This is a genomic window from Paenibacillus sp. CR_12 (genome assembly GCF_041953985.1).
Lineage (GTDB): Bacteria > Bacillota > Bacilli > Paenibacillales > Paenibacillaceae > Paenibacillus_AQ > Paenibacillus_AQ lautus_A.
This window is the reverse complement of record NZ_JAVFHO010000004.1, coordinates 402,623-460,293: the sequence shown is the minus strand read 5'-3', so window position 1 is coordinate 460,293 and position 57,671 is coordinate 402,623. Positions and strand designations below refer to the sequence as shown.

Below are 57,671 nucleotides of genomic sequence, written 5' to 3'. Positions count from 1 at the left end.
TGGAAAGCGGGTGCTGTCAGCAGAGGATGTCTGGCGCGAGATGCCGTTTTCCTATGCGCTCCCAGCGGCAGAAGCTTATCAGGGTCTGGCTTTTCTGGACCCGATTTCGGAACACACGGCCCAGGGCTTGCCCGCGATGGAGCTGCTTCGGGACGAAACGGTGCTGATCCAAGGGGTTGTGGACTGCATGTTCAGGCATAACGGCCATCTTGTGCTGCTTGATTATAAGACCGACCGGGTGCTGGAGCATCGCGGCGGCCTGGCGGCCTTGGCTGACCAGTATCGTTTTCAGCTGGACCTGTATGCAATGGCTTTGGAGGATATTTTAGGCGAGCCTGTGCATGAGAAATGGCTGTACTTTTTTGATGGGGGACATGCCGTACAGGCATAACCTTTCGGTAAGTTATGTTTTGTTAGACGTTTGAAGCGGGAGAGGAGATTATCGATGCGTATTTTGCATACCGGGGACTGGCATCTGGGGCGCACGCTCGAAGGCCGAAGCCGGCTGGCCGAGCAGGAGCGTTTTCTGGATGAGCTGGTTAAGCTGGCGGACGATCAGCAGGCGGACCTGATCCTCATGGCGGGGGATGTTTATGATTCCGTCAATCCGCCTGCGTCAGCCGAGCAGTTGTTCTACGAAGCGGCCGCCAGACTTACGGAGGGAGGCCGCCCCATGGTGGTCATTGCAGGCAACCATGATCAGCCGGAACGGGTTGCATCGGTTACGCCGCTTGTTGCAGCCAGAGGCATCTCGCTGATAGGGACACCTATCGCCGATGCGGTAACGGTTGCCGCAGCCCGTACCGGAGAAACGGCCAAGATCGCAGCTCTGCCCTACCCGTCAGAGGCCAGGCTCAACGAGCTGTTATCGGTCGACGGGGATGAGGATCAGCTTCGCCGCGCCTACAGCGAGAGAGTCGGAAAACTGATGAGGATGATGGCAAGGGAATTTTCTCCGCAGACGGTCAATCTGGCGATGAGCCATATCTATGTCCTTGGCGGCGTCGAGAGCGATTCCGAGCGTCCGATTCAAGTCGGGGGAGCGTACACGGTTGATCCGTCGGCACTCGCTGTCGGCGCTGCCTATACGGCGCTGGGTCACCTGCATCGTTCCCAGGCTGTGAAAGGGGAGGGGATGATCCGCTACAGCGGATCCCCGCTGGCCTACAGCTTCTCGGAAGCGGGACAGGCGAAATCGGTGACCATGGTTGACGTATCGCCGGGAGGAGCTCCCGTGATTGAGGAGCTGTTTCTCAGCAGCGGCCGCCCGCTCGTCCGATGGAAGGCCAAAGGCGGCTTGGATGAAGTCTACCGCTGGCTGGATGAGGGGCGCGATCCCCAGGCTTTCATTGATCTGGAGGTATCCTTAACGGAGGCCATGGGGCTTGCCGATATTCAGCGGCTGCGCAAGAGCAGGGACGGCATCGTCCACATTCGTCCGGTATACCCGGAGATGGAAGCGTTGGAGCTGGAGAGCGAGCGCTCAAGGCTGCCGCTGCCGGACCTGTTCCGAAAGTTCTACCAACGGCAAACCGGGGGAGCTGAGCCTGAGGATCACCTGGTCGATTTGTTTCTGGAGCTGGTTGAGGAAGAGGAGTCTGAGTCTGACGGCACGGAGGTGAAGTCTTAGAATGAAGCCGATTTTGTTGAAGTTATCCGGACTGCAGAGCTACCGAAGCACGCAGGAGATTGATTTCGAAACGTTGTGCGAAACCGGGCTCTTCGGTATTTTCGGACCGACGGGCAGCGGGAAATCCACGCTGCTGGATGCGATTACCTTAGCCATGTACGGAAAAGTGGAGCGCGCGGTTAACGGAACCCAGGGCATCATGAACCACTCGGAGGACGGTCTGTCCGTCTCCTTTACGTTTGAGTTGTCTTCCGCGGCCGGGCTGGAGCGATACCGGGTAGAGCGCAGGTTCAAACGGGTAAACGAGCTTTCCATCAGCAATACGGTGAGCCGTTTCATTCGCGTTACCCCCGAAGGGGATCAGGTGGTGGCGGATAAATTGGCCGAGGTCACCCGCTGCGTCGAAGAGAAAATCGGGCTCAAAATGGACGATTTTACCCGGGCGGTCGTGCTTCCACAGGGAAAGTTCGCCGAATTCCTTTCCCTGAAGGGGAGCGAACGCCGGCAGATGCTGCAGCGGCTGTTCCATTTGGAACGGTACGGGGATCAGCTTGCGATCAAGCTCAGCCGCCGTGTTAAGGATACGGAGGGTTCTCTGAAATCGGTCGAAGCGGAACAGCAGGGTCTTGGAAGTGCAGGCAAGGAAGCTTTGGCGGAAGCGACTGCGGTGCTGGAACATGCCAAGAAACACGCGGCGTTATCCCGCAATCAACTCCAAGCCGCCATGGAAGCCCATGAAGCTATGGGAAAAATTCGCGAGCTGGATATGGAAAAGCGGCGGCTGCAGGGGAAGCTGGACGAGCTTGCCCAGCATGAGGAAGAGATGCAGCGGTTGGAACGCCGCCTTGAGCTGACAGGGGCTGCGGCCGCCGTTCTCCCCGCGCTCGAGGCATGGCGCGAATCCGGCAAGGCATGGGATCAGCGGCGGCGGATTGCCGAAGGGCTCCTGGCGCAAGCCGCGTCCGCCCAGCAGGCGGCCGAGCAGGCGGTGAAGGCGGATGAAGCCGCCCAGGATGCGCTTCGGGCCGAGGAACCGAAGCTGGTGCTTCGGGAGCAGCAGCTGGAGCAGGCCGTTATATTGCAGCGGGAACGCGATGCATTACGGGAAGAACTGGCCAAGCTGGATGCGCAGCGAACGAAAGCGCGCCAAGAGCGCGAAGGGGTAACGGCACTGCTGCATAAGGAGCAGGAGCTGCTCGAACGAGGCCGCAGGCGGCAGGAGGAGCTGCAGGGCAAGCTGAAAGGGCTGGAGACTCGCTCAGGGGAACGCCAGGCGCTTCATTTGGCGATGCAGAAGGTTCAAGCGCTTGAGGCTGTCCGAAGGCAAAAGCACAAGTCCGAGCTCGAACTGAAATCGCAGGAGGGCAAGCTGAAGGAGCTCGAGGCCAGATTGGGTACCATGCAGAAGCAGGAGCAGGAGCTGCAGCGCGACTACATACAGCTCTCCATGCAGGCTGACAGCTTGCAGCGTGACGCAGCCGAAGCATCGGCAATTGCCGATCGGATCGCCGCCGCCGCAGTCGAGGTAAGCCAGGCGATGAGCCGATCGCTTCGGGACAGACAGCTTCATGCGCTGTCCCTTTCGCTGGCCGCCGAGCTCCGGGCAGGCGAGCCTTGTCCCGTGTGCGGAAGTCAGCATCATCCGCAACCGGCCGTTTCGGCAGGACAGCCTGAAGAGACTTTGGATGAGGGCATGGACCGGCTGACGCGGATCACGCATCAAATCCAGGAAGCCAGACTGACCCTGCGGGGGCAGCATAACGAAGCGGAGTCGCTGGCAAGTCAATCGCGTTCGCAGATCGGCACTTTCGCAGACGGCGAATTGATTGACGCGATTTCCTTCAGGCAGAGCGGATCGATGGAAGCCGCGGTATCCGCCATGCCTGTCGCTGAAGGGCCGTACGACACGGAAAAGCTTGCTTCGGATACAGCCTGGCTCATAGAAGCGGCTGATGCTCAAGCTGCTGCCATCGGACAATGCCGAACGGAAGTTTCCAAGGTGCAGCAGAGTCTCCTGGCATGTCGGCAGGAGCTGATGAAACAGAGCGCCGCGCTGGAGAATGGACAAGCGGCAGAGCACCAGATGCGGGATCAGTTAGCCGGGTTGGAAACCGAAGCTGCGGACATTTTGGCTTCCTGGCAGGAAAGCAAGCCGGAATTTCCTTTGGAAGAGGCAGCTGCCCGTTTTCAGCTCATGCAGGAGAAGGACGCGGAATCCGAATCGATTAAGGAAGGGCTCGAGCGCAGCGTTCCATTCATCGAAGAGAAAAAGGAGGCCGTCCTCCGCTTGGAGCAGCAGCTGCTTGAGCTCGAAAAGCTGCAGATTCAATGGGATGCGCAGCGGGAAGGAAAGGCGGATGGCCTGAAGGATAAAGAAGAGCGGCTTCAGGCATGGATCGGAGACCGGTCGGCCGAGGAAATGCTGGGCGAGTGCAGGACCAGGATGAAGCTGCTGAAGGAGTCCGCGGAACAAGCCAGGAGCGAATGCAGGAAGGCAGAGGAGGCGGCTCGGCATGCAGCCAAGGAAGCGGCGCTTGCGGAACAGGCGGAAAGAGCCGCGCAGGAGCAGCACGTGGCTGCCAAGCTTGCCTGGGAGAACCAGCTGGCCGCCTCTCCGTTCGCTACGGAGCATGCCGTCATGGAAGCCTGCTTGACCCCGGAAGAAAGCGAACGATGTGCCCAGCTCGTAAAAGCGCATCGGGACGGGCAGCGGGAATGGACGCTGAGGCTTCGCGACGTCGAGCTGAAGCTTGGCACCCGCCCGTTCCAAGAAGAGGACTGGGAACGGTGCACAGCCGAGCTTCAGGCGGCCCGTGCAACCGACGAGGAAGCGCTGCAGGCGAGAGCCCGGGCGGAGCGGGATTTGGAAGACCTGAACCAGCGTCACGTCCGGTTCATGGAATTGGAAGAGCGGCGCCTAAACCTCCAGCGAGAGAGCGAACGCTTGTCCAAATTGCAGTCCTGCTTGCGCGGCAACGCGTTTGTTGAATATATTGCGGAAGAACAGCTGATGCAGGTGAGCCAGTCGGCTTCCCAGCGTCTTCGCTATTTGACCAAGCAGCGCTACTCGCTTGAGGTGGATTCCGGCGGAGGCTTTGTCATTCGGGACGATGCCAACGGCGGCGTCCGGCGTCCGGTATCCACTTTATCCGGCGGCGAGACGTTCCTGACCTCATTGGCCTTGGCTTTGGCGCTCTCCGCCCAAATCCAGCTGCGCGGGCAATATCCGCTGCAATTCTTTTTCCTCGACGAAGGGTTCGGCACGCTGGATCCGGAGCTGCTGGAGACGGTCATCACCGCGCTTGAGCGCCTCCATACCGATAAGCTAACCGTCGGCATCATCAGCCATGTGCCCGAGCTTCGGGCACGCCTGCCGCGCAAGCTGGTGGTACAGCCGGCGGAACAGGCGGGAGCGGGATCCCGGATTGCAATCGAATCGATGTAGCCGCAAAACATAAGGCGGTGTGATTTAAATCACGGAAACAGCAACAAGGCGCTGTTATAGTACAGATAAGCCGACATATAGAAGAAGCACCGGGCTGGCGCTTGATCATGAGAGATTCCTTTCTTTTCCCTTGCTCTCGTGATGAAGCGCCTCCTTACTGGACAGCTGCGTTCCAGGGGTGCTTCTCTTTTTTTTATATGGATCATCTTCCATTGATTGGACGCACTGCCCGTTTTCTTATATGATAAAAGCATGTAAACGTATGAAAGGGGTAACCGCGAATGGATTGTGTTTTTTGTAAAATCGTAGAAGGTGAGCTTCCTTCCACGAAGATACTCGAGAATGATAAGGTGCTCGTATTTCAAAACATCAACCCGGAAGCGCCGGTTCATGTCTTGATCATTCCGAAGAAGCATATCGCTTCCATGAACGATATTGGGGATGAGGACCTGCTGCTGATTGGCGAGATGCACAAAGCGGCTAAAGAGGCCGCGGCCAAGCTGGGCATTGCGGAGAGCGGTTATCGGTTAATCAACAACTGTGGTCGCGATGGGGAACAAACGGTGTTCCACGTGCACTATCACCTGATGGGCGGCCGCCGCTTAGGCGCATTAACCGGCATTTCCCCCGCTCATACATAATTTCTTGCATAGGAAGAAATATATCAGCCTCGCAGCGCATGGCCGCCGCGGGGGTGTTTCCATTGCACGGACTATCGTAAATTAAACGCCCAAGGTTGACACCCTATTTCGGTTTGCCCTATAATGAAGTTTGATGAACCGTGTTAATGCTCTTGGACGGTCTGGTCGGAGGGAGGGAAAACTGGTGTCTGAAACTAAAGTTCGCAAAAACGAGACAATTGATGCTGCACTTCGTCGCTTCAAGCGTTCCATTGCTAAAGATGGCGTATTGGCTGAAGTGAAGAAACGCAAGCATTATGAAAAGCCAAGCGTAAAGCGCAAGAAAAAGTCCGAGGCTGCTCGTAAGAGAAAGTTTTAGGAGGATCTGAACTAGCATGAATCTTAGCGAACGATTGAACGAAGATATGAAGCAAGCGATGAAGAGTAAGGACAAGTTCAAACTCTCAACGATTCGAATGGTTCGTTCGACGATAAAAAATCTTGAAATAGATTTGAAACGAAGTTTGGATGACAACGAAGTGCTTGATATTTTTAGTCGTGAAATCAAACAGCGCAAAGATGCCCTCCAAGAATTTGAAAAAGCGGGACGCGACGATCTTGCCGCCGATGCAAAAGCAGAAATTGAGCTCCTTAGCGCCTACCTCCCGGAACAGCTTACTGAAGAAGAAATTAAAGTCATTGTACAGCAGACCATCCAGGAAACCGGTGCTTCTTCAAAAGCCGAGATGGGTAAAGTAATGAGCGCTCTCATGCCGAAAGTTAAAGGGCGTGCAGACGGAAAGCTTGTCAATCAAGTTGTTCAACAATTTCTGTAACAACATAAGTGAAACACCCCTTGTTTTCTCAAGGGGTGTTTTTTCTTTGTCGTGAAGGAGCAGGGCTTGGAGAAGCCGAGCGCCTTGATCGATGGTTTTTTCCATGGATGGGCATACTTTTTGAAACGAAACCGTTTCTGATTCGTAATAACTACCATATGGGTGCAAGTAGATACATATGCTTATGCAAGAGGCAGGCCGCTGAACCTGTTTTGTCGAAATGAAGGTAGAGGTGGCCGAATTAAGTCGAAAAGGAGGGGAAAAGATGAGTAGAAAGTTGTGGATGCGCAGATTCCTGACATTAACGGCAGCGGTCGTGATGATGCTGATATCGATCGGAATGTATGCAGCACCGATGAAATCCGCGATGGCGGCTAACATCGGGTCGGTGTACGTCATTCCGGTGAAGCAGCCGATCGAACGCGGCTTAACCAGCTTTATGGAACGCGGATTTAAGGAAGCCAAAGAGATGGCGGCAGGACTGATCGTCCTGGAAATCGATACGCCGGGCGGTCTTGTCGACCAAGCGGGTGAAATTGCTACCTTGATGAAGGGCAGCGAGATTCCGATCGTGGCTTACATTACGGGCGATGCGGCATCGGCCGGCAGTTACATCGCACTCAATGCAGACAAGATTGCCATGTCCGAGGGCAGCATGATCGGCGCGGCTTATATGGTGGATGCCAGAGGCAATCGGATCGAAGATGCCAAGCTGGTTTCCTGGTGGAAGAGCAAGATGGCAGGAGCTGCGGAAGCGGGTGGTAGAAACAAAGAAATCGCGATGGGCATGGCAGATATCAATCTGAAGGTCGATATGCCTGAAATCGGATTGACGAAACAACCTGGCGAGGGTCTATCCTTGATGCATGATGAAGCGCTGAAGACAGGTTACGCAGACACGATTGCGAACAGCACCGAAGAGGTCATCACATGGATGGACTACTCCACGCAGGACGTATTCCGGATGGAGCCGACGTTCTCGGAGAAGCTGGCTACATTTCTTACGCATCCCGGGGTCATGACGCTGCTGTTGTTCATCGGTATCGCCGGCGTGATTATCGAAGTCATTGTTCCAGGCTTCGGCGTGCCGGGGATTCTTGGCGTGGTTGCATTCGTGCTCTATTTCTTCGGCAACCAGGTGGCCGGATTTGCCGGTTGGGAGACCTGGCTGCTGTTTGTGATCGGTATCGTGATGCTGGCGATGGAGCTGTTTGTGCCAAGCTTCGGGATACTGGGCATCATAGGCTCTGCCAGCTTGATTGCCGGCGTCGTCATGGCGGCCTATAGCACCTCTCATGTTGCTCTGTCCCTTGGGGTTGCAGCGGCATCGGCCCTGGTGGCCATCATTGTGGTTGCCCTCGTATTCAAGGAACGGGGAGTATGGCGAAAGTTCATACTCAGCGACAGCTTATCGAAGGAACAAGGGTATATTCCGAATGAAGACCGGGATGTACTGATCGGCCTGGTCGGAACTTCGATTACGCCGCTTCGGCCGGCTGGGACGATGGAACTTGAGGGACGGCGCCTTGATGTGGTTACCCTCGGCGGATTCATCGATTCCGGCCGACCGGTCCGCGTCATCAAGACGGACGGTACCCGAATTGTGGTAGAGGAAGAAAAAGGGTGAACCTCTGCGCGGAATTGTGTAGTATTAAAAGAGCCCGTGTTTAAACGTTCTGCGTGATGAAGGCAAATAATCAATATTGGAGGGTAAACGAATATGGAATTGGATGGTTCTTTGGTACCGATTCTTCTAATCGGGGTTGTCGCGATTATCCTGCTTAGCGTGTTTTTCAGTTTCTTCCCGTTAATGCTCTGGATCTCGGCGCTCGCTTCCGGCGTGCGCATCGGGATTATTACATTGGTGGCCATGCGCCTGCGGCGCGTAACGCCAAGCCGGATCGTGAATCCGCTCATCAAGGCTACAAAGGCAGGACTTGGTCTTAATATCAACCAGCTGGAGAGTCACTATCTCGCCGGAGGTAACGTAGACCGGGTGGTCAACGCCTTAATTGCAGCCCAGCGCGCGAACATACCGCTTGAGTTTGAAAGAGCTGCGGCGATTGATCTTGCTGGGCGCGATGTTCTGCAGGCGGTTCAAATGAGCGTTAACCCGCGCGTGATCGAGACGCCGGTCGTGGCAGCCGTGGCGAGAGACGGTATTGAAGTGAAGGTTAAAGCCCGCGTGACCGTGCGCGCCAACATCGACCGTTTGGTCGGGGGCGCAGGGGAAGAAACGATCATCGCCCGTGTCGGCGAAGGTATCGTAACCACGGTCGGTTCAAGTAATTCCCATAAAGACGTGCTGGAGAATCCGGATTCGATCTCAAGAACCGTGCTTTCCAAAGGTTTGGATGCAGGGACTGCGTTTGAAATCCTGTCCATCGATATCGCGGACGTCGACGTAGGCAAAAACATCGGTGCTTACCTGCAGACCGAACAGGCGGAAGCCGACAAGCGCATTGCCCAAGCGAAGGCGGAAGAGCGCCGTGCCATGGCGGTAGCGCAAGAGCAGGAGATGAAGGCCCGCGTCGTGGAAATGAGAGCGCGCGTGGTGGAATCGGAATCCCAAGTTCCGCTGGCGATGGCCGAAGCGCTTCGCAGCGGCCAGCTGGGCGTGATGGATTATATGAACCTGAAGAATATCGAAGCCGATACGCAAATGAGAGGTTCCTTCGGTAAGATGGGTGAGAATAATGACAACTCCGGAGACAACAAAACCAAGTAACCACGATGAGGTGAGCCTATAGTGAGCTGGTTAATCGAAAATTTTTACATTGTAGCTGTTATAGGCTTCTTCATCATCTCCGCCCTCGGAAAGCGCGGCAAGAACGCTGAGGACGGGAAAAACCCCCGTATGCCATCCTTCGGCGGCGAAGGGGACCGTCCTGCAAGACCGGGACAGCAGCGGCCACAGCGGCCTGAAGCAAGACGGGTACAGACCGCTCCGCAAGTCTCCCGTCCGGCACCTGTTCAGGAAAGCCCCCGGATCGACAGGATCGATGAGGAAGAAGCGGATACCGGAAACGGATATTCTCTTGAGCATCAAGAGATTGACCGAATGAAACGAAGGCTTGAAATGAGTTCGAGCCACGACAGTATGGATCATCGAATCGAGATGATGCAGAGGGATCTGGACCGGATCCACTCCCATCTGAATCGGATGACACTCGATATACCGGAAACCGTTGTCGAAATTCACGACGAGGATCAGGAACAGGGCAAGAATGGCCGTTCGGTTCTTGCTGAACAGGCTCGAAACGGCATTGTGTGGGCTGAGATATTGGGTCCCCCGCGCGCCAAACGCTCCATGAATCCTCGCCGGTAAACGGCGGCGCGTCTGAGGTGTTCAGTGCCATAGGTTAGGGTAAGTTTTAAGAAATTAGCTGCGATTCATAGATTCTTAGATTCATAGAAGCGGGAGACCGCCTCGTCAGATTTTTGACGGGGCGGTCTTTTTACTTTTCATCTCATAAAACGGCTACCTGGGGCATAAGGTGTACAGTACAGGAAGGGGGAAAGTCTCCATATGTCCCGCATCAGCCGCAAGCTGCAGAAATGGACCCAAGAAATGCTTGATTTGCCACAGGACCTGTTATTTGATTTACCGCGGTTGACCCTGATTGGCAATAAAGAGCTGCATATCGAAAACCATCGCGGAGTCCGGCATTTTTCCGAGGAACGACTTGTGTTGTCATTAACGCAGGGTTCTTTGGAGATTTCCGGGACCGGGCTTGCGATTCAGGCCATTCAAAGCCATGAAGTGACCATCATAGGCACCATTCATAATATTCAATACATAGGATTGGGGGAGAAACCGTGAAGATTCCGACGATGATCCATCTTCGAGGATATTTGAAGCTCGCCGTTCGCGGTGAGCATGTGGAAGCATTCATCAATTCATTGGCGGAGGCCGGGACCCCGGTTTGGGATGTAACACCGACAGGGGCGCATTCAGCAGAGTTTAAGCTGCTGCTGAAAGATTTCAAAGGGCTCCGTCCGCTGTTAAAACGGACAGGCTGCCGTACGCGCATCAAGGAGCGTTTTGGTTATCCTTTTCAAGCACGACGTTTGTTGAAACGCAAAGCGTTTGTTATCGGCGTCGTTGCGTTTTTTATGATCCTGCTGACGCTTTCGTCCATGGTATGGAACGTGGAGGTCGAGGGGAATGAAACGATTGCGTCGGAAGATGTGCTGGATGCGGCCAAACAGGAGGGCATTTATCCGTTTCAATGGATATTTAAGCTGCAATCGATGGACAAGCTGTCCGGGAATTTGACCGTCCGTCTTCCGGGAACCTCTTGGGTAGGGGTGGAACGCAACGGGACGCGCATACGCATTCAGATCGTCGAGGCAGCCGTGCCGGAGAAACCGCCTCTCCAGAGCCCAAGGCATCTGATCAGTACCCAGGACGCGGTAATTACTCACATGTACGCAGAGAAGGGGGTTCCTAAAGTAGGGATCAACAGCCGGGTGAAGAAGGGCGACATTCTGATCTCCGGGGTTCTTGGGGATGAGGAGAACTCGGAAAGAGTCGTAGCCAAGGGGGAAGTGAGAGGCCTGGTATGGCATGAATACGATATCGAAATTCCGTTGGTAAAAACGCATAAGGTCTATACGGGCGAAGGAAAGAAGCGCTCCTATATCGTGTTCGGGGATCGTGCCGTTCAGTTGTGGGGCTACGGGGAAATCTCGTATTCGCAGCAGGAGACCCTGACCTTCTATGATCCGCTGACTTGGAGGACGCGCGTGCTGCCGCTCGGCTGGATGACGGAAAAAATCATGGAGGTCACCGAGGTCCAGCGGACCATTACCGAGGATGAAGCCAAAAAAGAGGGAATCGAGGGGGCACGCCGCGATATTTTGGCGAAATATGGGACCGATTCAAGATTCGTAAGCCAAAAAATTTTGCATGATAAGAAAGAGAATGGTAAAGTTTATATGAAAGTGCTTTTTGAGGTGGAAGAGACCATCGCGAAAGAACTTCCCATAGTATACGATCAAGGAGAATGAGGCTATTTGTCACAGCAAACGACCAGCATTCAAATTTTACTTCAAAGCGCGTCAGAAGGTCTGTCCTTATTCGGACCACAAGATACATTTCTAAAATTAATCGAAAAAGAGATTCCTGCAACGATCGATTCACGGGAAGCCGTCATCACGATTCGGGGACAACATCGAAATGTGGAGAGTCTTCAGCAGCTGTTTGAAGTGCTGCTCCAGCTTGTGCGCAACGGCTACATTTTGACCGAGCGTGATATTCTTTATGCTGTAGAACTTGCCAAGGATCTGAGAGCCGATCAGCTGCTGGATCTGTACAAGGGCGAGATTACGACAACTTTCAAAGGTAAGCCTATTCGAGTAAAAACCATCGGTCAGAAGCACTATGTGACCACCATCAAGAAGCGGGACATCGTATTCGGCATCGGTCCTGCCGGAACAGGGAAGACCTATTTGGCCGTCGTTCTGGCCGTAGCCGCGCTCAAGGAAGGATCCGTCAAAAGAATCATTCTGACAAGACCCGCGGTGGAGGCCGGAGAGAGCCTGGGCTTCTTGCCCGGAGACCTGCAAGAGAAGGTTGACCCTTATCTGAGACCTTTGTACGATGCCTTATACGACGTCATGGGCCCGGATCAAACGGCCAAGGCGCTGGAGCGCGGGTTGATCGAAATCGCGCCGCTCGCGTACATGCGCGGACGGACGCTGGACGACTCGTTTATTATTTTGGATGAAGCACAGAACACCACGCCGGAACAGATGAAGATGTTTCTGACACGGCTCGGATTCGGTTCGAAGATGGTCATTACAGGGGACGTGACCCAGATTGACCTGCCGCGGGGGAAAAAATCAGGACTTATCGAAGCTAAAACGATATTAAGCGGAATTGAGGAAGTCGGATTCGTCTATTTCGCCGAACAGGATGTTGTACGTCATTCCTTAGTACAAAAAATCATCGTCGCTTATGATAAAGCAGCAGAAAACCAAGATTAAAGGGGATTGTCGCAATGGCCTCCAAAGAACCATCGACGGACAAGTCCATATGGAGTAAAAACAGCGGATGGAAATATAGCGTGGCAACACGCTATATTCTGTTTCTGCTGCTTGCTTTGCTCTTTTATATCAGTCTAGCATCCAAGCTTTTGCCGGAACGCTATGACATCCAGGTCAATACGAAAAGCGAAAAGAATATCGTGGCGCCCGTTCAAATCGAGGACAGCAAGGCGACGCTGAAGGCACAGGAGGCGGCGGCGGAGAACGTCCAGCCGATTTACCCTCTCGTCCCGCTGCGGAACGACGTTCTGGTTACGCAGATCCTTGACCGTATTGAACGTTTGAACCAGGACGTGGATATCAGCTCCGCCGAAAAGGTGGAGATTTATCGCAAAGAAATTCCGCGGATGGCCAGAGAATTCGTGCAAAATTTCGTGTCGGCCAACAGCACGAATGAAGCCTACTCCAAAGAGCTGCTTCAGGAAATGCAGCGGGTCATCGAAGAACAAACCTATCGGATTCCCGAGGAAACGTTCATTAAGATACCGCGGTTGAATTCGGAAGATATTATCCAGATGAAGCCCGTAGCCCGCGAGATCGTCTCCAGGCTGATGCTGAACGAGATCGTGGATGCCGACACGGCCCGCACCCGCGTGGCGGAACGAGTGAACACCAGCTCGTTGAATGATCGGACCGCCAGGGAAGTCGTTCAGGAACTGGCGAGTTTAACGATTACGGCCAACAAGTTCTATGACGAGGTCGCCACGAAGAATGCGAAGGTTGAAGCTCGCGAGAATACCCCGCCCGTCTTTATCAAACAAGGGGACATCCTTGTGGCAAAGGGTCAGCTCATCACGCCGGAGCTGTACGAGCTGCTCGGCAAGAACGGGCTGCTGAAGGACGACATCAACTATTGGCCGGAGCTTGGCGTTTTGCTCCTGTCCGTTTTGCTGTCCCTCGGCATACTGATGTTCATCCGGCAGTCGGAGCCGGGCAAATTCAAATACAACAACTCGCAGCTGCTGATGTTGGTCCTGGTGTACGTCATTACGCTGATCACCATGCATTTGACCGCATTTCTGCAGAGCGATTCCCAGATGTACGTGGGGTATTTGGCGCCTGTCGCGATCGGCGCGATTCTGGTTACCCTGCTGCTGGAGACCTCGCTTGCCTATTTCAGCGTCATTATCTTCAGCATCATGGCAAGCGTCATATTGAACGTTCAAGGGGAACTGTTCGACTTCAAGTTCGGGTTATTCGCAGCCGTGACTTCCTGCGTGGCGATCTTCTCGATCCACCGCGCGAGCCAGCGGTCGACGATGCTGAAGGGCGGCATCATGGCTTCTCTCTTCGGCGCCTTGATCGTGTTCATTATGCTGCTGCTCAATAACGACACGTGGACTACGACGGAAACGCTGTATTCGATCGGCTTTGCCATCGCGGGCGGACTGTTAACGGCGATCCTGGTTATCGGGCTCATGCCGTTCTTTGAAGTCACCTTCGGCATCCTCTCGGCGTTGAAGCTGGTTGAATTGTCGAATCCGAACCATCCGCTGCTTCGCAAACTGCTGACAGAGACGCCGGGCACATACCATCACAGCGTCATGGTCGGTAACTTATCCGAGGCAGCTGCGGAAGCGATTGGCGCCAACGGACTGCTGTGCCGCGTCGGTTCTTATTATCACGATATCGGAAAAACCAAGCGCCCGATCTATTTCATCGAGAATCAGAACAATATGGAGAATCCGCATGATTCCATAGAACCGAAGCTGAGCAAATCCATTATCGTAGCGCATGCAAGGGATGGCGTGGAGATGCTCAAGGAGTACAAGCTGCCCAAGCCGATAAGGGATATTGCGGAGCAGCATCATGGCACCACGTTTTTACACTATTTCTATCATAAGGCGGTTCGCCAGGCGGAAGAGCAGGGCGTCGAGCCGGATTTCACGGAGGATGATTTCCGCTATCCGGGGCCGAAGGCCCAATCCAAGGAGTCTGCGATTGTCGGCATCGCCGACAGCGTGGAAGCGGCCGTCCGATCATTGCGTAAACCAACGGTCGAACAGGTCGAATCGATGATCGAGAAGATTATCAAGGGGCGTCTGGATGACCATCAGTTTAATGATTGCGATTTAACGATGAAGGAACTGGACATCATCGCCAAGACGTTAAAGGAGACGGTGATGGGGATTTTCCATTCCCGGATCGAATATCCGGAGGATGTGAAGCGTCCCAAACTGTCCGCGCCGAACGGCGAAGCCTCGACCGCAGCGGAGACGTCCGCAACGAGTGAGGAACAGAGAAGGAGCGTATAAGAATGAGCCTGCAGCTGGCATGGAATAATGAACAAGAGGATTTTCAGATTGGCGAGGAATTGATCGCCCTGCTTGAAGCGATTCTGCAGAAGGCCGGAGAGGCTGAAGGCGTAACCGATGGCGAGGTTGATCTGACCTTTGTCGATGATGAAGGGATCCATGAATTGAACCGGGAGTACCGGGGAATCGATCGCCCGACCGACGTGCTCTCCTTTGCAATGAATGAAATAACGAACGATGAGCTCGAGATCATTTATGAGCTGGAAGAGGGAGAAGAGCTGGAGAGCGTGCCGGATGTACTGGGCGATATCATTATTTCGGTCCCCCGGGCGAAGCTGCAAAGCGAAGAATACGGTCACTCCCTGGAGCGTGAGCTGGGTTTTCTGTTTGTTCACGGATTTCTTCACTTGCTCGGATATGACCATCAGGATGAGGCAAGCGAAGCCGAAATGATGGGCAAACAGGAAGCGGTACTTGCCGAAGTAGGATTGACAAGATAGTGAAGCCGCACAGACAATCGTTATACCGGGCTTTTAGGTGCGCTATACGAGGCATCTTGACGGCTGTACAAACGGAACGCAATATGAAAATCCACATTGCTGCTGCCTTGATCGTGTTCATCGCAGCAGCTTTGCTGCAATTGGATCGAATCCGCTGGTTATTTTTGCTATTGGCGGTTTCCGTTGTATTCATCGCGGAGCTGGTCAATACTGCGGTGGAGGCCATCATCGATTTGATCTCGCCAGATGAACATGAGTTAGCCCGGGTGGCTAAGGATACGGCAGCAGGTGCAGCGTTCGTTGCAGCGGCGTTTGCCGTCGTGATCGGCATTCTGGTCTTCTATGAACCGGTATGGGAATGGATACATTCTTTAACAAACTGAACGATATAGGAGGAACTAGATATGGATGCAGGTTTGTTGATGCAAGAAGCGATTAAAGCGCGAACGCGGGCGTACATACCTTATTCGAAATTCGGCGTGGGAGCGGCCCTGCTGGATTCTCGCGGACAGGTGCATTTGGGCTGCAACGTGGAGAATGCCGCCTACGGACCGACCAACTGCGCGGAGCGCACGGCATTGTTCCGGGCGATTGCCGACGGTCATGAAGCGGGGAGCTTCCAAGCGATCGCCATCGTTGCGGATACGGACGGCCCGTGCACGCCGTGCGGCGTATGCCGGCAAGTGCTGGTGGAGCTGTGCAAGCCGGATATGAAGGTCATTATGGGTAACATGAAGGGCGACATCAAGGAGACGACCGTCAGCGAACTGCTGCCGGGGGCGTTCGGTCCATGGGATTTAAACAAGCAATAAGACTCCAAATCATATAGTATGGAATCATGTAGTACACAACACGTAGATACGGAACCGTAACGGAGGCATGGTATGCAAAAAAAACAATTTAAATCCGGTTTTGTGGCAATTATCGGCAGACCGAACGTAGGCAAATCGACGCTAATGAACCAAGTGATCGGCCAGAAAATCGCCATCATGTCGGACAAGCCGCAAACGACAAGAAACAAAATCCATGGCGTTTATACGACCAACGAATCTCAAGTGGTTTTTTTGGATACGCCGGGCATCCATAAGCGTCAGTCCAAGCTCGGAGATTATATGAACCAGACCGCTTTGAGCACGCTGGGTGAGGTTGAAGCGGCATTGTTCCTGGTTGACGCGTCCGAGGGCATCGGCGGGGGAGACCGGTATATCGCCGAGCAGCTGCAGAAGATCAAGACGCCGATCATCCTGGTGATGAACAAAATCGACAAGATTGAGCCGCCCGCTCTGCTGCCTCTGATCGAGCAATATCGGAAGCTGCATGATTTTGCAGAGATCGTCCCGATTTCCGCGAAGCTCGGCAGCAATGTGAACACGCTTCTTGAGCAAATCCAGAAGTATTTGCCGCCTGGCCCGCAGTACTATCCTGAGGACCAAGTGACGGACCATCCGGAGCAATTCGTATGCGCCGAGCTGATTCGCGAGAAAATTTTGCACATGACCAGGGAGGAAGTGCCTCATTCCATCGCAGTCACCATCGAGGACATGCGGGTCGAAGAGAACGGAACCGTCTATATTTCCGCCGTTATTTTCGTAGAGCGCGATTCCCAGAAGGGCATCATTATCGGCAAGCAGGGGGCGCTGCTTAAAGAAGTGGGCAGACAGGCCCGCCAGGATATTCAAAGGCTGCTGGGGTCCAAGATTTTCTTGGAGCTCTGGGTTAAAGTAAAAAAAGATTGGCGCAATCAAGAACGCGTTCTTCGCGATCTCGGATTTCACCGCGGGGAATAATGAAGCCGGCTCAAATTCGAGGGAAATCATACGCGGCTGCCGCCTGCCAACAATTGCATTTCATAAATCTGCTCTAGAGGCACATCCTAATTTTCGTAGATGATGCAGACGTCATTTCCGAAGAGAGGATGAATACGAATGCGAGATTTTTCGTGGAAGTATTTTGCGATGACTGGAGATGTCGATGCGTATTTGCTGTATAAGGAAGCCGAGGGTGAATCGGTCCTTGCAGCTGCATCCGTTGAAGACGAGGCGGCCCCGAATGAAGAAGACGAGTAATCATTGGTTGTTCCAGGAATGGTTGGGGGAAAGCGCATGCTATATCGGGCGGAAGGGATTGTCATCCGCAGCATGGACTACGGTGAAGGGAACAAAATCATTACACTTTGCACCAAAGAATCGGGCAAGGTAGGCGTGCTGGTCAGAGGAGCAAAGAAGGTGAAAAGCCGTCATGCTGCTCTGACGCAGCTGTTTACTTATGGAGAATATGTGTTCTTCCGCAATGGTACCGGGCTTGGCAACTTGAACGCCGGCGAGATTATGGAATCTCACCACGGGCTCAGGGAGGACCTTGTAAAAGCCGCCTATGCTTCTTATGCCTGCGAGCTCTTGGATCGGGTGCTGCAGGATGAGGAGACGGGCGCTTTTTGGTTTCATCAGCTCAAGGCCTGCCTGGAAGCCCTTCAGGAGGATAAGGATCCCCAAATTATCATCAATCTGTATGAGATGAAAATTTTGCAGGCGGCAGGGTACGGGCCGGAGCTGGATGTTTGCATTTCATGCAATCAATCCAGAAAAGACGAAGATATGCTGGTGAGCCCCCGCCTTGGCGGCGTGCTGTGCCGTTACTGCAAACATCTGGATCCGCCGGCGATGGCCATCTCGACCAGAACGCTGAAGCTGCTGCGCCTGTTTGGACGCCTGGACCTGAGGCGGCTGGGCAATGTAGACGTAAAGGACGAAACGAAGGCCGAGCTCAAAAAAGTTATGCGAGCGTTGATGGATATGCAGCTGGGGCTGCGTTTGAAATCGCAAAACTTTTTGGATCAAATGGACAAGTACAACATTTGACGTAAGGTATGGAATGAGGTATTATATTTATCAGTTTATTAGTTTTTTGAATACTGGCATGCATTGAACGGGAAAGTAGTGAATAATCGATCCAATGATAGCGAGCCGGGGGTGGTGGAAGCCTGGCGGGAGATATTCATGAACAGGGCACCCGGGAGCATGGTGAAACGATAAAGTGGGTTTTGCTTATCGCTGGAGATCGTCAGATCACTCGGCGGCATAAGCAAGGCCAAGTAGGGTGGAACCGCGGGAAGCTACAGCTCTCGTCCCTATGTCTGTACAACAGGCGTAGGACGAGAGCTTTTTGTTGTACAGAGAAATGTAAGCATGATGGATTGGATTCGAAAAAGAAAACAAAGGAGCTAAAATCATGAATTTCCAGCAGATGATTTTGACGCTGCAGCAATTTTGGGCGGAACAGAATTGCATCATCGTGCAGCCGTACGACACGGAAAAAGGCGCCGGTACCATGAACCCGATGACGTATTTGCGTTCGATCGGACCTGAGCCGTGGAACGTGGCTTATGTTGAGCCTTCCCGTCGCCCGGCCGACGGCCGCTATGGGGAGAACCCGAACCGTTTGTATCAGCATCACCAATTCCAGGTCATTCTCAAACCTTCGCCTGACAATATCCAGGAGCTGTATTTGGAGAGCCTGAAGCGTCTTGGCATCAATCCGCTTGATCATGACATCCGTTTTGTCGAGGACAACTGGGAAGCGCCAACGCTCGGTGCATGGGGCTTGGGCTGGGAAGTATGGCTCGATGGTATGGAGATCACGCAGTTTACGTATTTCCAGCAGGTTGGCGGCATTGACGCCAATCCGGTGGCTGTGGAGATTACCTACGGCATGGAGCGCCTTGCATCCTACATCCAGGATAAAGAGAACGTGTTCGATCTGGAGTGGGTAGACGGCATTACCTACGGAGACGTGTTCCATCAGCCGGAATTCGAGCATTCGAAGTATACCTTTGAGGTGTCCGACGTGAAGATGCTGTTTACGCTGTTTAACATGTACGAGGAAGAAGCGAATAAAGCGATGAACCAGCATCTGGTGTTCCCCGCTTATGATTATGTGCTGAAATGCTCGCATACGTTCAACCTTCTGGATGCCAGAGGCGCGATCAGCGTAACGGAGAGAACGGGATACATCATGCGCGTGCGCAACCTGGCTCGTCAGGTAGCTGCCACGTATTTGGAGGAGCGCGAGAAGCTGGGCTTCCCGCTGATTAAGAAAGGGGGCGCAGAGCATGTCTAAGGATTTATTGTTTGAAATCGGCCTGGAAGAAGTGCCGGCGAGATTTCTGCGCGCCGCGATGGAGCAGCTTCAGGACAAGTTGGTCAAATGGCTGGATGCTTCCAGAATCGCGCATGGCGAAGTCACGGCATTTGCCACCCCGCGCCGCTTGGCGGTATGGGTTCAGAACGTTGCGGATAAGCAAGAGGACGTCAGCGAGGAAGTGAAAGGGCCTTCCCGCAAGATCGCTCTCGATGACAGCGGGCAGTGGAGTAAGGCGGCTCTTGGTTTTGCCAAAAGCCAGGGCGTTGATCCCGAGAGCTTTACGTTTAAGGAGCTCGGCGGAGTCGAGTATATTTACGTGACGAAGAATAGCGTCGGCGTGGATACGAAGTCCATCCTGTCCGAAGGACTGCTTGGAATACTGACTTCGATGACATTTCCGAAAAACATGCGCTGGGGAGCGCACGAATTCAAATTTGTCCGTCCGATTAAGTGGATGGTCGCGATGCTGGGCAGCGAGACGGTAGATCTGGAAATTACGGGCGTGAAGGCCGGTAACGTAACTCGCGGGCATCGTTTCCTTGGCGGAGAAGCCGTAATTCCGGAAGCATCTGCTTACCGGGACGTGCTTCGCGAACAGCATGTTATCGTCGATGTGAATGAGCGCCAGGAGATGATCGTTTCGCAGATCCAGGCGCTGGCCCAGGAGAAGGACTGGAATATCGCGATCAAGGATGACCTGCTTGAGGAGGTATTGTTCCTGGTTGAGACTCCAACCGTGCTGTACGGATCGTTCGACTCCTCATTCCTTCATATTCCGCAGGAAGTATTGATTACGTCCATGCGTGAGCATCAGCGGTATTTCCCGGTGCTGGATAAGCAGGGACAATTGCTTCCGTATTTCGTAACGGTTCGCAGCGGGGACAGCCGCTCCCTCGACGTGATTGCGAGAGGAAACGAGAAGGTGCTGCGGGCTCGTTTATCGGACGCGAAATTCTTCTATGAGGAAGACCAGAAGCTTCAGATCAAGGATGCCCTGTCGAAGCTGGAGAGCATCGTTTTCCATGAAGAGCTGGGGACGATCGGCGATAAAGTCCGCAGAATACGCCGGATATCGGACCAACTGTCCGCGAAGCTTAACGTTTCTGCTGACGCAGCCGATTCCGTGAGCCGTGCGGCCGATATTTGCAAATTCGATCTGGTGACGCAGATGGTCTATGAGTTCCCTGAATTGCAGGGGGTCATGGGAGAGGATTACGCAAGAAAAGCCGGTGAGAAGGAGCATGTGGCCAAAGCGGTGTTTGAGCATTACCAGCCTCGCTTTGCCGGCGATTCGGTGCCTTCCACGATGGTGGGTTCCATCGTGAGCATCGCCGATAAAATCGACACCATCGTGGGATGCTTCTCCATCGGCATTATTCCGACTGGCTCCCAGGATCCTTACGCACTCCGGCGTCAGGCTGCGGGCATCGTTCAGATCATCTTGGAGCACAAACTTCCGGTGACTTTATCCGACGTGTTCGGCGTAGCGCTCGAGGTTCACGAGAACATTCGCGTATTGAAGCGATCGACGGACGAAATCCGCAAAGACCTTAAGGAGTTCTTCGGGCTTCGCGTGAAGAAGCTGTTGTCCGAAGACCAGCGTTATGATGTGGTGGATGCGGTCATTACGGCCGGATTCGATCATGTGGTGTCCGTCGTATCCCGCGGCCATGCGCTGATGAATGCCGTGGAGAGCGTCCAGGATTTCAAAACGACGGTAGAGTCCTTCAACCGGGTCAGCAATTTGGCTGCCAAGGCGGGCAAGGCCGCCGTCAACGCCGAACTGTTCACGGAATCGGAAGAAAACAAGCTTTATGAAGCTTGGAACGCGATTCGCGCAGATTACCATGCCGCGCTGCAGGCAGCGGACGGCGAACGTTCATTGTCCTTGCTGAGTGGACTGAGGGAGCCGATTACCGGGTTCTTTGATTCGGTCATGGTGATGGCTGAAGACGAAGCGGTTCGGGCCAATCGCCTTGCGCTGCTCTCCGGCATCGACGGTGACTTGAAGCGGTATGCCGATTTCACGAAATTGGTGTGGTAGTAGTGACAGCATGATTTTGCAAATGGTATAATGTATTGTTCAGTGAAAGCGACAGCCCGCGGTTCAGCGCGGGATGGCGCTTTCGCTATGAACGGACGGATTCAAGCAAGGGCAAGGTCATTGTTTATTTGGGCAGCAGGATTTTAATCGGCCAAAGACGTATATAATAATATACAGCATAATAAGGACCCAAGATTAAGATAAGAGCCGGTGATGCGTATGAACGAAAGCTCCATTTCGATCGTGGTTGACGGGGATGCTTGTCCAGTTAAGAAGGAAATCGCAGAGACTGCTCGTACATTCCGTGTGCCGGTGCTGCTTGTTTCTTCCTACGATCATCTGCTGCAAGCCGAAGAAGGGGTTACGACGATCCAGGTGGACCGGAGTGATCAAAGTGCCGACCTCTACATCGCTAACCACATATCCAGGGGGGATATCGTGGTGACGCAGGATTATGGACTGGCTGCGCTTGCGCTTGCCAAATCATGCCACGTGATCTCCTTTCGCGGCCGTATTTTCCATAATACGGATATCGATTTCATGCTGGATTCCCGTCACCATCAGGCGAAGGCGAGGAAACAAGGAAGGTATGGCAAAGGGCCCAAGAAACTGCTTGACGAAGACCGGAGGTTTTTTCAACATAAACTGACAAAACTTTTGCGTGAATTGCAGGAGAATGTCCACCCGTAGCGAATACTATTTACGTGCCAAAAGAGATGAAGGTGGTTTGGATGAGTACCGGACAAGGCAATATTCCGGATGATGTCATTGAGGAAGTACTGGCCAAAAGCGATATTGTGGATACGGTCAGCAAATACGTGCATCTTACCAAACAGGGGAAATACCTGAAGGGCTTGTGCCCGTTTCACTCAGAGAAGACTCCTTCCTTTACGGTTACACCGGAACGCCAAATCTTTTACTGCTATGGCTGCGGTAAGGGCGGAAACGCCATTAAGTTTAGAATGGAAATCGAAGGATTTTCTTTTCCCGAAGCCGTCAAGACAATGGCAGAAGAGAATGATATCTCGTTGCCGGAAGGTCAAGGAGTTCCCGTAATTCCTCGTAATCCGGAAAAAGAACGTTTGATTGAAGCGTATGAGCTTAGCGCCAAGCTGTACCATTTCCTGCTGAAGAATACGGAACATGGTACGGAAGCCATGAAGTATTTAAGAGCCCGCGGAATGAACGACAAGATGATTGATCAGTTTCAAATCGGTTATGCGCCAGATCGTTGGGACACGCTGGTTCAATTCCTGACCAAACGCTCCTTTGACTTGAAAGAGATGGAAAGAGGCGGTTTATTATCCGCAAGACATGAACAAGAAGGCTATCTCGACCGTTTTCGCGGACGAATCATGTTTCCGATACATGACCGCAGCGGCAAGGTCATCGCGTTTGCTGGCAGAATACTGGGGGACGGTCAACCGAAGTACCTGAATTCCCCGGAGACACTTCTATTTAATAAGAGCCGCACATTGTACAACCTGCACCAGGCCAAAACATCCATACGCAAATTGCGTCAAATTCTGTTATTCGAAGGATACGGCGATGTCATTTCGTCATGGGAAGCAGGACTGCACAACGGTGTGGCAACGATGGGAACCTCTCTAACGGAAAACCAAGTGGCAATCATGAAATCGGTGGCTGAAGAAGTTGTTGTTGTCTATGATGGCGATAAAGCCGGCATGGCCGCTGCGTCAAAAGTCATTCCAATGCTGGAAGGCGTTGGTCTCAAGGTACGAATCGCTTTGGTGAACGAAGGAATGGACCCGGATGATTATATCCGCAAGTTCGGTCCCGAGCGTTTCAGGCATGTGGTAGAAACAGCCGTTTCAACAACAAAATTTAAACTTATATATCTGAAGAAAAACCATATACTGCTAGAAGAAGATGGTAAAATTGCGTACGCCAAAGAGGCACTGCCCATTATCGCCGTACTGGATTCCTCAACCGAACGGGAGGTTTATTTGAGGGAATTATCCTCCGAGCTTCATCTTTCCTACGAAAGTCTTAAGCAGGATTGCAATCTGCTTCGGCAATCGATGCAAAAAAAGATGGGTGATGGGGATAATAAGGAAAAAAGGTGGAATAATGGTAGGCATAAAAAAGGGCGCCAGCCCGCCCCGGCACTTCTGCCTGCTTACCATGCTGCAGAACGGCGGCTGCTGTCGCTGATGCTGCAGGATGCGGAGGCCGCGCGATACGTTGGCGATCGCCTGGGAGAAGCGTTTAATATTGAAGATCATGCGGCAATCGCTGCTTATCTATATGCTTTTTACGCACAGGGCAAATCCCCGGATATCAGCCGTTTCATGTCATCGCTCCAAGACGATCGTTTGGAAATGACGGTCAGCTCGATCATGATGATGGAAGCACCCGCCGAGTGGAACGTTCAAGTGCTCGATGATTGCATACGCGAGGTGCTGAAATTTCCGCAGCAGAGAGAGATCGACCAGAAAAAAGAAGAAATGATAAAAGCGGAGCGCTCAGGTGATTTTTTGCGAGCCGCGCAAATTGCAAGTGAGATTATCGCCCTAGAAAGACAATGAAGCCCCGCGCATTGCTGTTTCTAGGGAGGAGGGAGTCGAATGATGGCGAATGATCAGCATACTGAACTAGAAACGGAATTTACGCTGGATCAAGTCAAGGATCAGTTGATTGAACAGGGTAAAAAGAGATCCGTATTAAGCTATAAAGATATTATGGAGAAATTGTCGCCATTTGATCAGGACACGGAGCAGATGGAAGAGTTCTATGAGCAGCTGGCCGACCTGGGCATCGATGTGGTAAATGAAAATGACGAAGAGGGCCCACACCGGCAATCGGGAGATTCCGAATCCCATGATAATGAGGATTTTGGATTTGACGACGATCTTTCACTGCCTCCGGGGATCAAGATTAACGACCCGGTTCGGATGTACCTGAAGGAAATTGGACGGGTTCCGCTGTTGTCCGCGGATGATGAGATTGAGCTTGCCAACCGGATTGAACAGGGAGATGAAGAAGCCAAGCGCCGTCTGGCCGAAGCCAACCTGCGTCTCGTCGTAAGTATTGCGAAGCGTTATGTGGGTCGTGGAATGCTGTTCCTGGATTTGATTCAGGAGGGCAACATGGGTTTGATCAAAGCCGTGGAGAAATTCGATTACAAAAAAGGCTTCAAATTCAGTACGTATGCGACTTGGTGGATTCGCCAAGCGATCACGCGCGCGATCGCGGACCAGGCCCGTACCATCCGTATTCCCGTGCATATGGTAGAGACCATCAACAAGCTGATTCGTGTATCCAGACAGCTTCTGCAGGAGCTTGGACGTGAGCCTTCGCCGGAGGAAATTGCTGCAGAGATGGAACTCAGCGTTGAGAAAGTCCGGGAGATCATGAAGATTGCCCAAGAACCGGTTTCGCTGGAAACGCCGATCGGCGAAGAGGACGATTCCCATCTTGGGGATTTCATCGAGGATCAGGAAGCACTCGCTCCTGCTGACGCGGCTGCGTACGAGCTTCTGAAGGAACAGCTCGAGGATGTGCTGGATACGCTGACAGAGCGCGAGGAGAATGTCCTTCGCCTTCGTTTCGGACTCGATGACGGCCGCACAAGAACGCTGGAAGAGGTCGGCAAAGTATTCGGCGTTACGCGTGAACGGATACGGCAGATCGAAGCCAAAGCGCTCCGTAAGCTTCGTCACCCGAGCCGCAGCAAACGGTTAAAGGATTTTCTCGAATAGCTTAATCCACGGACCTTCTGCAGTAACGCAGCAGGTCCTTTTTTTCGAATGCAAGCAGGGTGAATGAGGTTTCTTGGTTCTGGAATTTCTTCCTGCATTTGTTGTATTGGTCTTTATTTTAGCTCTTTTCCAGACCCATTGCAAATGACTTGCACCCGGTTGGTTTGCCGGATTTGCGGGTTTGCAGTTTGGTATCGTGTCTGTTAGGGTAATGAATAGATCGTGGATTGAACGAAAATATGGAATGTAAGGGTGTCAGCATTGAAATTATCAAGAAGATTAACGAAAATTCTGGAGAAGATTCCTCGCGGCAGCAAACTTGCAGATATCGGTTCGGATCATGCCTTGCTGCCCGTGGCTGCCGTGGAGTGCGGAGCTGCGGTTCAAGCTGTCGCCGGTGAGGTAAACCCAGGCCCATACGATGCTGCCGTCAAGCAGGTCATCGAATCAGGGATGACCGATGTCATCAGCGTGCGAAAAGGGGACGGATTGAATGTGCTCTCGGCCGGTGAGGCGGACGTGATTACCATTGCCGGCATGGGCGGCAGCCTGATTGCAGCGATTCTGGATCGCGGGATCGAGAAGCTGGCCGGCGTTCGCAGGCTTGTTTTACAGCCGAACGTGGGAGAGGACATTTTGCGCAGATGGTTGCATTCCCATGGCTGGGTGCTGATCGAGGAATGGATCCTGGAGGAAGACGGAAAAATTTACGAGGTGCTGGTCGCCGAGCCTTCGGATACAACCGACCTGACGAATGAACAGGTATACAAGGAAAGGGCGATCGGAGACGGTGTCCGGCTTTCTGCGGACTGGCTGTTCCGTATGGGGCCTTGGTTGACGCAATCCCCGAATCCGGTTTTCCACGATAAATGGACGTCGGAGATGGAGAAGATGGGGTATATACTTCAGTCGCTATCGCGTTCGGATCTGCCCACGGCAGCCGATAAGGCGAGCGAGATTCGATCGGATATCGAGTTTATTCAGGAGGTGCTGGCATGCTTGCCAAAGGACAAACCGTAATTCAATTCATGGAACAACTGGCCCCGAAGCACGTGGCCGAACCCGAGGACCGGATTGGGCTCCAGCTCGGAACTTTGCAAAAGGACATCCGCACGGTTCTGATTGCACTGGACGTGAATGACGAAGTGGTGGATGAAGCCATAGAGCTTGGGGCTGACCTGATTATCGCGCATCATGCGATTATCTACCGTCCGCTGAAGCAGCTGCAGACGGATACGCCGATGGGCAAGGTATACGAGAAGCTGATCAAACACGACATCGCGGTCTATGTAAGCCATACCAATCTGGACGTAACCGATGGCGGCATGAACGATTGGATGGCGGAGGCGCTGGGCATCGAGGATACGTCGCCCATCCATGACATGCATAACGAGCAGCTGTCCAAGCTGGTGGTGTTTGTTCCGAAGAGCCACCATCAAGAGGTGCTGGATGCCGTGCTCGGAGCCGGCGCAGGCTGGATCGGAAATTACAGCCACTGCAGCTTCAATATCGAGGGCTTCGGCACCTTCGTTCCAAGAGAAGGCAGCACCCCTTTTCAAGGCAAGGAAGGAAAGATGGAACGGGCAGACGAGGTCCGGATCGAAACGATTGTTCCCCACACCATTAAGAACAAGGTCATCCAGGCTATGCTGAAGGAGCATCCTTATGAAGAGGTTGCCTACGATCTGTATAACATGGACCTGAAGGGAAGATCCCTCGGTCTTGGACGGGTCGGGAAGCTGAAGGAGCCCCTGACGCTGGCTGAGTTGGTCGACGTCGTAAAAGAGAAGCTGGAGGTCCCTCATGTTCGCGTAGTAGGAGAACTCGACCGTACCATACGCAAGGCAGCCGTTATAGGCGGCTCCGGAGGACGCTACATGATGAAGGCGCTGTTTCGGGGAGCAGACGTGCTGGTAACGGGGGATGTGGATTATCATACGGCACAGGACGCGCTGGCCGCAGGACTTACAATCATTGATCCGGGCCACAATGCCGAGAAGATCATGAAAGTCAAAGTTGCCGAGTGGATGGAGCAGAAGCTGCAGGAGCATAAGTACGAAACTCGGGTCGTGGCTTCCCGCATCAACACGGAGCCGTTCCAGTTTGTTTGATTTCGGAATGGGAAAATAATCAGCTGTTGTTAATGTTTAATGGTTGTGTACCGCATGGAATCACGATATAATATGTAATGTTGTCCGGAAAGTTTGACAGACAATCGCTGGCGGCCTCAAAGCCGCGAGAGGAAAGTCCGGGCTCCATAGGGCAGGGTGCTGGATAACGTCCAGTCAGCGCGAGTTGAAGGATAGTGCCACAGAAATGGACCGCCGATGGCCGCCTAAGGGCGGCACAGGCAAGGATGGAACCGAGGTGTAAGAGACCCCGAGGAACGCTGGTGACTTCGTTCCTGGTAAACCCCACCTGGAGCAAGACCTAATGGGACGCAGTCTCCTTCGAGGAGACAGCCTTAGCCCGAGGCGCGTCCGGGTTGGTCGCTTGAGCCGATTAGTAATGATCGGCCTAGATAGATGATTGTCGCTTATGGTGGCAGGGTAGTTCCCGCTATGACCACGAAGAGCACAGAACCCGGCTTACGGAAAACTTTCCCAACTGCACAACGATTTTATGAATATGCTATAGTACAAACGCGTATTTTCTTTTCACTCCTTGCGGGGGTGTACAGGAAATGCGCGTTTTTTCAAGTATCAGAAAGTATAAACTTCGAAGCTTGGGTCTTCCTGATATCGCAAGAAACTTCCTCTAACCGTGGTCTGTGTTCTGAGAAAGTACGTCGATAGACGTTTTTCTTCTGAATTTGTGAAAATATTGGGAGATCATGTGCCCTGTACGGATAATCGTCCATACCAAATAGCCCTTGGGATAATAAGCTATAATCATCAACGGAAAGGAGATGCAAACACATGTCTTGTCATAACGATTATCCATGTCCTCCGGTGTCCCCGATTGTGTGCGATCCGATTGTAGTCGTGAGAGACCACTATGTACCGCAAATCGTACCGGTTATTCATCCTATAAAAGTGGTGGATAAGATTCACTGCGTGCCGGTAGAAAAACATCTGTACACGTACAGCGAAGAAGAAGTCGTAACCGAAAATGGAGGCTATGGCGGCGTTACGGTATCCGGCAAGCGTTCCAAGAAAGCTACAGTGCGTACCAGCCGTACCCGCCGGAAGAAATAAACGTGACGGCATTGTCTCGGATCATGAATAAAGCAGCCAACGCGAGAGGGCGGAAGCTGCTTTATTCTTTATCTTTTATCGTTTGAGCCGTTTAGTTTGCGGAGCTCTTGCTCCAGATTGCGAAGGGTATGGCCGGGCCACATTTGAAGAGGCACTTCAGGGGCGCCAACCGACTTCAAGGACTGGAAGATGTCGATCTGACCATGACCGTAATATTTATCCCTTCCCTTGTCGCCAAGATCCACCGCTTGATTGATCATGACATCCATGACCTCTTGATTGGTCAGGTCAGGATTAAGGGAACGGATGAGCCCTGCCATGGCGGCTGCATGGGGACTGGCCATGGAGGTCCCGGACAGAGCGGCATATTGATTTCCAGGGAAGGTGCTTGCGATATTGGTCCCTGGAGCGGCCACATCGATGTAATCGCCGTAGTTGGAATATTCCGCCCGCTTCTGATTGGAATCCGTTGCGGCGACAGCCAACACCTCCGGATAGGCGGCAGGATAGCCGGGGCGCTCCGTGTTGTCGTTGCCTGATGCGGCAACAAGCACAACGTCGCGATCATAGGCGTATTTAACGGCATCATGCAGGAACTGGGAGTCGGCATAGTTGCCAAGACTCATATTGATTACCTTGGCTCCGTGATCCGTGGCCCAAATAATGCCTTCCGCGACAGCATAGGTTGTTCCCGATCCGGATCCGTCGAGCGCTTTGACCGGCATGATTTTGTTGTACCAGCTAACGCCCGCAACGCCTTCGCCGTTGTTGACCAGGGCACCGATGATCCCGGCTACGTGCGTCCCGTGCCCCACATCATCCAGCGGCTGTTTGTCTTTCTCGACAATGTTGTATCCTTCCACCAGTTGTCCGTCCAAATCGGAATGCTGAAGATCCACCCCTGTGTCAATTACGGCGATGATGACATCTTCGCTGCCTTTGGACAGATCCCAGCCCCGGTTTGTCTCGATGACGGGCAGATTCCATTGATATTCCGAAAACAGTAGATCATTCGGAATATTGACTTGGGCATTCGCCCCATCCGGGAAATCCGAGTTAACCCGGGATTGAGGGCTGCGATCATTGGTTAAATAAATGTAGTGAGGCTCCGTGTATTTGATTTTCCACTTCTGCTGGAAATAGGAGCGAAGCTTCTGGTAATCCATATCTTTGGAACGGAAAACATAGGCATAACCCAGTTTCCTTGGCGTTTCGCATGATATTTCCTTGGAGATATCCAACAGCTGCTGCTTTGACGGTTCATTTTGAAAGGACACCACGATTTCATTTTCGTAAAAATGACTGGCCTTTTCATTATCATGGCCGGTTTTGACGGTGATGTCGGAGAGGGTATCCGCATGGATGGACTCGACCCGGAATTTTCCTTCCTTCGGATACGGAATTAAGCGGAGATTCCGCTTCTGGTGATTGCTTACCTCTTGGAGCACGGCTTGATTGACCAGGGCGGCAGCGCCATATCTGCCATCCTTGGACGGTTCGGCCACAACAAAATAAGGCTGCCCCGCCGCGTTGAATTTGGGGGAATCATAAGGTTCCCCGCGTTTCAATTTCTGCTGCGCCAGTTGAAAATGATGGGCGATCCGATTTTTGTCGGTTTTGCTCATTTTGGGAAGCTGGCCTTGAATGTCCGCCATCTTGTTTTCCTTGAGGTTATACCAGCGTACTTGCTGAAAATGCTTGTGCATCTTTTGCTCTTTCTGCGTATACGCCTTGACTTGCCCCGCGCTGCGCAAAGAATCATTGTTCAGCATTTTGCGGAGGTGTCCCCTGGCATCGAGACGGTTTAATTGATCCGTTGCCTGGATATCGCCCAGCATGGTAAAATGCTTGGCCTTGTTCTCCTGCTGGGGTTTTAAGGGCCGTGACGGTTCAGCCGTTGGAGCCGGCTGTTTCGAGCCGGGGATGAACAGCAAGATCAAAAGCGCGCCAATAACTGACGCTGCCCCTATAATGCTCCAAAAGGTACGAGATTTCACATATTTTCCTCCTCGCCGCATTTCAGGATGTAAGTAATCTTAGCGTGGGAAGAGTGCATCCTTTTTATGCGTGCAAGAAATCTTTAGTCAATAAGAGTGAATACGCCAAAAAAATGTACTAAAAATAACCTTGTAAGTGTATTCATGATAGGGATTTCGTTATCCCAAAATTTGTGTTAGGATAGTACATATTAGCATGACCGTCAGGCCGTTTTGGCCTGCAGGTCACGACCATTTAAGGGGGATCTATCGTAATGCCAGCAGACAATCTTCAGAAATTATGCTCAGAATCCAGAGAAAAGTTGAAATCTGCTATTTCGATTATGGAAACGTTTTTGAATGAACATGCTTTATCTCAATTGGTAACGGAACAGGACGAGGAAACCGTTCACTTTTACAAAGGATTCTTGTCGGATGTTCGCCATTTGCTCGTATTTTCTGAAGTTTCCTATGAGAAGCTAGGCGTTGTACAGCGTCGCCCTAATTTTGATATCGATTTTGCCGAGAAGGCTTTGTATAATTTGTATCATCGCTGCGTGAACAGCTTCTTCTATCCAAAAAATGAAAGTTATTCCGAAGATGGCCGTTACGCCTACACCGGACAGGATGCCATCCGTTTCCGGAAGAAGCCGGTACGTCCCGCACGTGACGTCATCATGAACATTACCAAGATTTATGAAGAGCTTCGCGACGATCTTGCTTATTACGAGAGCGATTATTTGACGGAGCGCCGGATGCAATCCGAGAGAAGCCACGCTTAGTATAATTATGGAAGACTCAAGAGATGCCAGCCGTTGGCATCTCTTTTTTGCGTTCCGCGCCTAAGGCACCAACTGACAATCGTTATCGTGCATACCGGCCCTAAACATAGGAAAAAATGTTGACGAGGTGATGCTAAAATGGCCAACGAAGCCAAACCATTAGTGAAGTGCAGTGTCAGCAATTGCCATTACTGGGGAGAACAAAATTTATGTCATGCCGAGATGATTATGATCGAGATTGACCGTCATGCGAATGTGAAACTTAACGAAGAGTATGGGGCAGAGCCTTACGTAGACGATCATCAGGATGTTGCTGACAAGTCTTCCGAGACCTGCTGTCTGACCTTCAAGCCGAAGGGCTGACGGGCACAAGCTCCGGATAAAGTCCGGGTACCGGGCACTTTAGGATGATGGAAATGGAGGAAGCGAGCTATGGATAAAAAACATCGCAAAAATAAAATGAAGGTTGTTCAAGGCAAGCGAAACCGGGTAGACTTCCCGCGGAAGGATCACCGCGAGGAATATGCTGCCGAGGTGGCTCCGCCGATGGAAACCTCGGTACGGCATGCAGACGAGGATAAGACGGATCTCTCCACCGGCCGGGCGGTCGGATACGTAGGCCTGGTATTAGGGATTGCCTCCTTGTTCATGTGGTCGGTCATTCTCGGACCTATCGCGGCTGTCGTGGGTTATTACGCATACAGCAAAGGCAGCAGAACGACAGGTGCTTGGTCCATAGGACTCGGCATTCTGGCGACGCTCAGTTATTTTATCTTGATTCCTTTCAGCAGATAATGATTGATTTATTTATCATCGTTTAATATGGGCGGGTCAACCGGGAAGGGTTGGTCCGCCTATTTTTTTGTCGAATAGGTATAGCAGATTGTTCCAGTTCCGTGATAAAATAAAGGACAAGTTTGAAATTTAACTGGAGAAAGTGAGTTAAACGATGCAAATAGATCCGATATCATGGAAGCAAATGACGGATGTATCACAGATGAATACGAATTCCACCGAATCGTCAGCCGGATTTGTCAATGTGCTGAGCAGCCTGCTTAACGAAGAATCCACTTCCAAACCGGTTGAACGTTCCATGACACAGCTGGCGCCCGGCGTCACCTTTAAGGACGGGCTGTTGTGGCAGCAGTTAGGCGTTGTGAATGAATCCGTTTCGTCGAGCACCTCGATAGAAGCAGAGATCAACGACACCGGGGCAACAAAGCCTACGACTTTTGAGGATTTAATCACGGCGGCAGGGGAACGCTATGGCGTGCCGGTATCGTTGATCAAAGCGGTCATCGACGCGGAATCCTCGTTTAATCCGCATGCGGTCTCGTCTGCAGGTGCCAAGGGACTGATGCAGCTCATGGACGGTACGGCGAGAGGACTCGGGGTAAGCAACCCTTTTGATCCGGCTCAGAACATCGAGGGCGGCACCAAATATTTGTCCAATCTGATCCAACGGTTTGGCGGAGAGATAGCCATGGTGCTTGCTGCCTATAATGCAGGACCGACACGCGTCGCGGGTTTGGGTGTATCCAGCGATGAAGAGCTGATGTCCGTGGCTCATGAATTGCCCAAGGAAACCCAGGCATACATTAGCAAAGTCATGAATGCCCAGTCGAAATACGCATTGTAGTCCGATCGGGGCGAATAGTAATCTGATAGAGGATCAAACGATAAGCGCCGCTTTGTCCAAGGCAAGATGGAGTGCGGCTTTACCGTTTGGTCTTTTTGTGTAAATATAAAGGTCTGGAATCATAAGCTATGCAATCTGCGATGCGTAAGATGGAAAGGGGAAATTACCTTGATATATTGGGATCACGCTGCAACGACCCCTCCTTTTGATGAAGTGGTGGACACGATGGCGGAAGTCATGAAGCTTCATTATGCCAACCCGTCAGCCCTTCACCGTTCAGGCGAAGCGGCCGCCAAATTGCAGAAAAGGGCAAGAGAGGTGTGCGCAGCCGCGCTGGACGTTAAGCCGGATGAGATCGTATTTACGTCCGGGGCAACCGAGGGCAATAACATGGCGATAAAAGGGGCTGCGATGCAGTACAGCAGCCGGGGCAAGCATATCATCACGACGGGAACCGAGCATCCGTCCGTATATGAATGCTGCAGACAGCTGGAAACGCTGGGCTGGGAAGTGACGTACCTTCCCGTGGATGCCGAAGGCATGGTGGATCTGGCTGCCTTGAGCGAAGCAGTCCGTAAAGATACGGTGCTGGTCAGCATCATGCATGTGAATAATGAAACGGGGGCCGTACAGCCGCTGGCGGAAGTGGGGCGTATCGTGAAGGAGCGGAACCCACGCACGCTGCTGCATGTCGATGGCGTACAGGGATTCGGCAAGCTCCCGGTCTCGCTATCCGGGTGGCAGGCCGATTTGTACAGCTTGTCCGCACATAAGTTCAACGGTCCAAGGGGAATGGGGGTGCTGTACATCAGGCAAGGCGTGCAGCTCTTTCCCCTGATATCCGGCGGATCCCAGGAGAGCGGGCATCGGGCGGGCACGGAGAATGTTGCCGGAGCGGTAGCGATGTCGAAGGCCATGCGATTGTCCAGGGAAAATCAGCCTGAGCTTTATGCCAGGATGACGGAGATCAGGGAGCTGCTGTTTCAGGGCATCCGCAAAATTCCGGGCTTGGTGTTAAACAGCAGCGAGCAGAGCGCACCGCACATCATTCATTTTTCGTATCCGGGATTAAAACCCGAGGTGATGGTCCATGCTCTGGAAGAGATGGGCATGCTCGTATCGACCAAATCGGCTTGTTCGTCCAAATTCAGCGAACCCAGCCGGGTGCTGTTGGCGATGGGAAAAGACAGGGAGGCAGCTTCCTCCGGAATTCGTATCAGTCTTGGCAAGGAGCATCAGCTGGGCGATGCAGCGCGGCTGGTCGAGGTATTGGCGAAAGTTTGCGGGAACCTGCGTCCCGTCATAGAAAGAGAGGGTAATCGGAGATGACTTACGATAAACTGCTGCTTCGCTTTGGCGAGTTTACCCTGAAAGGCAAAAACCGCAACCGGTTCGAGAGATCGGTGCTGAATCATATTCGAAGCGTGCTCAGACCGTATCCGGGCGCGAAAATCATCAAGGAATACGGCCGCCTGTACGTCGAGCTTAACGGAGAGTCTCCCGAGGCGCTGATTCAAGTGCTGAAGAAGGTATTTGGCCTGGTTTCCATCAGTCCGGTTCGCGTTTGTTCTTCGGAGCCTGAACGCATTATCGAAACAGCGGTTGAATTTGTGGGGCAGAAGGAACTGGAAGGCACGGTAACCTTCAAGGTCAATGCCAGAAGAGTATGGAAGCAATTCCCTCATTCCTCGCAAGAGATGAATCATTTGGTCGGATCGCCATTGCTGCGGACCTATCCCCAGCTTAAAGTGAAAGTGAAGCAGCCCGATATGGAGCTGCGCGTGGAAATTCGGGAGAACGAGACGTATTTGTACTATGAAGTGATTCCCGGCGCCGGCGGTTACCCCCTTGGTACGAACGGGAAGGCGATGCTGCTCCTCTCCGGAGGAATTGACAGTCCTGTAGCGGGCTGGTCAGCGATGCGCAGGGGACTTGAAATTGAGTGCGTCCACTTCTACAGCTTCCCCTACACCAGCCAGCTTGCGAAGGAAAAGGTCATGGAGTTAACGAGGCTGTTATCGGGCTATACAGGAAAAATCAAGCTTCACCTGGTGCCGTTTACCGATGTGCAGACCTCCTTTGTCGGCATCGGCCAGGATAATCTGATCATTACTTTTATGCGCAGAGCCATGTTACGGATTGCTTCCTCGCTTGCTGAGCGGGAAGGGGCACTGGCGATCGTGACCGGGGATAGCCTGGGACAAGTGGCCAGCCAAACGCTGCCGAGCATGAATGTGATCGGAAGAGCTACCGAGCTGCCGCTGCTCCGGCCGCTCGTCATGATGGATAAGAACGACATCATCAACATTGCGATGGACATCGGCACATTTGACACGTCGATTCTGCCGTATGAGGATTGCTGCACGTTGTTTGTTCCTAAATCGCCGACCACCAATCCGAATCTGAAGATTATCGAGAAGGTGGAGGCTTCGCTTACCGAGCTGCCTGCCTTGATTCAAGCGGCGGTTGAAGGCACGGAGACCGTGATCATCACGCCGGACAGTAAGATCGGCGAGCTTGGCGAGAAGCGTGAGGAGCCCGTAGTCAACGAAGACTGGTTCTAAATCGGGTATGAAGCTGCGGCCGCCATGGCGCCGCCGACAGAGCGTCTTATGCTATTCGATAAGATAAAAACCATAAAAACGCCCCGAGGCTTACGATAAGCCTCGGGGCGTTTTTATGGTATGTTGAGACCGTTAGGACAGGGTGGACGACTGACGGCGAGCGGCTGATTTTTTTTTTAGATGTCCTGCCGTCAGCACGCCGACGATGATGGCGGCAATGAACAGATACTTTATAATCTGGTGCCCTTCAAAGTACCCCATAAAATGCTTCTCCTCGGTAATCATGGAGGATGCCGTATATGCAAGCACCGCTGAACCTACATAGATAATCCATGGGAAGCGGTTGATCAGCTTGATGAACAGGGTGCTGCCCCATACCACGATGGGAACGCTGATGAGCAGGCCCAGGGTTACAAGGATCATGTTATGTTTGGCCGCGCCGGCAACGGCAATGACGTTGTCCAGGCCCATGGCGGCATCGGCTACGATGATGGTGCGGATGGCCGCGCCCAGGTTGCTGCCAGCCTTGATATTGCCGTGATCATTATTGTCGTCGGTCAACAGCTTGTAAGCAATGCCGATCAGGAGCACGCCTCCCACAAGCAGCAGCCAAGGGATGTTGAGCAGCCAGACGACAAGGATGGTGGCTATGATGCGGAGGATTACAGCACCTGCCGTACCGTAGATAATGGCTTTTTTCTGGGTTTCCTTCGGAAGATTGCGTGCCGCCAGGCCGATCACGATGGCGTTGTCCCCGGCCAATATCAAATCCAAAAACACAATGTTGATTAATGCAAGAAAAAATTCAGCGGCTGTGGTTTCCATGAATGTCACTCCTCTTAGAATACGTTCCACCATTAAACAAAGTGGATTTATTATAGGCCTATTTTTCCCGATGTGCAAGCATAGCCTGGACAAAAACCACATATGTGTAGAGTGGGGGTGTTGTTCTGGTGGAGACGATTTTTTTGTTGGGACAAATATTAGTGATCAATCTTGTACTCAGCGGCGACAATGCCTTGGTCATTGCTATGGCCAGCAAGGATCTTCCGGAAATACACCGCAAACGGGCCGTTTGGATCGGGACGGCGGGGGCCGTACTTTTGCGCTGCATTCTGACTTTTGTGGCCGTTCTGCTGTTGAAAATTCCGTTTCTGCAGGCTGGCGGCGCATTGCTGCTCATCTGGATCGCGGTCAAACTGATGATGCAAAAGGAACATGATCCTGCGAGCATGGCCAGGGCTTCCACGATATGGGGCGCGGTCAATACGATTCTGATCGCCGATTTTGTCATGAGCCTGGACAATGTCTTGGCAATCGCGGGGCTTGCCAATGGCGATCTCTCCCTGATTGTCATCGGGATTATATTAAGCATTCCAATTGTTGTATGGGGAAGCGGGATGATCTCCAGGCTGCTTCAAAAGTTTCCCGTACTGCTCTATATAGGTGCCGGTATTTTAGCTTTTACAGCAGGCGAAATGCTCATACAGGATTCTCGCGTCGGCCTGCTGCTGGCTTATTGGATGCCCTATGCGCACAGCTTGCTGCCGATTATCGTGGCGGGTTTCGTTGTTCTCATCGGCGGATTGCAGACGGTAAGACGGACCGGCGCGTAAACGGGGACATTACTGCAGGCTGCGGTGTTGGACATACTCATGCGGAAGCCGTAAACCGGATAAATGGACGACTGTCTCTCGCAGTCGTCCATTTCTTGTGATGCTAGGCCGATGCTCGTGGGCCGGGCGGGGTAATTTTTAAGCGGAACAAGCTCGGGATATGGTTTTTTTTGTCGGTTTGGGCTAAAATTAACGTAACTGCTTCTGTTAGAAACCGCTGTTTATGGTGATACATATATTGAAGAGAGGGTGATCAAATGTCCTCCAGAAAAGATTTGGCATTGGGTATTTTCATCGTTGTCGCTGGAGTCGTTATTTTGCTCGGCAAGCTTGGCGTGTTCGGATTTCTGGGCAGAACGTTATGGCCGCTCGTCCTGCTGCTGCCGGGTATTTTTTTGCATATCCTGTTTTTTGGTCGCCGGGCTTCTGCCGCCGTACTGATACCGGGCGGTATTCTGACGGTATACGGGCTTCTGTTCCTCATATGCAATATCGGCGGCTGGGGACTAATGGCCTCATTATGGCCTGTTCTCATTCTCGGTGTGGCCGTAGGCCTGTTTGAGTATTATCTGTACGAGAGCCCGCGTCCCGGCGCTGCACTGCCGATTGCGCTTGGTCTGACGGCGCTTTCCGTTGTGATATTCATCTTCACCTGGCTTCAGACAGGAGCGTTCTACATTATTGCGCTGATCTTGATCGCGGCGGGCGCTTGGATGATCTTCGGCCGCAATCGTTCGAGACGCAATAATAAATGGAGCCGAGGCTGGTAATCGGGAAGAGGTAAAAGTTGCTGGAAGTTTTCTGAAAAGACTTGATTTTCCCGCTCGTTTACCTATATTATAGGATGTATGTTGAAGCGTCGGCATGTCGTCCGGCGCTTTCTTTGTGGCTCATTCGAATAGAAGGGATTTGAGATATATTTATGCAATCAAGAGATCAGATTCGCAACATTGCCATTATTGCTCACGTTGACCATGGCAAAACAACACTTGTAGACCAACTGCTGCAGCAGTCCGGTATTTTCCGGGAGCATGAGACGCTGCAGGAGCGCGCGATGGACTCCAATGATTTGGAGCGCGAACGCGGTATTACCATCCTAGCCAAAAATACGGCTATTACGTATAAAGATTTCTTGATCAACATCGTGGATACGCCTGGACACGCCGATTTCGGCGGTGAAGTCGAACGTATCATGAAAATGGTCGACGGCGTTCTGCTCGTTGTTGACGCATACGAAGGCTGCATGCCTCAGACCAAGTTCGTTCTGGGCAAAGCGCTTGCCCATAACTTGACGCCGATCGTCGTTGTAAACAAGATTGACCGTCCGGCTGCTCGCCCAGCTGAAGTGATCGATGAAGTGCTTGACCTGTTCATTGAGCTTGGAGCGAACGACGACCAGTTGGATTTCCCCGTAGTATATGCATCTGCCCTAAACGGTACTTCTAGCATGGATCCGGAGAAGCAAGACGATAACATGCTTGCTCTTTACGAAACCATTATCGACCATATCCCTTCCCCTACCGAGAAAGTGGACGAGCCTCTGCAGTTCCTCGTTACCTTGATGGATTACAATGAATATCTGGGCCGTATCGCCGTCGGCCGCGTGAATCGCGGTGTCATTAAGCAAGGCCAACCGGTTGCCGTTATGCTTAGAGACGGTTCCACCAAGAATGCCCGTATCGAGAAGCTGTTCGGTTTCCAGGGACTGAAGCGGATCGAGGTTGCCGAAGCAGGCGCTGGCGACATCGTGGCGATCGCAGGCATCAAAGACATCAACATCGGAGAAACCATTGCGGATCCGCAGCATCCGGAAGCCCTCCCGGTTCTCAAAATTGACGAGCCTACCCTGCAAATGACGTTCCTGGTGAACAACAGTCCTTTTGCCGGACGCGAAGGCAAATGGGTGACATCCCGCAAGCTTCGTGACCGTCTCTTCAAAGAACTGGAAACGGACGTCAGCTTGCGAGTGGATGAGACGGACAGCCCGGATGCCTATATCGTTTCGGGACGCGGCGAGCTTCACCTCAGTATCCTGATTGAGAATATGCGTCGTGAAGGCTATGAGCTTCAAGTATCCAAGCCTGAAGTTATCGTAAGGGAAATCGATGGCGTCAAAATGGAACCGATCGAACGCCTCCTCATTGACGTGCCGGAAGAGAGCATGGGCGCTGTTATGGAAAGCCTTGGAACACGCAAGGCCGAAATGGTGAACATGGTGAACAACGGAAACGGTCAAGTCCGTCTGGAATTCCTGATTCCGGCTCGCGGGCTTATCGGCTACCGCACCCATTTCTTGACGCTGACTCGCGGCTACGGCATTATGAACCACGCGTTCGACAGCTATGGCCCGCTGGTTGGCGGCCAAGTGGGCGGACGCCATCAAGGCGTGCTGGTTTCCACGGAAAACGGATCTTCGACGTTCTACGGCATGATGTCGGTTGAAGACCGCGGAACCCTGTTCCTGGAACCGGGGACCGAGATTTATGAAGGCATGATCGTCGGGGAGCATACCCGCGACAACGATATCGTCGTCAATATTTGTAAAGAGAAGCAATTGACCAACGTTCGTTCGGCAACGAAGGACGATACGGTGAAATTGAAAACACCGGTCATCTTCTCGCTTGAGCAAGCTCTGGAATACTTGAACGACGACGAGTATTGCGAGATTACGCCGAAATCCGTTCGTCTCCGCAAGAAGATTTTGAACAAGAGTGAGCGCGAACGCGCAGAAAAACATCGTAAAATGGCGCAAGCAAATCTATAATAGATAGAGATCTACTTGCCCAAAAGGAGTGAACCTATCATGCAGGAATGGTTTGCCGCGCACCCGCTCGTTTCGTATATCGTCATATTTGTGCTGATCACCTACGTTTACAACAAGGTATTCCGAGTGAAGCAGAAGCTTCCTCTGTTGAAGGAGATTCTCCTGTATATCTTGATGGCCCTGGGTTCGGCGATACTGCTTGTGTTTCAGATCGATAAGCTGCCGATTATCCAATGCTTGTTGGTCGCCGTGGCGTTGATGCTGATGGTGCGTATTCGATACTTTGTTGAAGATCGTCAGAAGAAGAAGGCTCAAGCCGAGCCGAAGTCATAAGGTTTGTAGAAATTTAGCATTTCAGGCAACAACCATACGGCAACTTTTTGTCAGTCCCCATCGTTTATAAGAGAGAGAAGTCAACCATGGTCCGGTAAATGCTTCGCAATTTGAAGCGTTTATCGGACATTCATCTAATTTGAATGAAATCAGGTGTTATGATATGAATCCTACTCATACCAGTCTCCCTCCAAGAGCCAAAAGTGGGGGGAAGGGCAAGAAACAGCCAGTTCCTAAAAAGAAAAAAAGCCCATGGAAATCATTTTTCAAATTTATTCTGATCGTACTGCTAATCGCGGTTTTGGCTGCAGCAGGTTATGCCGGATATCTCTTCTTCAAGGGAAATCAGGTCATCGAGAAAAGCGGGATCGACAAGCCGGTAGCTCCGGGCCATTCCGCGAAAGAAAAACCGATTACCGTGCTGCTCTTGGGAACCGATCATCGTCCGGAAACAGGGACGTACCTGACGGACGTGGTGATGGTCGCCTCCATGCATCCGGAAACCAATACGTCGACGCTGGTATCCCTGCCGCGGGATACGCTGATTGAACTTGAAGGATACAAGGCGACGAAGCTGAACGCCTACTACCCAAGATTTAAAGCAGCTTATAAAGCAGCCGAGAAAAAGGAGCCGGGCAGCGGCATTCCGGCAGAAGAAGAAATGAAAGTCATGATGAGCAAGTATCTTGGCGTTAATATCGATTATGTAACGGTCATCGATTTTCAGGGTTTCCGCGACGTCGTGGATACCTTCGGCGGGGTGGATGTTAACGTACAATACAACATGTGCCACCGGGATTCCGTGGATGGAACCGACATCAACCTGACGGTGGGTCCGCAAAAGCTGGACGGCAAGAAGGCGCTAGACTATGTGCGTTACCGTAAATCAATGAACTGTAATCCTAAGACCAAGGAGTCCAACGACTTTGATCGCAATGCCCGCCAAAGCGAAGTGTTGCATTCCTTGCTCGACAAGATGAAATCGTTCGGCGGCGTTACGAAAGTCGGCAATGCGCTGGATGCCGTCAGCGACAACATGACCACCGATTTCGAGCAGGAGCAAATCCGGAACTTGCTCGCGACTTATTATGATATTGGCAAAGAAGACGTTAAATTTATGCCGATTACCGGTGAGTGGAGAAGTCCTAACGTTTACATTAACGCAAATGAACTCAATGCAGCCAAACAAGCGCTGCAAGACGAACTTGCCGGCAAGCACAACGCCGGCGATCAAGGAACAGAAGCGGATTCTGCAACGGCTCCGTGACAATTGAAGGCAAGTTTTATCGTATGTTATAATACAATGTATCAGATGGAGATCATTGTACAGGAGGCCGAAGGAATGTCCTACCTCATGATGCATACGACACACCCATTGATCCATAGTCGGCAGACGGTTTGCCCTGCCCCTGCATTGGTGCGGGCGGATTCCATTAGGGAACGGGGATCCTTCGGATGTCGTCCTTCTGATTCCATGTCGCTCATGACGGGTTCTTTCGACATGGGTGTCCATGTTGCACCGAATAAGCAGTCATACTCCAAATATGTTAACGGTCATGTCCCTAGCGAAGCAGTTATGCCTGCTAGTGGCGTTGTTATGACCTTAAAAAAAGCCCAGTGAGCATCACTGGGCTTTTTTTGTATGAAATTTGGAGACTTGTGACGGACAAACTCGGGTCATGACGGGATATGTCCGCGCGTAAGACCGAATTCATCCTCAAGTTTATTTCCCGTTTTGTGGATGGGCCGGTGCATGACCGCGATGATTTGGTTTTACCGTTTTAGCACCGTTTTGCTGCACATTTCCGTTTTGCTGCCCATTCCCGTTTCGCTGTGCATTCCCGTCTCGCGGCGTTACGTCTTTCGGCAATTGAGGGATGATACGGCCAACGATGTCTGCAAGTTCACTGGCAAGTCCGGAAACAGGATGTCCCTCCTGAATGTGCCGACCAAGCTCGGCAATCCGGTTGGCTACGTCCAAATCGGCGGTAACCAGCGCATTGGCGCCTGCCGGATCGGTTTGAAGGGCTTCCGCGACCGTGTATTTAATGGTTCCAACTTCTGCACGATCTAAATTTCCATCTACATTCAGCCCGACGACAGCCGTATTGCCCATGACAACACAGTTCGCGTTTTTAACGCCAGGCACGCTCTCAGCCAGCGATTTCAGGTGATTTGCGGTTGTAGCGTCAACTCGTCCGTTGTTATCATTTACGTTACCGACATGCCCCGTATTGGGGTTATCCGGTGTCCAACCGTCTACATTGTTGGTGGTATAACCTCTGTTCCCGTTCATGTTGCGAACACTGTTAGCAGTGGTTCCATCGGTTTGATTACGAGGAGAGGGTGATGCATTGTTATTGGCGGTCCCGCAGCCTGCGAGCAACAACACCGCCAGCATGATGGATAGAGCAGCTCTCATGGATTGATCTGTCCTTTCGTAATAGAATTCGCTAAATTACTCCAGTCGCTACGCTTATTATGTCCGGGACGGAAAGGTTTATGTGTGTACCTGATGAAGAAGCAGTGGAGGGATAAGATGAAAAAAATATTTGTACTGGATACGAACGTACTGCTGCATGATCCTCAATCGATTTATGCATTCGAGGAGCATGAAGTCATCATTCCTGCGGTGGTTCTTGAAGAGATTGATTCCAAGAAGCGAAATGCCGATGAAATCGGCCGCAATGCCCGTATGGTCTCCCGATTGCTTGATGGGCTTAGAGAACAAGGGCATCTTCACGACGGAGTTCTTCTGGAGAACGGCGGGACGTTGAAGGTTGAGCTAAATCATCGCAGCTTCGTCAAGGTACAGGAGTTATTTAGCGAAGCATCGAACGACAATCGTATTTTGGCTGTCGCGTTAAATTATAAATTGGAGGAGGAGCCGAAGGAGGACGGAAGACCCGTTGTTCTTGTCAGCAAGGATGTCCTCGTTCGAATAAAAGCGGATGTGCTTGGGCTAACGACACAGGATTATCTATCTGACCGCACGGCGGATCCAAGCGAATTATATCCGGGATTCTCAACGATCAAGGTGCATCCTTCCGTGATCGATGAATTCTACAGCTATCGTTATTTGCCGATTAAACCACTTCAACTCTCTTATCCGCTTTATCCGCACGAATTCGTTATTCTGAAGGACGAGATGGGATCCGGCAAGTCTGCCCTTCTTCATGTGAATGAAGATGCAACCCGACTAGAGCCGCTTCATCTAAGCAACGAGCCCGTATGGGGCATCAGTGCCCGGAATGCTCAACAGCGCATGGCGATTGAGCTTCTCCTGAATGACGACATTCCGCTGGTTACCATTACGGGAAAAGCCGGAACGGGAAAAACCTTGCTGGCATTGGCAGCAGGACTATCCAAGGTGGAGGATGAGCACAAATACAAAAAACTGCTCATTGCGCGTCCGGTCGTTCCGATGGGGAAAGATATCGGATATTTGCCGGGAGAAAAGGAAGAGAAGCTGAGACCGTGGATGCAGCCGATCTATGACAACCTGGAGTATTTGTTCGACACCAAGAAATCCGGCGATATCGATAAAATATTGATGGGTCTGGGAAGCATCCAGGTAGAAGCTCTGACTTACATCCGCGGTCGCTCCATTCCAGGTCAGTTCATCATCGTTGATGAGGCTCAGAACTTATCCCGCCATGAGGTCAAGACGATTGTTTCCCGGGCGGGAGAAGGGAGCAAGGTGATACTGATGGGGGACCCGGAACAGATTGACCATCCCTACCTGGATGCCGTTAGCAATGGGCTGACCTATGTGGTAGAACGATTTAAGCAGGAAGGTTTAAGCGGACATATTACGCTGACTAAAGGGGAGCGTTCCAAGCTGGCACAGCTGGCGGCCGATTTGCTGTAGCGTGATATTTCCCGAGAAATGATCTCACAAAGTAACTTGTACGAGAAGGACTGTCCGGAATTCATAGGACAGTCCTTTTAGCGATCGGGTCCTATTAGTAAAATATGGACTGGTAAATTATAAAAAAAGATAGGACAAGAGCACTATAAGTTTGGTAAAATAAGGGCATGCGACTATGGGAGGAGTGAAGAGGGGATATGAAGCGGAAGAAATATTGGTTCTTATTCGCCATTTTATTATTATCCTTATCCAGTTTATCTCCCAGCTTTGACTTCACTCATCATACGAGACGGGAACCGCCCGGGGATGAACCGATTCCTCCGCAGCAGAGGCCGGAGGTGCCAGAGAGCGACCTGGGCCCCATCAAGGTCGGCGTCCAATTGAATCCGGACGAGCTGAGGCACCTGAAAGCGCTCAACGAACGCTTTATGGAAGAGACCGGAGCCGAGATCGAAATCACGCCTCTGGAAACAGCCGGTACGGAGAAAGAATCGTTTTTGCTTCATATGTCCCTTGGCGAGGGACCGGACATTATATTAACGGATTCCCATTACATTAAAGCGCTTGCAATGACGGGATATCTTCTGCCCGTCGATGCATCACAGACAACGGTGACCGGCGAGGATACCCTGAATGGTCTTCTGCCGCAGCTGCAATGGAACGGGTATCAATGGGGAATGCCTTTTGATATAGATCCCTATATCGTGACCTGGCAGACCGAAGGGAAGGACGGCGCCTCATTTAACATGCCGGAGAGCCGTCAGGCTTGGAAGGAATATATGGAGCTTCATAAGACGAGCCCTGTCCTCTCATTTGATCCGAAGGATCCTTACGCATTCGGCGCGGCGGTGCATTTGCTTGAAGGCGATCCTTCCAAGCCGGATCAAGAGGTGCTTGAAATGTTAATCCGCAATCACCTTCGAACGCTGGAATCGTCCCACGGCGCAGCAGCTACGATAGAAACGGGGCAGGAACCTTCCTCTGGCATAGAGGAGGCTTCCGTGGCCGTTGAGCCGTATTCGAGCTTCGCGGACCGAGAGGTAAGCGGATTGTCTTCCGCATTGGCCATGGGAAAGAGTCATTTGAATACGCCGGTTGTGCGAGCGAGAAGTTTTGCGGTAGCCGCACAGACGGAGTCGTCTGCGCTTGCCATGAAATGGATTACGTATATGACAAGCAAAGAGATGCAGCAGGAATGGAGCAAAACGTCAGGAACACTCCCCGTTGTATCCGAAATGTATGTCACGGGCACGAACCTGAGGGATCGGGGCATTTGGCAAAAAGCAGCGGTTCCCGCCCAGGTGCTGCTCTCTCGGAATGAGCCGGCCGCTTTGGATTTTGGCGATTCGGAAGGTTTCCAGACTTATAGCGAATCGGCATATCGATTGCTGCATGGCGAAATAACGGTTGAAGAATATATGAAATTGTACACGCCTGCTCAACCATAACAAGAAAAAAGCTGCCCTCGCGGGCAGCTTTTTCTATAGATCCAGCTCCATTTTGACCACTAATCGTTGATCGTCGCTTGCGACCTCCGTCGCTTTCAAGAAAGAAACCAGCTGCTTGGGATAAAAGTTCATGTCGAATTCTTCCTGCAGCGCTCTGCGCGTTGTGTCGGGCAATTCCAGCCTGTTGAACACAAGTTTGTCGACTTCAAACATAATGGCATTCTCCGGTTCGTTAATGACGGTGTATTTCCCTTCAATCAGCAGCGACAAATTTCCGCTTTCGCCGGAAGCTATTACTTTTCCATCGTCAAAATGAAACGCAAAGCTATTAAAGATTTCGTCTTCGGATCTTAAAAACGTGTTGAGATCATCTTCATGGATGTCGATGGTGTATACCTTGCCGTTGGTCTTCAGTATGTTCTTGCTGCCTTGGACGAACGACGGCAGATTTTCCATGGCGCTAGCCAGGGCCTGGAAATGACGCTTCACCTCGTACAGCCCTACATTCTCCCAATAGAGGGTAAACTCCTCGATCAGCCTCTTCATGGCATCCGGATTGCCGCTGGCTGTGAGTGCTCCATCTACCTGCTGCTCAAGCGCAAGCACCCGTTCGCGCTGCTTCACCAGGCTGTCCTTTACTTCGGCGAGCTGGGACGCATTCCGTGCTGCTTCAGCCTGAGCGGAAGCAAGGGAGCGGTACTGATTGTTATACACGGTAAGCGTATCCCGGTCGTTCTGAATAATAATATCGTAAAAGTCCATGACGCGGAAAAAGCCGGCTAAGTCTTTTGCAGACAGCAGCATGAAAAATAAGTTATCCCGCTCACCCATATAATATGACCGAAGGACGGCGGCCGCCCGAGCTCGCCGGTCTTCAATGCGCAAGCCCATATCCTGGATTTGGGTTTGCAGCTCATTCTGAAGAGTCTGCAATTCCTCCATGCGTTTGGTTATCCGTTCGATTTCATGATCGATTTCCACGATGGAGAGGCTGTCCTCCAGAAGCTTGCGCGCCTCTTCCGAGTCAGGCATGACGGGGCTGACATCCTGCTGGGAATAAACCGCAGCGGGAGCGCCGATGAAGCAGAAGAACAGGGTTAAACACAGCAAGACCGGGAGGAGTGGGTATTTTACTCGTACTTTCAAACGGGAGTCCTCCTTGCATGGTTGTTAGTCGAAAGGATACCAACCATGGTCTGTCCCTTCATTTTAACCAATATATGACGCGTACGACTCAATTATCAACCTTTAGGCACTAAAAAAGCGATCCGGCAGCTAAAGCACCTGATCGCTCTTTTAAGTACTTGTTCTCTAATCGCAAGGAAAATCCACCAGCGCAGCCTCAGGTTGTCCAGGTTGACCGCCGGCGGATCTCGTTTATCGCTTGCATGGTTTACATATTAGAGTGGTTTGCCCATAATGAAGACCGTCCAGTAGCTAAAGCCTGTGAAGGTCACGATCATATAAGCCCAGAAGAGAAGAATATAGGTTCTCTCCGTGAATTTCAAATATCCCAGGATCACGAAAAATGCGGTCTGCAGGAAGAAAAGCAGTGCCATTTCAATATGATCTCCGGCAAAGGCCATCAACCCGATGGTCAGGGTGAAAAAGCCAAGGACTCGAAACATCCGTGCCACGATTATATCCTCCTCTCGTATGTACGCACATAATGCTGCTATGAACATTATAGCGTTATGGGAAAAACGTGTAAACGCCTAACTCAAGAAAACCCTTTATTTTTTATTATTAACCAGAAGCAGGACATTGAATTCGGGAACAATTTAGGTGAAACGCCCCTTTTCCCTCCGTAAGAGTATGATCTGTAATCAAAATGGAAATACATTTTAGTATCAAATAGATTCTATGAACTCTATGAGAGGCATAGAAATGAACTAAGCAGTTTTTATACCCTATTCAGCAGCCGATTTACGGTATTGAAGACGGTTATTTTAGGATGTCGTTAGGAGGGTTTTATGGTATGTCAGCAGTGAGACAGGATGCATGGAGCGCAGAGGACGACCTAATACTGGCGGAGGTAACCCTGCGTCATATTCGTGAGGGCAGCACCCAATTGGCTGCCTTTGAGGAAGTCGGAGAAAGAATAGGCCGGACATCGGCGGCTTGCGGATTTCGTTGGAATAGCTGTGTTCGCAAGAAATATGAGGATGCTATCAGCTTGGCGAAATCTCAGCGTCAAAAGAGAAGTTATTATAAAAAACAGCCTTCCGCCAGCGGACCTCAAGTTGCAGGATTGGCAGCTCCGGAAATGGAGCACGATGTTTATAAAAATGATGGCGCAAGCGAAGAGACGCTATCCATCGATGCGGTGATCCGTTTCCTTCGTCAGTGGAAGGGCGGGCTGCAGGAAAGTTCACGCCAGTACAAACTGCTTGAGAAGAATTTGCGTGAAAAAGAGGATGAGCTTGCAAGGCTCCGCAGCGAGAATCAACGGTTGTTGAAGGAAGTAAGCGAAGTGAAAACCGATTACCATGTGGTCAATGACGATTATAAGGCACTGATTCAGATTATGGATCGGGCACGGAGGCTGGCTTTTTTGAATGAAGAGGACGAGGAACTGAAGACCCGCTTCAAAATGGATGCCAACGGTAATCTGGAACGAATCGAATAGGTAAAGGTTATCCTGATCCGCCGTAACCCGCACTAGTGCATTTCATGCGCTTTGGCGGGTTATTTGTGCGTATTGAAGATTATTCTGATATATACTAAGACTAGCACATCATGTTTAAAGACAGTAATGGGGGATGATTATGAATATACATATCATCGGGGCCGGCTCTTTGGGCCTGTTGTATGCCGGCAAACTTGCGGCTTCAGGCTGCGGCGTCACGGTATGGTGCCGCAGCGAGGAGCAGGCGAGCAAACTCCGGGCATCCGGCATCACGATCGAGGAAATGGAGGGGAAGCCTCAGACCGTTGCCCCCCATGCTTTTTCGGTCCGTGCATGGGATGCCTTTGCCGAGTCGGGAGCGGCAGCGGATGCGGATTATCTCTTTCTCATGTTGAAGCAGCAAGGGATCGAAGAGATGGCTAGGGAAGTGCTGGCACCATTCGGACACCATCGCCGCAATCTCATATGTTTTCAGAACGGTACAGGCCATTTGGAACGACTTCGGGAGCTGCTGCCCATGTGGAAGCTCTATACGGCGATTACCACGGAAGGGGCCAAGCGTACAAGCAGTTCTTCGGTTCTGCACGCCGGCCACGGAACGACGACAATCGGCAAAATGATGCCTGTTGCGAGCTTTATAGGGGCAACATCCCGCGAAGATCATGAAATTGAGCTGGTTAAAGAGCTGAATAGAGCAGGATTTGAAGCTTTATTGTCGAATGAGATGGATGAGATGATCTATCGTAAACTGCTGATGAATGCGGTCATTAACCCTTTGACTGCATTGTGGCGGATTCCGAACGGAGCGCTGTTATCCTCCCCTGAACGGGTCGGGCTTATGAAGCAGCTGTATCATGAAGGAATCCTTGTATATGAAGCTGCCGGAATTCCGTATGGAAACAAGCTGTGGGAATGGATTGTAAGCGTCTGCCAATCCACTTCGGGTAACACGTCCTCCATGCTAAAGGACGTGATGGACGGCCGAACGACGGAAGTTGCCTGGATTAACGGAAGCATTGTCCAGCTTGGACACAAATATGGCGTTTCAGTGCCAAAACACGAGCTGATCACGCAGCTCATCGAGGGGATGAATCTATAGGGGGTCTAAGTATGGGGGTTTTACAGGGGCTGTTTAACACATTGAGTCTTTTTCCGTTCATTCCGTTTCTGATCGTGTATATCATAGTGCTCCAAAGAAATAAGAATCGAAAACAAGCGCTGGAGCTGGCCATGGATATCACCACCTTTTTTATGCTGTTCTCGGTTTCCGCCTTGTTTAATACTACGTTCCAGACCAAATTCGGATTTTATCTGATACTCCTGATGCTGCTGATCGCGGCGGGGCTGATCGGGAGTGCGCAAAACCGCTGGAAAGGCAAGGTAAACGGTAAAAGGCTGCTGCGGGCCGTGTGGAGGCTCGGCTTTGTGACAATGAGTTTTGGTTACATAGTTTTTACATTTTTTGGTCTACTCTCCTACATAATTAAGATGATGTAAGTACAATCTAATAACTAGTATTATATGAGAAATCTGTTTGATCATTGGATCAGGCAGATTTTTCAATTTATTGATTTCTGGATTTTTTTGACCACTGGTTGTATAATCGATAAGCATATACCTAAAATCTATGAGGGGGATACCGCAAGATGAAGAAACACAAGAAACTCCTGCTTCTCATGACGCTGATTCTTGCCTTCAGTTCAGTGTTGGCAGCATGCGGAGCTGACAAGAATGATCAAAGTGCCAACAACGGGGAAGCGGGCAACAAGCCGAAAGAACAAGTCTTTCGTATGAACCTTGCTTCTGACCCTCCAACATTGGATCCGGGATTGTCTCAGGACAATACATCGAATACGGTAATCAATGCTGTGTTTGAAGGTCTGGTTCGTAAAGGTGCAGACGGTACCGAAGAGCCAGGCGTAGCCAAAGAATGGAAAATTTCTGAAGATGGCCTCAAATATGTCTTCACGCTTCGCGAGGATGCCAAATGGAGCAACGGCGATTCTGTAACGGCTAAAGATTTCGAATATGCATGGAAACGCGTACTTGATCCGAACTTTACGCCGGCATCGCCTTATGCATATCAGCTGTATTACGTGAAAAACGCTGAAGCGTACAACCTTGGCGAAATTAAAGACGCAAATGAAGTTGGCGTAAAAGCAACTGATGATTACACGCTGGAAGTAACGCTGGAGAACCCGACGCCATACTTCCTCAGTTTGATGTCATTCCAAACCTACTTCCCGGTTCACAGCTCCGTTGAAGGTAATGCTTCTTGGGCAACGAAACCGGATACGTTGATCGGCAATGGTCCGTTCAAAGTTTCACAAATGACGAAGGGTCAAAAGATCGAGCTTGTTAAGAACGACCAATATTGGGACAAGGCTTCCATCAAACTTGAAAAAGTTCAAATGAGCATCGTCAACAGCTCTGCGACTGAGCTTTCAAGCTATCGTAACGATGAATTGGATTATGCAGGACATCCAACGGGCAACATCCCGACCGATCAACTTACGGCGATCAAGAAGGAACTGGGCGATGAATTGATGATCAAAGGCATTTCATCGACTTATTTCTATATCTTTAACACAACGGAAGAACCATTTGACAATGTAAACATCCGTAAAGCCTTCTCGATGGCGATTGACCGTCAGGCAATCGTAGAGAAAATTACGCAGGGCGGACAACTTCCTGCACACGGGTTTGTTCCTCCGGGTATCAAAGGTGAGTCCGATGAGTACCGTAAAGAGGTGCCGGATACTTACTTCGAAGAAAATCTTGAAGAAGCTAAGAAACTGCTCGAGCAAGGTATGAAGGAAAAAGGCTATACCACGTTGCCTGAAGTTACTCTGATCCATAACTCCGATGACAACCACAAGAAAATTGCGCTTGCCATCGCGGATATGTGGAAGAACAACCTCGGCGTTACTGTTAAGGTTCAAAACCAAGAGTGGGGCGTATTCCTGAAGAACCGTACGGACCTCAACTATCAAGTTGCACGTTCCGGCTGGGGAGCAGACTATAACGACCCGATGACTTATATCGACATGTGGACATCCAATGGCGGAAACAACGACACTGGATTCAAGAACGAAGAATATGACAAACTTGTGAAGGATGCCTATGCGACTAGCGATAACGCCAAGCGTATGGAGCTGATGTCCCAAGCAGAGAAAATTCTTGTTCAGGACAATCAAGTTGTGATGCCGATCTACTACTATTCCAGTGTATCCCTGGTTAAACCATGGGTGAAGAACCTTCATCTGGATTATAAAGGTGATATCGATTTCACACGTGCATATATCGAGTAGTCTTTTATAAGCATTTATGAAAGGTTGCGGTTCGGGATATATATGTGGGGCATTTTTAAACCTCATATATATCCCGATTTTTTTGTATGAACGCAAGGTTTCCAAATCTTGTGTCCGTTGGTGAAAGTTAAGGGATGCTCAATCCGCCCTGGAATTATACAATTATAGGGACGGCTTGGTTTAGAACAACTGATCAGGAGGCTAGCGAAATGCTGAGGTATGTGGCGAGTAAGTTTTTTTATATGCTTGTATCGTTGTTCATACTGATCTCAGCCACTTTTTTTCTTATGAAAGCCATACCGGGCGATCCGTTTATGGGAGAGAAAAAGCCATCGCCTGAAATTCTGGCGAGGCTGATGGAGCAGTATGATTTGGATAAACCGGTATTTCAGCAGTATACGAAATACTTGGGCAATATCATCCAGGGTGACTTTGGCTTGTCCATGAAGAAACAGGGACAATCCGTAACAGATATTATTGTTGACACGTTCGGCCCGTCACTGCGTCTGGGTCTTATCGCGATTGTGGTATCCGTCATCGTGGGCGTCCTGCTGGGGATGCTTGCGGCTTTGTATCACCGCAAGCTGATTGACAACATCGCCATGATTATCTCGGTTCTGGGCATCGCGGTACCGAGTTTTGTACTCGCGTCCTTGTTGCAATTCGTTCTCGCGGAGAAAGCAGGCATATTCAACGTCATGGGCTTTGAGGGACCGCTGGACTACGTGCTTCCGGTCATGGCGCTGTCTGCACAACCGATTGCATTTATCGCTCGTTTGACAAGATCCAGCATGCTGGAAGTTTTGCATTCGGATTATATCAAGACGGCGAAGGCCAAAGGCCTTAACTGGTTCGCGATTATGTTCCGTCATGTGATCCGTAACGGTATTCTGCCGGTCGTGACTTATGTCGGTCCAATGACAGCGAATATTATCACGGGTTCGGTCGTCATTGAACAGATTTTCGGTATCGGCGGCATAGGCAAGCAGTTTGTTGAAAGTATCACGAACCGTGATTATACCGTCATCATGGGAATTACGATTTTCTACGGCATCCTGCTGATGCTGGCTCGTTTTGTCACGGACATCGTGTATGTATTTGTGGATCCACGCATTAAATTGACCGGCGGGAAGGAGAGGTAGACATGGAGAAAGAACAGCGTATGCCTCATCCTGCGGCACTAAACTTGAAGCCTGAAGATTTTCAGAAGATTGGTCCTGATGAGAAGCAATCCGAGGTAATACAGCGTGAAAGCTTATCTTCCTGGAGAGATTCCTGGGAGAGATTGCGCAAGAACAAGCTGGCAATGACAGGCTTGATTATTATGATCCTGATTGTCATCATGGCCATCATCGGCCCGATGATCTCTAAATATGATTATGAAACGAATGATTTGATGAATACGAATATGCCGCCTTCATCAGAACATTGGTTTGGAACCGACGATCTGGGCCGCGACGTCTTTGTTCGTACCTGGATGGGAGCTCGGATATCCTTGACCGTTGGTCTTGCAGCAGCTGCGATTGACTTGATGATTGGCGTAATATATGGCGGCATCATGGGTTATTTCGGTGGCCGCGTCGATGAGTTCATGAATAAGTTTGCGGAAATTTTGTATTCCATTCCGTACCTGCTCGTTACGATCTTGCTGTTGGTTGTATTCGAGCCAAGTTTAGGCACGATCATACTCGCCTTAACCATCACGGGGTGGATTAACATGTCCTGGATCGTGCGGGGCGAGATCATGCAGCTGAAGAGCAGAGAGTATGTGCTCGCTTCACGCTCGATGGGTGCGGGAACTGCGCGCCTGCTGTTCCGGCATTTGATTCCGAATGCGATGGGCCCGATCATCGTTACCTTGACCTTGTCGGTTCCAAGCGCAATCTTTGCCGAGGCTTTCCTGAGTTTCCTTGGTCTTGGCGTTCAAGCACCGGTTGCATCATGGGGCTCCATGATTAATGATGCCTTGTCCGGATGGATGTATTATCCATGGCGGATGTTGTTCCCTGCTCTATTTATCAGCTTGACGATGTTGGCATTTAACATTTTCGGTGATGGATTGCGTGACGCGCTGGATCCGAAATTGAAAAAATAGGAGGTGGGAAGGTATGGAACCGATCTTGCAGGTGAAGGACCTCAACGTATCGTTTCGTGTTCGCGGCGGTGAAGTAAAGGCAGTCCGCGGCATGAATTTTGAAGTCGGCAAGGGGGAGACGGTTGCCATCGTCGGTGAGTCCGGAAGCGGTAAAAGTGTTACCGCCCAGACCATTATGCGATTGATTCCGTCCCCGCCCTCGGAAATAAAAAAAGGAGAGGTCATTTTCCAAGGACAAGACCTTCTCAAAAAAACGAACAAACAGATGGAAGCGATTCGCGGCAAGGATATCGGGATGATCTTCCAGGATCCGATGACTTCGCTCAATCCAACCATTAAAATAGGAAAACAAATCACGGAAGTGCTGGTCAAGCACCAAGGGATGTCATTCTCGGAAGCCAAAAAACATGCCATCGAAATGCTGAAGCTGGTGGGCATCAAAAACGCGGAAGAGCGCTTCAACCAGTACCCGCATGAATTCTCCGGCGGTATGCGCCAGCGCGCGATGATCGCGATCGCCCTTGCATGTAAGCCGACCCTGCTGATCGCGGATGAACCGACGACTGCCCTTGACGTTACCATTCAGGCGCAGATTATGGACGTGATGAAGGAGATGCAGGAGCGTTTGGGCACATCCATCATTCTGATCACCCATGATCTCGGCGTTGTTGCCGGCATGTGCGACCGCGTGATCGTCATGTATGCGGGCGAAGTGGTGGAAACGGGAACGAAATGGGAGATTTTCAAAAATCCGCAGCATCCTTATACCAAAGGCTTGCTTCGTTCCATGCCGCGCCTGGATCAGAAGAAGGACGAGCCGCTGATTCCGATCATCGGTACGCCTCCCGATCTCATTAAGCCGCCGGTGGGCTGCCCGTTTGCCGCTCGCTGTGATGAGGCTATGCGAATTTGCGAACGGGTCGACCCGGGCGCAACGGAATTCAGCGACACGCACATCGCGCGCTGCTGGAATCTGCACCCGATGGCTAAGGAGGCGCAGGGCTCATGAAGGATAACCATTTGATTGAGGTAAAAGGCCTGAAGAAGTATTTCAACGTTGGCAAAGGTCAAGTGCTTAAGGCGGTTGACGACCTGAATTTTTTCATTCGCGAAGGCGAAACGCTTGGTATGGTGGGTGAGTCCGGCTGCGGCAAGTCAACCGCAGGACGGACGATTCTTCGCCTCTATGAACCTACGGCCGGGAGCGTTAATTTTAACGGAACGGACATTTACAAGCTGTCCCCTGGCAAGATGAAAGCGATGCGCCGCGATATGCAGATGATTTTCCAGGATCCGTATGCCTCGCTGAATCCAAGATTCACGGTGTCGGACATTATCGGCGAAGCCTTGGATATTCACGGAATGGCAGGCAGCCGCGCCGAACGCAAGAAGCGGATTGAGGAGCTGCTGGATATGGTCGGCTTGAACAGCGACCACGCGACGCGTTACCCTCACGAATTCTCGGGCGGTCAGCGTCAACGGATCGGGATTGCCCGCGCCCTTGCGGTAAACCCTAAATTCATCATTTGTGACGAGCCGATCTCGGCGCTTGACGTTTCGATTCAGGCGCAGGTTGTCAATTTGTTGAAAGATCTGCAGGATCGGCTTGGTTTGACTTATCTCTTCATCGCGCATGACCTGTCCATGGTTAAGCATATCAGCGACCGGGTAGCGGTGATGTATTTGGGCAAAATGGTGGAGCTGGCAGACAGCGAGGAACTGTATGCGAACCCGATCCATCCGTACACGAAAACCCTGCTGTCCGCGATTCCGATTCCGGATCCTGAAATTGAGGCAAACAAAAAGCGCCTCAAGCTGGAAGACGATTCGCAGGGGCCGATTTCGGCAGCCAAAGGCGAAGACGGAACGGTTCAGTTGGACGTGAAGGATTCGGAGCTGGTCGAAGTGTCCAAAGGACACTGGGTTGCCAAAGCCTACGCTTAAGTCATCCATACCTGCTAATAGGAAGCTGCTTCAAGAATAGCCGCTGGCATCGTGCCGGCGGCTATTCTTTTCCTTTGACGCACAATGCCAACATTCGGTACAATCAAGAAAGGCAAAAAATAAAGAAACAAATTTACCTGCATGCACAATCTAGATTTGGTTGCGACGTAGAATAGGAGGCATACCTCATGAATATCGTTCCGGAACCATTATCCCTCGCTTCGCGTCTCGCCCATGATTATATTCACCATTTCGACCGGGTAAGCGGGTTCTACGGTGAAGATCACCGCGGCGAGCACGGCTATGCCGAGCGGGTACAATGGCTGGATCTTTCGGAAGACAAACGAATTCAGCGCAAGTCGCTGGCAGCATGTCTTCGGACGTATAACCAGAAACACAATGATCACCCCGCCGTACATAAATCACTTCAACTGCTGGAACAGCCCGGAACTGTTACCATGGTTGGTGGACAGCAAAGCGGTTTGTTTACCGGCCCCCTGCTTGTCATATATAAAGCCATCACCGTGATTCAGGCTGCCCGCGAAGCGGAGGAACGCTTGAATCGTCCCGTTGTGCCTGTATTTTGGATCGCCGGAGAGGACCATGACTGGGATGAGGTCAATCACACGTATTTCCTGACTCCGGATCAGCAGCTGTCCAAAATCAAGCTGGATGCCAAGGACGGGCTCAGGACATCGGTGAGTTATACCGATGTTCCTGAAGAGGACTGGTCGATGATGCTGGCAGAGCTTCAGACGCAGCTGGCGGACAGCGAATACAAGGCAGACCTGCTGAAGCTTGCGTCTCAATCGTTTGACGGCTCGGCCGGATTAAGCGAGGCATTCGCTAAACTCATCGGCTGCATGTTCGGCAAATATGGACTGATCCTCCTGGATTCCGCAGACCCGGGACTTCGGGCGCTGGAAGTGCCCATATTCGAATCGCTGATTACCCGCAACGAGACACTGGGACTTTCGTACCAGCAGGCTGCAAGGGATATCGACGGACTGGGCTACGAGGTCCAGGCCGACGTATCCGAGAACGGGGCCAATCTGTTCTACTTGCATGAAGGCAGACGCCTGCTGCTGTACCGGGAAGGAGGCGTGTTCTCCGACCGCAAGGGCATCGTTTCTCTCACGAAGGAAGAATTGCTTCGGGATTTGCATCAGTTTCCTGAGCGCTTCAGCAATAACGTGCTGACCCGGCCGATCATGCAGGACTCGCTGCTCCCCGTGCTGGGGACGATACTCGGTCCCGGCGAAATCTCTTACTGGGCGATTACGCGCTATGCATTTGCCGATATGGGCTTGCAGATGCCGCTAATCATCCCGAGAATGTCTTTCTCCATTGTGGACGGCGCCGTCCACAAGCTGATGGAGAAATACGGATTGTCCTTCGAGGATGTTCAGCTTCGCTTGTCCGAGAAGCGCGAGGCTTGGCTGGCAAGCAAGGACGAACTGAATCTGGAGGAACGCTTCAGCGAAACCCGGAAACAATTCGAAGCATTATATCAACCTTTAATAGAAGATCTTGGCAAAATGCAGAGCGGACTGTTAAAATTAGGTCTAACCAATAAGGATAAAATTTTGGAGCAAATGGATTACCTGTTAAGTAAATCCCGGAATGCCCTGGAACAGCAGCATGAGGCCGCCTTGGCGCAGTGGAAGCGCATCGAGCAGACGCTGCTCCCGGATGGGAAGCCTCAGGAGCGGGTATACAACATACTGGAATACATGAATCGTTACGGATTGAATCTGGTGGATCGCCTGATGGAAATCCCATACGATGCTTCGGGCATGCACCGCGTCGTTTACGTATAATGATCAGGAATTCAAACATCAGATCCTAGGAGGCTGTTAAATGAGCTCATCATCAATACAAACCAGCAATATTGCCGACCTGAAACTGGCGCCGGAAGGTCATCTCAAAATTGATTGGGTGCAGGCGCACATGCCGGTACTGAACCGGGTACGCGAACAATTCGAGAAAGAACAACCGTTCAAAGGCTTGAAAGTGGCCATCTCGCTGCATCTGGAAGCGAAGACCGCGTATCTGGCGAAGGTCATCCAAGCCGGCGGAGCCGAAGTGACGATTACCGGCAGCAATCCGCTGTCTACGCAGGATGATGTATGCGCGGCGTTGGTGGAAGACGGAATTACGGTGTTTGCCAAGTACAACCCGGATCCGGAGGAATACAAGCAGCACCTCATCTCGACGCTGGAAACGAGACCGGATCTGATCATCGATGATGGCGGAGAT

The 57,671-nt window shown here is 51.6% G+C and carries 55 protein-coding genes and 1 other RNA gene (2 of these 56 running past the window's edge); 51 read left to right on the top strand and 5 right to left on the bottom strand.

Annotation, left to right across the window (positions count from 1 at the left end):
- The 28 genes from addA to RB297_RS17665 form a co-directional block, all read left to right on the top strand.
- Positions 1–391: the 3' portion of a helicase-exonuclease AddAB subunit AddA gene (gene addA / locus RB297_RS17800; RefSeq protein ID WP_375121116.1), read on the top strand. 3,719 nt of this gene lie to the left of the window's left edge; only the last 391 of its 4,110 coding nucleotides appear in the window; the start codon falls outside the window, past its left edge; it ends in the stop codon at positions 389–391.
- A 54-nt stretch (positions 392–445) separates the two neighbouring features.
- Positions 446–1,630 (top strand): exonuclease SbcCD subunit D, encoded by a 1,185-nt coding sequence (locus tag RB297_RS17795; protein WP_375121038.1) that lies wholly within the window; start codon positions 446–448, stop codon positions 1,628–1,630.
- Between the two features lies 1 nt (position 1,631).
- Positions 1,632–5,075, top strand: coding sequence for an AAA family ATPase (locus RB297_RS17790; protein WP_375121036.1), 3,444 nt, complete (start codon positions 1,632–1,634; stop codon positions 5,073–5,075).
- Positions 5,076–5,356: 281 nt separating this feature from the next.
- Positions 5,357–5,716, top strand: coding sequence for a histidine triad nucleotide-binding protein (locus tag RB297_RS17785; protein WP_015734194.1), 360 nt, complete (start codon positions 5,357–5,359; stop codon positions 5,714–5,716).
- A gap of 184 nt (positions 5,717–5,900) precedes the next feature.
- A complete protein-coding gene (gene rpsU / locus RB297_RS17780) occupies positions 5,901–6,074 on the top strand; it encodes a 30S ribosomal protein S21 (RefSeq protein ID WP_005547957.1) in 174 nt (57 codons plus the stop codon).
- Positions 6,075–6,090: 16 nt separating this feature from the next.
- Complete coding sequence (locus RB297_RS17775; RefSeq protein ID WP_006209020.1) at positions 6,091–6,531, top strand: GatB/YqeY domain-containing protein; 441 nt, start codon at positions 6,091–6,093, stop codon at positions 6,529–6,531.
- A gap of 265 nt (positions 6,532–6,796) precedes the next feature.
- On the top strand, positions 6,797–8,158 hold the full coding sequence (locus tag RB297_RS17770; RefSeq protein ID WP_375121035.1) for an NfeD family protein: 1,362 nt from the start codon (positions 6,797–6,799) through the stop codon (positions 8,156–8,158).
- Positions 8,159–8,251: 93 nt separating this feature from the next.
- Positions 8,252–9,259, top strand: coding sequence for a flotillin-like protein FloA (gene floA / locus RB297_RS17765; protein ID WP_036666067.1), 1,008 nt, complete (start codon positions 8,252–8,254; stop codon positions 9,257–9,259).
- A 21-nt stretch (positions 9,260–9,280) separates the two neighbouring features.
- Complete coding sequence (locus tag RB297_RS17760) at positions 9,281–9,859, top strand: single stranded DNA-binding domain-containing protein (RefSeq protein ID WP_036666065.1); 579 nt, start codon at positions 9,281–9,283, stop codon at positions 9,857–9,859.
- A 201-nt stretch (positions 9,860–10,060) separates the two neighbouring features.
- Positions 10,061–10,354, top strand: coding sequence for a sporulation protein YqfC (yqfC, locus tag RB297_RS17755; protein ID WP_009590797.1), 294 nt, complete (start codon positions 10,061–10,063; stop codon positions 10,352–10,354).
- Positions 10,351–11,544, top strand: coding sequence for a sporulation protein YqfD (gene yqfD / locus RB297_RS17750; RefSeq protein WP_375121034.1), 1,194 nt, complete (start codon positions 10,351–10,353; stop codon positions 11,542–11,544). The genes yqfC and yqfD overlap by 4 nt, the downstream gene beginning before the upstream one ends.
- A 6-nt stretch (positions 11,545–11,550) precedes the next feature.
- Positions 11,551–12,522 (top strand): PhoH family protein, encoded by a 972-nt coding sequence (locus RB297_RS17745; RefSeq protein WP_009590792.1) that lies wholly within the window; start codon positions 11,551–11,553, stop codon positions 12,520–12,522.
- A gap of 14 nt (positions 12,523–12,536) precedes the next feature.
- The gene (locus RB297_RS17740; RefSeq protein WP_375121033.1) at positions 12,537–14,837 is read left to right on the top strand and encodes an HD family phosphohydrolase; all 2,301 of its coding nucleotides are present in this window, start codon (positions 12,537–12,539) and stop codon (positions 14,835–14,837) included.
- 2 nt (positions 14,838–14,839) lie between these two features.
- Complete coding sequence (gene ybeY, locus RB297_RS17735) at positions 14,840–15,337, top strand: rRNA maturation RNase YbeY (RefSeq protein WP_015734199.1); 498 nt, start codon at positions 14,840–14,842, stop codon at positions 15,335–15,337.
- Entirely contained in the window at positions 15,337–15,720 is a 384-nt protein-coding gene (locus RB297_RS17730; RefSeq protein ID WP_213577419.1) for a diacylglycerol kinase family protein, read from the top strand. Before ybeY ends, RB297_RS17730 begins: the two co-directional genes overlap by 1 nt.
- A 21-nt stretch (positions 15,721–15,741) precedes the next feature.
- Positions 15,742–16,149, top strand: a complete 408-nt coding sequence (gene cdd, locus RB297_RS17725; protein ID WP_009590810.1) for a cytidine deaminase — start codon at positions 15,742–15,744, stop codon at positions 16,147–16,149.
- Positions 16,150–16,221: 72 nt separating this feature from the next.
- Positions 16,222–17,124: a GTPase Era gene (gene era / locus RB297_RS17720; protein WP_096773047.1), complete on the top strand. Its 903-nt coding sequence runs from the start codon at positions 16,222–16,224 to the stop codon at positions 17,122–17,124.
- A gap of 138 nt (positions 17,125–17,262) precedes the next feature.
- Positions 17,263–17,403: a YqzL family protein gene (locus RB297_RS17715; RefSeq protein WP_009590824.1), complete on the top strand. Its 141-nt coding sequence runs from the start codon at positions 17,263–17,265 to the stop codon at positions 17,401–17,403.
- A 36-nt stretch (positions 17,404–17,439) separates the two neighbouring features.
- Positions 17,440–18,195 carry a DNA repair protein RecO gene (recO, locus tag RB297_RS17710; protein WP_015734203.1) on the top strand — a complete coding sequence of 252 codons (756 nt, stop codon included), beginning with the start codon at positions 17,440–17,442 and terminating at the stop codon, positions 18,193–18,195.
- A 370-nt stretch (positions 18,196–18,565) separates the two neighbouring features.
- Positions 18,566–19,453: a glycine--tRNA ligase subunit alpha gene (glyQ, locus tag RB297_RS17705; protein ID WP_015734204.1), complete on the top strand. Its 888-nt coding sequence runs from the start codon at positions 18,566–18,568 to the stop codon at positions 19,451–19,453.
- Positions 19,446–21,521 (top strand): glycine--tRNA ligase subunit beta, encoded by a 2,076-nt coding sequence (gene glyS, locus RB297_RS17700; protein WP_096773048.1) that lies wholly within the window; start codon positions 19,446–19,448, stop codon positions 21,519–21,521. Before glyQ ends, glyS begins: the two co-directional genes overlap by 8 nt.
- A 213-nt stretch (positions 21,522–21,734) precedes the next feature.
- Entirely contained in the window at positions 21,735–22,211 is a 477-nt protein-coding gene (locus tag RB297_RS17695) for a YaiI/YqxD family protein (RefSeq protein WP_096773049.1), read from the top strand.
- Between the two features lie 41 nt (positions 22,212–22,252).
- Positions 22,253–24,070: a DNA primase gene (gene dnaG / locus RB297_RS17690; protein WP_015734206.1), complete on the top strand. Its 1,818-nt coding sequence runs from the start codon at positions 22,253–22,255 to the stop codon at positions 24,068–24,070.
- 42 nt (positions 24,071–24,112) lie between these two features.
- Positions 24,113–25,243, top strand: a complete 1,131-nt coding sequence (gene rpoD / locus RB297_RS17685) for an RNA polymerase sigma factor RpoD (protein WP_036666181.1) — start codon at positions 24,113–24,115, stop codon at positions 25,241–25,243.
- Positions 25,244–25,504: 261 nt separating this feature from the next.
- Positions 25,505–26,263: a tRNA (adenine(22)-N(1))-methyltransferase gene (locus tag RB297_RS17680; protein ID WP_096773050.1), complete on the top strand. Its 759-nt coding sequence runs from the start codon at positions 25,505–25,507 to the stop codon at positions 26,261–26,263.
- Positions 26,239–27,354, top strand: a complete 1,116-nt coding sequence (locus RB297_RS17675) for a Nif3-like dinuclear metal center hexameric protein (RefSeq protein ID WP_375121032.1) — start codon at positions 26,239–26,241, stop codon at positions 27,352–27,354. The genes RB297_RS17680 and RB297_RS17675 overlap by 25 nt, the downstream gene beginning before the upstream one ends.
- An 88-nt stretch (positions 27,355–27,442) precedes the next feature.
- Positions 27,443–27,849, top strand: an RNA gene (gene rnpB, locus RB297_RS17670) — RNase P RNA component class A.
- Between the two features lie 312 nt (positions 27,850–28,161).
- The gene (locus tag RB297_RS17665) at positions 28,162–28,440 is read left to right on the top strand and encodes a hypothetical protein (RefSeq protein WP_015734209.1); all 279 of its coding nucleotides are present in this window, start codon (positions 28,162–28,164) and stop codon (positions 28,438–28,440) included.
- Between the two features lie 68 nt (positions 28,441–28,508).
- Here the strand turns inward: RB297_RS17665 and RB297_RS17660 are convergent, their stop codons facing one another.
- A complete protein-coding gene (locus RB297_RS17660; RefSeq protein WP_192569229.1) occupies positions 28,509–30,437 on the bottom strand; it encodes a S8 family peptidase in 1,929 nt (642 codons plus the stop codon).
- 254 nt (positions 30,438–30,691) lie between these two features.
- Here RB297_RS17660 and RB297_RS17655 point away from each other — a divergent pair, with 254 nt between their 5' ends.
- The 6 genes from RB297_RS17655 to thiI all read left to right on the top strand — a co-directional run bounded on the left by RB297_RS17655 (position 30,692) and on the right by thiI (position 35,401).
- Positions 30,692–31,198, top strand: coding sequence for a YpuI family protein (locus RB297_RS17655; RefSeq protein ID WP_009592128.1), 507 nt, complete (start codon positions 30,692–30,694; stop codon positions 31,196–31,198).
- A gap of 138 nt (positions 31,199–31,336) precedes the next feature.
- The gene (locus tag RB297_RS17650; RefSeq protein ID WP_006209042.1) at positions 31,337–31,561 is read left to right on the top strand and encodes a DUF1540 domain-containing protein; all 225 of its coding nucleotides are present in this window, start codon (positions 31,337–31,339) and stop codon (positions 31,559–31,561) included.
- Between the two features lie 69 nt (positions 31,562–31,630).
- Entirely contained in the window at positions 31,631–31,993 is a 363-nt protein-coding gene (locus RB297_RS17645; protein WP_009592139.1) for a hypothetical protein, read from the top strand.
- A gap of 154 nt (positions 31,994–32,147) precedes the next feature.
- The gene (locus RB297_RS17640; RefSeq protein WP_213577440.1) at positions 32,148–32,837 is read left to right on the top strand and encodes a lytic transglycosylase domain-containing protein; all 690 of its coding nucleotides are present in this window, start codon (positions 32,148–32,150) and stop codon (positions 32,835–32,837) included.
- A gap of 168 nt (positions 32,838–33,005) precedes the next feature.
- Entirely contained in the window at positions 33,006–34,166 is a 1,161-nt protein-coding gene (locus tag RB297_RS17635) for a cysteine desulfurase family protein (protein WP_375121031.1), read from the top strand.
- Positions 34,163–35,401: a tRNA uracil 4-sulfurtransferase ThiI gene (gene thiI, locus RB297_RS17630; protein ID WP_096773055.1), complete on the top strand. Its 1,239-nt coding sequence runs from the start codon at positions 34,163–34,165 to the stop codon at positions 35,399–35,401. Before RB297_RS17635 ends, thiI begins: the two co-directional genes overlap by 4 nt.
- A 132-nt stretch (positions 35,402–35,533) precedes the next feature.
- On the opposite strand, the gene RB297_RS17625 is transcribed toward thiI, so the two are convergent.
- Complete coding sequence (locus tag RB297_RS17625) at positions 35,534–36,226, bottom strand: TerC family protein (protein WP_096773056.1); 693 nt, start codon at positions 36,224–36,226, stop codon at positions 35,534–35,536.
- Positions 36,227–36,354: 128 nt separating this feature from the next.
- Here RB297_RS17625 and RB297_RS17620 point away from each other — a divergent pair, with 128 nt between their 5' ends.
- From RB297_RS17620 to RB297_RS17600, 5 genes are all read left to right on the top strand, one after another.
- Positions 36,355–37,017 carry a TerC family protein gene (locus RB297_RS17620; RefSeq protein WP_036666043.1) on the top strand — a complete coding sequence of 221 codons (663 nt, stop codon included), beginning with the start codon at positions 36,355–36,357 and terminating at the stop codon, positions 37,015–37,017.
- A 257-nt stretch (positions 37,018–37,274) separates the two neighbouring features.
- Positions 37,275–37,787: a hypothetical protein gene (locus RB297_RS17615; protein WP_090911800.1), complete on the top strand. Its 513-nt coding sequence runs from the start codon at positions 37,275–37,277 to the stop codon at positions 37,785–37,787.
- Positions 37,788–37,939: 152 nt separating this feature from the next.
- Positions 37,940–39,781: a translational GTPase TypA gene (typA, locus tag RB297_RS17610; protein WP_009592389.1), complete on the top strand. Its 1,842-nt coding sequence runs from the start codon at positions 37,940–37,942 to the stop codon at positions 39,779–39,781.
- 39 nt (positions 39,782–39,820) lie between these two features.
- Positions 39,821–40,114, top strand: coding sequence for a YlaH-like family protein (locus tag RB297_RS17605; RefSeq protein ID WP_009592386.1), 294 nt, complete (start codon positions 39,821–39,823; stop codon positions 40,112–40,114).
- Positions 40,115–40,277: 163 nt separating this feature from the next.
- On the top strand, positions 40,278–41,381 hold the full coding sequence (locus tag RB297_RS17600; RefSeq protein ID WP_213577444.1) for an LCP family protein: 1,104 nt from the start codon (positions 40,278–40,280) through the stop codon (positions 41,379–41,381).
- A gap of 456 nt (positions 41,382–41,837) precedes the next feature.
- Here RB297_RS17600 and RB297_RS17595 read toward each other — a convergent pair whose 3' ends face one another.
- On the bottom strand, positions 41,838–42,536 hold the full coding sequence (locus tag RB297_RS17595; RefSeq protein ID WP_375121030.1) for a YhcN/YlaJ family sporulation lipoprotein: 699 nt from the start codon (positions 42,534–42,536) through the stop codon (positions 41,838–41,840).
- A gap of 117 nt (positions 42,537–42,653) precedes the next feature.
- On the opposite strand from RB297_RS17595, the gene RB297_RS17590 reads away from it, so the two are divergent.
- Together RB297_RS17590 and RB297_RS17585 are read left to right on the top strand one after the other, a co-directional pair.
- Positions 42,654–43,985, top strand: a complete 1,332-nt coding sequence (locus RB297_RS17590; RefSeq protein ID WP_096773061.1) for a PhoH family protein — start codon at positions 42,654–42,656, stop codon at positions 43,983–43,985.
- Between the two features lie 197 nt (positions 43,986–44,182).
- Positions 44,183–45,433, top strand: a complete 1,251-nt coding sequence (locus RB297_RS17585; protein WP_375121029.1) for an extracellular solute-binding protein — start codon at positions 44,183–44,185, stop codon at positions 45,431–45,433.
- 33 nt (positions 45,434–45,466) lie between these two features.
- On the opposite strand, the gene RB297_RS17580 is transcribed toward RB297_RS17585, so the two are convergent.
- Positions 45,467–46,579: a coiled-coil domain-containing protein gene (locus RB297_RS17580; protein WP_096773063.1), complete on the bottom strand. Its 1,113-nt coding sequence runs from the start codon at positions 46,577–46,579 to the stop codon at positions 45,467–45,469.
- 254 nt (positions 46,580–46,833) lie between these two features.
- Positions 46,834–47,070 carry a DUF2626 domain-containing protein gene (locus RB297_RS17575; protein WP_006209059.1) on the bottom strand — a complete coding sequence of 79 codons (237 nt, stop codon included), beginning with the start codon at positions 47,068–47,070 and terminating at the stop codon, positions 46,834–46,836.
- Positions 47,071–47,411: 341 nt separating this feature from the next.
- Between RB297_RS17575 and RB297_RS17570 the strand changes: the two genes are divergently transcribed.
- The 10 genes from RB297_RS17570 to RB297_RS17525 all read left to right on the top strand — a co-directional run.
- Complete coding sequence (locus RB297_RS17570; RefSeq protein WP_090913118.1) at positions 47,412–48,062, top strand: RsfA family transcriptional regulator; 651 nt, start codon at positions 47,412–47,414, stop codon at positions 48,060–48,062.
- Between the two features lie 139 nt (positions 48,063–48,201).
- Positions 48,202–49,161 carry a ketopantoate reductase family protein gene (locus tag RB297_RS17565; protein ID WP_192569222.1) on the top strand — a complete coding sequence of 320 codons (960 nt, stop codon included), beginning with the start codon at positions 48,202–48,204 and terminating at the stop codon, positions 49,159–49,161.
- A gap of 11 nt (positions 49,162–49,172) precedes the next feature.
- A complete protein-coding gene (locus tag RB297_RS17560) occupies positions 49,173–49,559 on the top strand; it encodes a DUF3397 domain-containing protein (protein ID WP_192569221.1) in 387 nt (128 codons plus the stop codon).
- A 149-nt stretch (positions 49,560–49,708) separates the two neighbouring features.
- Entirely contained in the window at positions 49,709–51,373 is a 1,665-nt protein-coding gene (locus RB297_RS17555; RefSeq protein WP_096773065.1) for a peptide ABC transporter substrate-binding protein, read from the top strand.
- Between the two features lie 209 nt (positions 51,374–51,582).
- Entirely contained in the window at positions 51,583–52,515 is a 933-nt protein-coding gene (locus RB297_RS17550) for an ABC transporter permease (protein WP_009590847.1), read from the top strand.
- Between the two features lie 2 nt (positions 52,516–52,517).
- Positions 52,518–53,468, top strand: a complete 951-nt coding sequence (locus RB297_RS17545) for an ABC transporter permease (protein WP_009590830.1) — start codon at positions 52,518–52,520, stop codon at positions 53,466–53,468.
- 13 nt (positions 53,469–53,481) lie between these two features.
- Positions 53,482–54,477, top strand: a complete 996-nt coding sequence (locus tag RB297_RS17540) for an ABC transporter ATP-binding protein (protein ID WP_009590828.1) — start codon at positions 53,482–53,484, stop codon at positions 54,475–54,477.
- Positions 54,474–55,412 (top strand): ABC transporter ATP-binding protein, encoded by a 939-nt coding sequence (locus tag RB297_RS17535; RefSeq protein WP_009590843.1) that lies wholly within the window; start codon positions 54,474–54,476, stop codon positions 55,410–55,412. Before RB297_RS17540 ends, RB297_RS17535 begins: the two co-directional genes overlap by 4 nt.
- Positions 55,413–55,600: 188 nt before the next feature.
- A complete protein-coding gene (gene bshC / locus RB297_RS17530) occupies positions 55,601–57,232 on the top strand; it encodes a bacillithiol biosynthesis cysteine-adding enzyme BshC (protein WP_375121028.1) in 1,632 nt (543 codons plus the stop codon).
- Between the two features lie 40 nt (positions 57,233–57,272).
- Positions 57,273–57,671, top strand: the start of a protein-coding gene (locus tag RB297_RS17525) for an adenosylhomocysteinase (protein ID WP_192569218.1). The gene runs 870 nt beyond the window's last position; 399 of the gene's 1,269 nt are visible here — the first part of the coding sequence; its start codon is at positions 57,273–57,275; the stop codon falls past the right edge of the window.

Coding starts and splice junctions, on each gene's coding strand:
- era (WP_096773047.1), top strand. CDS start 16,222: ATGCAAAAAAAACAATTTAAATCCGGTTTTGTGGCAATTATCGGCAGA.
- bshC (WP_375121028.1), top strand. CDS start 55,601: ATGAATATCGTTCCGGAACCATTATCCCTCGCTTCGCGTCTCGCCCAT.
- RB297_RS17650 (WP_006209042.1), top strand. CDS start 31,337: ATGGCCAACGAAGCCAAACCATTAGTGAAGTGCAGTGTCAGCAATTGC.
- RB297_RS17695 (WP_096773049.1), top strand. CDS start 21,735: ATGCGTATGAACGAAAGCTCCATTTCGATCGTGGTTGACGGGGATGCT.
- recO (WP_015734203.1), top strand. CDS start 17,440: ATGCTATATCGGGCGGAAGGGATTGTCATCCGCAGCATGGACTACGGT.
- RB297_RS17615 (WP_090911800.1), top strand. CDS start 37,275: ATGTCCTCCAGAAAAGATTTGGCATTGGGTATTTTCATCGTTGTCGCT.
- RB297_RS17600 (WP_213577444.1), top strand. CDS start 40,278: ATGAATCCTACTCATACCAGTCTCCCTCCAAGAGCCAAAAGTGGGGGG.
- RB297_RS17715 (WP_009590824.1), top strand. CDS start 17,263: ATGCGAGATTTTTCGTGGAAGTATTTTGCGATGACTGGAGATGTCGAT.
- RB297_RS17585 (WP_375121029.1), top strand. CDS start 44,183: ATGAAGCGGAAGAAATATTGGTTCTTATTCGCCATTTTATTATTATCC.
- RB297_RS17785 (WP_015734194.1), top strand. CDS start 5,357: ATGGATTGTGTTTTTTGTAAAATCGTAGAAGGTGAGCTTCCTTCCACG.
- dnaG (WP_015734206.1), top strand. CDS start 22,253: ATGAGTACCGGACAAGGCAATATTCCGGATGATGTCATTGAGGAAGTA.
- RB297_RS17540 (WP_009590828.1), top strand. CDS start 53,482: ATGGAACCGATCTTGCAGGTGAAGGACCTCAACGTATCGTTTCGTGTT.
- RB297_RS17550 (WP_009590847.1), top strand. CDS start 51,583: ATGCTGAGGTATGTGGCGAGTAAGTTTTTTTATATGCTTGTATCGTTG.
- RB297_RS17645 (WP_009592139.1), top strand. CDS start 31,631: ATGGATAAAAAACATCGCAAAAATAAAATGAAGGTTGTTCAAGGCAAG.
- RB297_RS17770 (WP_375121035.1), top strand. CDS start 6,797: ATGAGTAGAAAGTTGTGGATGCGCAGATTCCTGACATTAACGGCAGCG.
- RB297_RS17740 (WP_375121033.1), top strand. CDS start 12,537: ATGGCCTCCAAAGAACCATCGACGGACAAGTCCATATGGAGTAAAAAC.
- RB297_RS17795 (WP_375121038.1), top strand. CDS start 446: ATGCGTATTTTGCATACCGGGGACTGGCATCTGGGGCGCACGCTCGAA.
- RB297_RS17675 (WP_375121032.1), top strand. CDS start 26,239: ATGCTTGCCAAAGGACAAACCGTAATTCAATTCATGGAACAACTGGCC.
- RB297_RS17560 (WP_192569221.1), top strand. CDS start 49,173: ATGGGGGTTTTACAGGGGCTGTTTAACACATTGAGTCTTTTTCCGTTC.
- RB297_RS17625 (WP_096773056.1), bottom strand. CDS start 36,226: ATGGAAACCACAGCCGCTGAATTTTTTCTTGCATTAATCAACATTGTG.
- RB297_RS17640 (WP_213577440.1), top strand. CDS start 32,148: ATGCAAATAGATCCGATATCATGGAAGCAAATGACGGATGTATCACAG.
- glyQ (WP_015734204.1), top strand. CDS start 18,566: ATGAATTTCCAGCAGATGATTTTGACGCTGCAGCAATTTTGGGCGGAA.
- RB297_RS17545 (WP_009590830.1), top strand. CDS start 52,518: ATGGAGAAAGAACAGCGTATGCCTCATCCTGCGGCACTAAACTTGAAG.
- cdd (WP_009590810.1), top strand. CDS start 15,742: ATGGATGCAGGTTTGTTGATGCAAGAAGCGATTAAAGCGCGAACGCGG.
- RB297_RS17595 (WP_375121030.1), bottom strand. CDS start 42,536: ATGAGAGCTGCTCTATCCATCATGCTGGCGGTGTTGTTGCTCGCAGGC.
- RB297_RS17655 (WP_009592128.1), top strand. CDS start 30,692: ATGCCAGCAGACAATCTTCAGAAATTATGCTCAGAATCCAGAGAAAAG.
- ybeY (WP_015734199.1), top strand. CDS start 14,840: ATGAGCCTGCAGCTGGCATGGAATAATGAACAAGAGGATTTTCAGATT.
- RB297_RS17790 (WP_375121036.1), top strand. CDS start 1,632: ATGAAGCCGATTTTGTTGAAGTTATCCGGACTGCAGAGCTACCGAAGC.
- RB297_RS17570 (WP_090913118.1), top strand. CDS start 47,412: ATGTCAGCAGTGAGACAGGATGCATGGAGCGCAGAGGACGACCTAATA.
- RB297_RS17775 (WP_006209020.1), top strand. CDS start 6,091: ATGAATCTTAGCGAACGATTGAACGAAGATATGAAGCAAGCGATGAAG.
- typA (WP_009592389.1), top strand. CDS start 37,940: ATGCAATCAAGAGATCAGATTCGCAACATTGCCATTATTGCTCACGTT.
- glyS (WP_096773048.1), top strand. CDS start 19,446: ATGTCTAAGGATTTATTGTTTGAAATCGGCCTGGAAGAAGTGCCGGCG.
- RB297_RS17565 (WP_192569222.1), top strand. CDS start 48,202: ATGAATATACATATCATCGGGGCCGGCTCTTTGGGCCTGTTGTATGCC.
- RB297_RS17665 (WP_015734209.1), top strand. CDS start 28,162: ATGTCTTGTCATAACGATTATCCATGTCCTCCGGTGTCCCCGATTGTG.
- rpoD (WP_036666181.1), top strand. CDS start 24,113: ATGGCGAATGATCAGCATACTGAACTAGAAACGGAATTTACGCTGGAT.
- RB297_RS17535 (WP_009590843.1), top strand. CDS start 54,474: ATGAAGGATAACCATTTGATTGAGGTAAAAGGCCTGAAGAAGTATTTC.
- thiI (WP_096773055.1), top strand. CDS start 34,163: ATGACTTACGATAAACTGCTGCTTCGCTTTGGCGAGTTTACCCTGAAA.
- yqfC (WP_009590797.1), top strand. CDS start 10,061: ATGTCCCGCATCAGCCGCAAGCTGCAGAAATGGACCCAAGAAATGCTT.
- RB297_RS17590 (WP_096773061.1), top strand. CDS start 42,654: ATGAAAAAAATATTTGTACTGGATACGAACGTACTGCTGCATGATCCT.
- RB297_RS17555 (WP_096773065.1), top strand. CDS start 49,709: ATGAAGAAACACAAGAAACTCCTGCTTCTCATGACGCTGATTCTTGCC.
- RB297_RS17605 (WP_009592386.1), top strand. CDS start 39,821: ATGCAGGAATGGTTTGCCGCGCACCCGCTCGTTTCGTATATCGTCATA.
- floA (WP_036666067.1), top strand. CDS start 8,252: ATGGAATTGGATGGTTCTTTGGTACCGATTCTTCTAATCGGGGTTGTC.